The organism is Streptomyces sp. NPDC040622, assembly GCF_055593965.1.
This window is the reverse complement of sequence record NZ_JBVIXD010000001.1, coordinates 942023-987658: the sequence shown is the minus strand read 5'-3', so window position 1 is coordinate 987658 and position 45636 is coordinate 942023. Positions and strand designations below refer to the sequence as shown.

Below are 45636 nucleotides of genomic sequence, written 5' to 3'. Positions count from 1 at the left end.
GTGGTCGCGATCTTGCTTCCCCCCCCCCCCCCCCCTCCCGCCCCCCCCCCCCCCCCCCCCCCCCCCCCCCCCCCCCCCCCCCCCCCCCCCCCCCCGCCGCCCTTTACGCAGGTCTGTACACGAACCGCCGGTCACGAACCGCCGGTCATGAACTCCGCGATCAGCTCCGCCGGATTCGCGTCGGCGGTCAGCTCGAACATCGCGTCCGGTTCGAACATGTCGTAGAGGACCACCGGGACCGGCCGGCCGAGCACCGCCACGATCCGGCCGTTCTCGTGGAGATGGCGGGCCGCTCCGACGCACACCTCGTAGAACCACTCCGTCAGCGACTCGGCCCGGTCGTCCGACTCGTCGCCGCCGCCGGCCTCGTCCTCGTACCACAGCCCACGGGCCTCTGCCTCCCGCCGGTGCGCTTGCACACCGGCGGGCTCACGGCCGACGGCCCGTACCCCTTCGAGTCCCGTCTCCGGGTAGAGCGCGTAGCTCCAGCGCGCTTCCCAGGCGCTCGAGGCCTGCCCCGCCGCTCGCGCCGCGTCGGACTCGGTCGTGTAACCGATCGCCACGTACGGGAAGCGCGGATCCTGGTCGACGCTGTCGATGCGGAACGTCACGGCATAGATGCCGCTGTCCGCCGGGAACGCCCCGACGGCCTCGTAGGCGGCCCGGTTCACGTGTTCCTGGAACGCCACGCGGCTTCCTCTTCCCTCAGGCCTCGGTCAGACGCTCAGGACCCGAACGGGACGTCGTCCGCGGTGGCCATCCGGCGGGTGTCCTCGTGCGTGCGGACGAAGTCGTGGAGGTGCGCGAGGGCTTCCTTCGCGTGCGACTCGTCCGTTCCGCAGCCATGGGTGCCGGAGACGCCGTCGGGGTAGCAGGAGGCGCGGTGGCCGTAGATCAGGCCGTCCGCGTCGCCGCCCGCGGGGTCCAGCAGGCGCCGCGTCGCGTCGCCGTCGCCCGCCGCGGTCGTCCAGCCGAAGACGCGTGCCAGGTCACCGCGGTCCCGCGCCCGTGCGCCGAGGCGCACCTGCTCCTCGACCTTTCCCAGGACGGTCGGCAGGTTGAGGTTGAACAGTCCCTTGTCCATGACCCGTTGGTTGTGCGCGATGGCGCCGCCGAACTCGTCGTACTGTCGCTGGACTTCGTCGTGATCGCCGCTGATGTCCACGCCTTCGAGGTGGTTGAGGTCGCTGCCCGCGTCCTTCCACCCGGCTCCCCCCGCGGTCCCGTAGAAGCCGTAGAGGACCCGCACCCCGGCGCTCTCCAACTTGGTGCGGGCCAGGTCGCGCAGGGCGGCCACCGAGCAGTGCCGCCACTTCGTGTCGCCGCTGTCGCAGTAGTCGGGGTTCTTGATGTCCAGCCAGACGAACCCGATGTTCTTGCCCGCCCTGCGCTGCTGCGCGATCCGGTCGAACATCTCGGACATGGTGTTGCCCGCGCTCGTGGGGAGCCCGTCGTGGTCGGCCCACCAGCCCTTCTTCCAGGCGGTGGCGTCGATCTCCATCGCGTTGGCCCCGTGGTCCAGCGCCTTGTCGACACCGCCAACGGTCAGCACCCGGTGCGCGATGGCCCAGACCGGCCGCTTGGCCTGCGCTCCCGTGCCGGACTCGCCCTCCTCGCCGGTGTCGGCACCGACCGAGGGGGCGGCGAGGCCCACCACCAGGGCGCCGCAGGCGGCGGCCAGCGTCGCGGCACGAGCGGTCGAGCGGGTGCGGGCGCGATGTATCACGGTTGTCTCTCCATCCGTTCCTGAGCGCTCGATCCGCGTGCCTCACGGGGATGGCGGCACCGCAGGAGGGAGCGCGCCGGACACCTGTGTTCGTGTCCGGCCTCAGCTGCCCCACCTGCCCACCAGGCCACTCATGAAACACATGTTCCCGTGCAGCCCGCTTCCCGACGTCGAACTCGGCTGCCAGGCTGGGCACTTGCACCGTCCCGACCCGGAAGGCAGCCCGTGGACCTGCACGCCCCCCTCATACGCCTCGACGTGACCGCAGCCGACCTGCACGGCGAGATCGAACGCCTTCGCGAGCTCGGCCCCGCCGTGCGGGTCGAACTCCCGGGCCGGGTGGCCGCCTGGGTCATCACGCGCCACGGCCTCCTGCAGGACCTCCTCGCCGACCCCCGCGTCGCGAAGGACCCGGTCCACTGGCGCGCACTGCGGGACGGGCGGGTGCCCGAAGGGTGGCCGCTCATCGACTTCGTGACCAATCCCGGGATGACCACCGCGGACGGCGACGATCACCGCCGGCTGCGCGGCCTGGTCTCCCAGGCGTTCACTCCGCGCCGCGTCCAGGCGATGCGGTCCGGCATCGAGGCCGACGTTCGGCGCCTGCTGGACGCCCTCGCCGACCACGCCCCCGGGCCCGTGGACCTGCGCCGCCACTTCGCCCACCCGTTGCCGATGAACACGGTCGGCACCCTCATGGGAGTGTCCCCGGAACGGTTCCCTGACTTCCGTGACCTGTCGGCGAGCCTGGTCAGCAGCAGCACCACGCCCGAGCAGACGCTGACGACGCGGCGGCGCCTGCACGCGCTGCTCACGGAGCTCGTCGCCGCCCGGCGCGAGACGCCGATGGACGACCTCACCAGCTACCTCATCGCGGCTCGCGACGACGGGGACCGACTCTCCGAACAGGAACTCATCGGCACCCTGATCCTGGTGATCGTCGCAGGTCACGGCACCACCCAGAACCTGATCACCAATGCGAGCCGGGCACTCCTCACGCATCCCGGGCAGCGGGCGGCGCTCGCCTCCGGACACCACGACTGGAGTGCGGTGGTCGAGGAGACCCTGCGCTGGGACTCGCCCGTCGCACACTTCCCCCTGCGGTACGCCGCCGAGGACATCGCCGTCCAGGACGTACTGATCCCGGCGGGCGAGGCGATCCTGGCCTCGTACGCGGCGGCGGGCAGGGACCCGCACCAGTACGGCCCACAGGCCGCCGACTTCGACATCACCAGGCCGCCCGGCAGGCATCTCGCCTTCGGGCACGGGCCCCACTACTGCACCGGCGCGGCGCTGGCCCGGCTCGAAGCCGGGATCGCGCTGCCCGCACTCTTCGAACGCTTCCCCGACCTGCGGCTCGCCGTCGCGCCGGAGGAGTTGGAACCGCTGCCGTCGTTCATCAGCAACAGCCTCCGGACGCTTCCCGTGATGCTGCACGCGGCAGCCTGAAGGGCATCCGCGAGCCCCGAAGGGACCGCACATTGCGCTAGTGCAAAAATAAGTTGACGCTAGTTCGATCAAGTACTTAGGGTCACGGACATGAACGTCACCGTCTCCCCCGCCGAGGCCGCCGACCATCTCGTCTGGCGTCGGCTCTTCACCGGATATGCCAAGTTCTACGAGGTCGAGCTCTCCGAGGCCGAGATCGACCGGGCGTGGTCCTGGATCCACGACCCGGCGCGCACCGCCCGCTGCCTGATCGCCCGCACCCCCGACGGCACCCCGGTCGGCTTCGCGCACTACCGCGCCGAGGACTCCCCGCTCAGCGGCACCCGCGGCTTCCTCGACGATCTCTTCGTCGACCCGGCCCACCGAGGCAGCGGCGTCGTCGACACGCTCTTCGCGGAGTTGCGCCGCATCGCCGCGGACGAAGGCTGGCCGAACGTGCGCTGGCGTACCGCCGAGGACAACTACCGCGCTCGCGCCGCGTACGACCGGCACGGCGCGAAGACGGTGTTCTTGACGTACTCGATGGACGCGGACCGACACTGATCCCACGACCAGGGCAGATCTCATGGGCAGCGCGACTCCCCTGACCGGGGCCGCCCCCGTGACGAGGGCTGACCCGTGACGAGGGCGACGAGGGAACCTCTGGCGGACGGCGGACTCGCCCTGACCGTGCCCGAGCGCCGGACGGGGCGACCTCCGCTGCGCTTCGCACGGGAAACGGACCGCCGATGGGCCCTCCAGCAGGGCGAACACCCGCTGATCCACGCCCGGGTGGAGGGTGACGGCTGCTGCCGCGAGCTCCGCCTGCGCCGGCTGCCCGGCGTCCGCTCCCCGCTGCCGCCGGTCTCCGCCGCGACGGCGCGGGCCGACGCCGACTGGCCGCACCGGTACGCACGGTGGCTGGAGGAGTCGGCGCACGGCCCGCTGCACCAGGGACGCTGGCGGCTGACCCCGCGTACCGCCTTCGCCCCGGGCATCTGGGACTGCGACCTCGTCCAGGAGTGGCCCGATGCCACCCTCGACATGCTCTGCGGGGGCGGCTGGCACGGCATCCTGCCGCTGCGCCCGCTCCCGCCGTCCGACACGTCGCGCGTGAAGGCGTACCGCAAACACGTCCGCGAGGGCTCCCTCGCCCCGGTCCTGCTGTGGTGGGTGTCCTTCCTCGACGGCTGGGTGCTCCTCGACGGCCACGAACGGGCCGCGGCCGCGCTGGCGGAGGGCGGACAGCCGCCCTGCGTGGAGCTGGTGCGCCTGCCGGACGACGCCGCCTGGCGGGCCACCGCCGAGACGATCACGGAGGGGTACGAGGAACGGGCGGCGCGGCTGGCCGCGCACCCGGCGGGCCCGCACACCGCGCGCCAACGGCAGGCCCTCGACCGGGGCTACGCGGACGTGCTCTCCACCCTGCCGTACGACGCCGCCACCACGCCCGTGTTCGAGCGCTCCCACGACTGATCCCGTCGCGCGGCGGGTGCACACCCCGGCCGGGCGAGGGCGGCGCACCTCGGACTCAGATCGCCGCGTCCGCGATCAGCTTCAGGGCCAGCGCCTCCGTCCCGGCGTCGGCCTTCTCGGGGCTCCCGGTGTCGAAGGGCGGGTCCGGGTCGTACTCGACCGCCAGCTGCACCGCCTGCGCCACCCTGTCGTCGGACAGGCGGGCGGCGAGGTGGAGCCCCATGTCGATGCCCGCGGAGACCCCGGCAGCCGTGATGATCTTCCCGGCCTCGACGAAGCGTCCGGGTGTGTACGTCGCGCCGACGTCCTTCAGGTAGGGCCGGGACGCCCAGTACGTCGTCGCCGGCAGCCCGCGCAGCAGCCCGGCCGCGCCCAGGATCAGCGAGCCCGTGCACACGGACGTCGTCCAGCGCGAACGACGGTGGATGCGCCGGATCCACGCGTGGGCCGCCTCGTCCGCCATCATGGCCGTCGTCCCCCGCTCGCCGCCCCCGGGGACCACCAGGACATCGGCGCGCCGCACGTCACGAAGGGCACGCTCCGCCACCAGGCTCAGCTCGCCCGTGTCCGTGCGCACCGGCCCGGCCTCACGGGCGACCATCGTCACCCGCACCCCCGGGACCCGGCACAGCACCTCGTACGGGCCCACCGCGTCCAGGGCCGTGAAACCGTCGTACAGCAGCACCGCGACATCGAGCCGCCCGTCCCCGCCAGCCGCCCGCGCCGGGCCCGCCGTCCCGACGGCGACGGCCAGGCCCGCGCCCGCCGCTCCCGACACCGCGCCCCGCAGCACGCCACGACGGCTCGGTTCCGGTCGTGCACCATCTCTGCTCATGACTGACCACCATCATCCTTGCCCTGCACAGCAGTTGACGCTCCAGTAGTCGCGCGCCGCCGCGCCGGAGTTCCCGCGCCCGCGCGATCGCCCTCCGAGGAAGGGCGGTGACGAGACGTCAAGGGCGATTGTCAGTGCCTCCCCATAGAGTGAAGTCATCACTCGGGGAGCCTCGAAGGGGGAGCACAATCGTGTCCGCAAAGAAGATCCAGCACAAGGTGAATCACGTCGCGCTGGTAGTGGACTGTTCAGGTTCCATGCGTCCGCACCAGAGTCAACTCATTCGCGTCGTCGATGAGTTCGTGGCGGGGCTGAAGGCCGAATCGGACAGCCTCGGTCACGAGACCCGTATCAGCCTCTACTCCTTCGACCACAGGGTGGAGAACCTGGTCTGGGACATGGATGTGAAGCATCTCCCGTCCATGCGGGGCCTGTACCAGGTGAACAATGGGGCGACCGCCCTCATCGAGGCTTCTCTGAAGTCTCTGGACGACCTCGGCCACATCTGGGAGGAGTACGGGGAGCACAGCTTCCTCCAGATCGTGGTGACGGACGGCGAGGAGAACGCCTCCGGCGGCGACCGGCGGCACGACGGCGACATGACCATCCTCGGCCCCTGGCTCGACAGGATCACGGCGACGATGGGCGGGCTGCCCGGCCACTGGACCTCCGCGATCCTGGTGCCGAACTCGCTGGCCAAGCGCACAGCCCAGAACTACGGCTTCCCGGCGGGGAACATCGCCATCTGGGACGCGGACTCGCAGCAGGGGGTCGAGGAGGCGATCGGCACCGTGCGCGCCGCGGCCACCAGCTTCCTCCGGGGTCGCGAGCAGGGCGTGCGCGGCACGAAGAACCTGTTCGCCGTCGGCCAGGACATATCCGTGGACGAGGTGCGGGCCAATCTCGAACCGATTCCGGCCGACAAGTACCGGCTCCTGAAGGTGGACAAGGAGGTCGAGATTCGCCCCTTCGTCAATTCACATCCGGGGGTGGCGTACGAGCGCGGTGCCTGTTACTACCAATTGGGCGCCCGGGCCCAGGTCCAGCCGAACAAGGAAGTCATAGTCGTCGAGAAGGACACCGACCGCGCCTATACCGGCGACGCGGCGCGCAGCCTCCTTTTCGGCACGGGCATTCAGGGAACCGTCTCCGTCAAGGCGGGAAACAACCCCAAGCTGGAGGTGTATGTGCAGAGCCGCTCGGTGAACAGGAAACTCAAGCCGAAGACGCGCCTGCTCATCATGCTGTGAAATACCCGGGCACCCGCCCGGAAGGCGCCTCCGCACACCCGTGAGCCGTCTCCGGTGGCCGTCCGGAGCAGACCGCGCTAACGTACAACCAAATGGTTGTAGATGAGGTGGACGAAGAGGCCGCGGACAGCTTGTTCCACGCGCTGGCCGACTCGACGCGGCGCGACATACTGCGCCGGTGCACCCGCGGCGGAGCCTCGGTGTCCCAGCTGGCCGAGGCCTACCCGATGAGCTTCGCCGCGGTGCAGAAGCACGTGGCGGTGCTGGAGCGCGCCGGGCTCGTCAACAAGGAGCGCAGGGGCCGGGAGCAGCTCGTACGCACCGACCCCGACGGCCTGCTCCAAGCGCGGTACGTGCTCGAACAGCTCGAGTCGGCGTGGCGGGGGCGGGTGGACCGGATGGCGCGGCTGCTCGACGGGACACCCGTCCTCGAGGAACGCGAAGAACCCGAAGAACCCGAAGAACTCGAAGGACCCGGGGAACCCAACGCAGACGACCCCGCAAGGAGAGACCAGACATGAGCGTCAGCAGCATCGACAAGGATCTCGACAATCTCACTCTCAGGCTGACCGCCGACTTCACCGCCCCGGTCGAGCAGGTGTGGCAGTTGTGGGCCGACCCGCGGCTGCTGGAGCGCTGGTGGGGCCCGCCGAGCTACCCGGCGACCGTAGAGGAGCACGACCTGACGCCCGGCGGCGACGTCACGTACTACATGACGAGTCCCGAGGGCGAGAAGCACCGCGGATGGTGGCGGGTCGCCGCGGTCCAGCCGCCGACGGGTCTGGACTTCACGGACGGTTTCGCCGACCAGGACGGCGAGCCGGCCGCCAACCTGCCGGTCACGACGGTGCGGATGCGGCTGACGGAGCACGACGGCGGGACCCGGATGGACGTGCTCTCCGTCTTCGACTCGCGCGAGCAGATGGAACAGCTGCTGCACATGGGCATGGCGGACGGCCTGAACGAGGCCGTCGGACAGATGGACTCCCTCCTGTCGCCCTGACGGTGGCGCCGGCCTGCGCCACCGCCGGACCGAGAGGGGAAACCGAGAGGGAAAGCGGTGGCACGCCGTGGGGACAGTGACGCCGTGAGGGCGGCGCATGGTCCCCCGGAACACACAGGCCCCACGCAACCCGGCACCCCCGCGTCGGTCACTTAGAATCGCCCAATGGCCAAGTACTTCGACGTGCACCCCGACAACCCCCAGAAGCGCAGCATCAGCAGCGTGGTCGACGGGATCCGCTCCGGCTCGCTCGTCGCGTATCCGACGGACTCCTGCTACGCGCTGGGGTGCCAGCTCGGCAGCCGCGACGGCATGGACCGCATCCGGTCGATCCGTCAGCTCGACGACCGGCACCACTTCACCCTCATGTGCGAGAGCTTCGCGCAGATGGGGCAGTTCGTGCACCTCGACAACGACGTGTTCCGCGCCATCAAGGCGGCGACGCCGGGCAGTTACACCTTCATCCTGCCCGCCACCAAAGAGGTGCCGCGGCAGATGATGCACCCCAAGAAGCGGACTGTCGGGGTGCGGATCCCCGACCACACCGTCACCCAGGCCCTGCTCGCCGAGCTCGGCGAGCCCCTGCTCTCCAGCACGCTGCTCCTGCCCGACCAGGAGGAGCCGCTGACCCAGGGCTGGGACATCAAGGAGAACCTGGACCACCTCGTGGACGCGGTCATCGACTCGGGCGACTGCGGCACCGAGCCCACCACCGTCATCGACTTCTCCAACGGCGAGGCGGAGATCGTCCGACGCGGGGCGGGCGACACCTCGCGCTTCGAGTAGGCCGCAGAGGGGCCTCCGCGCGGCGTTCCGGGGAACGCCGCGCGGAACGTTCAGATCGCCGGTGAGCAGCACCCGTCCCTGCGCATCAGACGCCCGACCTCCAGCCAGCGCTGTTCGTCGGCGGCGGACGCGCCGGGTGACGCACCGGGGCCGGACGCGCCCGCCCCGGTGGCGGGCCGTCGCTCGAACACGGACGTCAGGTCCTTGGTCGTGTACGGGGTTCCGCCCCGCAGCACCGACACCGTCCGCACCATCGTGTCGAAGTCCGTGAACGGGTCGCCGTCCACCACCGTCACGTCGGCGACCTTTCCTGGCTCCAGGGTGCCCAGGTGCCGGTCGAGGCCGAACACCCGGGCGGGCAGCACGGTCGCGGTGCGCAGGGCCGCCGCCGGGGAGAGGCCGCCCAGGTGCAGGGCGCGCAGCCCCAGATGCAGGGCGAGCCCCACCGGGACGAGGGGCTGGTCGGTGCCGAGGGCCACCTGGCCGCCTGCCGCCAGGACGCGCCGGTAGATGTCGGTCTCCCTGCGGAGCGTGGCCAGCTGGGCCTCGCTCGGCGGGACGGCCGCCCCGGCCCTGACCGCGGCCGCGTCCCACGGCGGCATCACCGCGGTGACCCGCGGATCGTCCGCGAGCGCCGGTTCCGCCCCGATCAGGGGCGCCGAGGTGAACGGTGTGGCGATCAGGGAGAACGCCGCGCCGCGGGCACTGTAGATCTCGACGACGTCGTCCCAGGCGTGGCCCGCGGCGGTCGTCGCGTGCCCGAACTCGGCCCGCTGGGTGGCCTGCAGATGAGTCGTCAGGTCCTGGCCCAGCTGGATCCCCGGCGAGAGCAGGTGACCCCCGCTGCGCACCCCGAGCCTCTCGTGGGCGAAGCGCGCCGCCTCCTCCATCACCCAGCCAGGTGCCCGCACATAGGTCTTGACGAAGTCCCAGTCGAGTGCCGCCCCGCGTTCCAGGGAGCGCCGCAGCGCCGCCCTGCCGCGGTGGGCGCGGCCCATGCTGTACGCGACGCGCGAGCCGTCAAGCAGTTCGCCGGTCGTGAGCAGGCGGGGTCCTGCCAGTTCGCCCGCCGCCACCGCCTCGCGCAACCGGGCCTGTTCGTACGCGAAGCCGCCCAGCGACACGGCCGTGGTGATCCCGTACGTCAGCTGGCCCACCGTCTGACGGCCGCCGTACGTGGACTGCCACGGATGCGTGTGCGTGTCCCACAGTCCGGGGACCACCGTGTGCGCCGAGGCGTCGACCCGGCGGGCCGCGGGGGCGCCGGCGGCCTTGCGGTGCGGGCGCACGGACGTGATGCGGCCGCCGCGGACGACGAGGTCGACGTCGTCGCGCACCTCCTCCCCGGTGCCGTCCCACAGGCGGCCCGCGTGCACCACGACATCGGCGGGCGTGGGTCTGCGCCCGTCCACCGGTACGCGCACCGTGCGCGGACGGCCTCCGTCGGCGTCGATCAGGCGCAGCCGGCCGTTCGACAGGTAGAGGAGCGACGTCGAGTCGCCCGACCAGGAAGGGTGGTCGGCCGGTTCGGCGGAGAGCCTGCGCGGCTCGCCGTGCGGGGTGCCGTCGGGTGTGACGGGCAACAGGTGCAGCGCCGATTCGACGATCACCGCGAGCCATCGGCCGTCCGGGGACCAGACGGGCCCCGAGTCGTACCGGTCGGAGAGCGAGGCGTGGGGCGCGACCGCGTGCAGGCGGTCCGCTCCGGTGGTGGTGTCGACGATCCGGATGAGGTTGTAGCCCTCACGGAAACGGTGATTGAGGCGGTTGCGGTCGCAGAGCGCGATGAAGCGGCCGTCCGGTGACCAGCTGGGCCGGCCCGGCAGGCCTTCCCCGCCGAGCGGGGTGACCAGGGCGCGTTCGTCGCCGGAGGACAGCTCGCGCACCATGAGGCGTCCTGTCATGTCCAGGCTGGCGAGCCGTGCGCCGTCGGGCGAGAGGGCCGGGTGGACCCGGCCGCCGGCCGCCAGCGGGGTCTCGGTCCCGGTGGCGAGGTCGTGACGGTACACGCCGAGAAGTCCGTCGCGGTCGTCGGCGTACACGAGGGACTTGCCGTCCCGTGCCCAGCTCGGTCCGAGCAGATAGCCGGTGGCCGCCGCCCGGCGCAGCCGCCGGGGCGCGTGCCCGCCCGAGGTGCCCGCGAGCCAGAGGGAGTTGAGGGCGGCGAAGGCGACCTTGCGGCCGTCCGGCGAGAGCGCGGGCAGGTGGATGCCGCGCGTCGGGCGCGCGCGGCCGAGGCCCAGGTCGTACTCCTTGACCCGGTAGTGCGGGCGCTCGACCGGCAAGGTCGCCTCGAACGGAATCACTTCGGCCTCGGCCGGGCCGCCGTTGCGGCCGCTCGTGCTGTCGGCGTGGTCGCCGTCGGCGGGCCGGCCCGGCCGGTCGGGACGTACGAGCGTGAAGCGGCCGTCCACGGTGAGCAGGAGCTCCCCCTGTGCCGTCCAGCGCGGCGGCACGGGAGCCGGATCTCCGCCGAGCGCGACGGCCTCGCCGTCGACGACGAGGGTGCAGGAGGCGTGCGGGGCGGACGTGGTGCGCAGGTAGGCGAGGCGGTGGCCGTCCGGGGCCAGCGCGGGCGTCATGACCTGCGCGGCCGTCGTCTCGGTGTGGGCGACGGTGACGGGGCCCGCTCCCTTGGCCGGGACGGCCGCGACGGTCCGGGCGTCGAGCGTGGTGCCCTGGGGCGTGGTCACGGGCTTCCCCCGGACGAACAGGATCTGCTCGCCGTCCGGCGACCAGGTCGGGTCGAAGTCCTCCCACGGGCCGTCCTGCAGCGGCCCGTCCTGGCCGGGCAGGCCGGTCACGCGGGTGAGTTCACCGCTCGCGAGGTCCAGGACGTGGACGCGGTAGGAGCCGCCCCTCACCGGGTCGCCGCCGCGTTCGGAGGCGAAGGCGATGCGCGAGCCGTCGGGCGACCAGGCGGGCCCTCGGTCGTCCCAGGGGCCTTCGGTGCGCTGTCGCAGCCGCGACCCGTCGGCGCGCATCGTCCAGAGGTGGAATCCGCCGCCCTCGTAGGCGCAGAAGGCGACGGACGTGCCGTCCGGGGCGTACACGGGCCGGTTCGGTTCCAGACCGGGCGGTGTCAGGGGCACAGCGTCGCCGCCGGAGCGGGGCAGGGACCACAGCGTGGCCTGTGCCTCGACGACGAGGCGGTCCGCGGTGGGCGAGAGGGTCGCCGCGCCGTTGGTGACCCGGGTGAACGAGAGGGGGACCGTGGTGCGGGGCCGGGCCGGCGCCGGAGCGGTGCCCAGAGCGACGACCGCTCCGGACACGCCCGCGGCGACGAACAATTGACGTCGGGACAGAGGCAACACGGTGTGGTTCCGGTCACAGTCCATGACACAGAACACTCGCCCATCGCCACTGCCGTGGACAACACCTCCGGACGCCAACACGCCGGTGATCTACGTCGGGAACTCTCCGAGCCAGGCACGGCTCAGGAAGTGCTTCGGCAGGTACGGCGCCTGCTCGTCGACCGGGAACTCCGAGTCGTACGCCAGGCAGGCGACCGCCAGCGGGCCGAGGGCCACGTGGCGGTAGCGGGCCGCGTCCTCGCGGTCGGCCGGCCTGCCGGACCAGTAGGTGCCGTGGTGGGCGACGGCTTCGGCGAGCGCCTGCGTGAAGGCCGCCCGGTCGCCCGCGATCAGGCGGTGGAAGACGGCGATGGGCTGGTAGTCGACCAGATTGAGGAACTCGCCCGGGGTGCGGGTCGCGACATGGGGGTGGGAGGTCTCCATGGTGGCGATCAGGTGCTGGACGACGTCGTCCATGGGCCGCCTGAGCCAGAAGCTCCGCAGCGTCTCGATCCAGTGGAAGACGTACTCGTCGACGGTCGAGGCCCGGCGCAGGTCGTCCACGGACACGCCGCAGAGCAGTGTCAGCCGGTCCCCCTCCCGGCAGACCGCGGCGAGGTAGAAGGCGTCGAGCCAGGCGCGGGCGTCGGCGCCCGGCACGGGCCCGCCCGCGGGCAGGCGCAGCACCTGATCGGCGACGCGGCACTCGACCGTGCCGTCCTGAGACGGCGTCGCCGCGGCGAACAGCGCCGCGCCGGTCTGCATGGCCCACACCCAGGATTCCCAGGACTCCAGGGCCCCGCCGTCGGCGTCGCCGGCCAGGCGTGTGTCGCTCAGCCTCCTGGTGACCGCGAAGGCCTCGGCGAGGCCGCCCGGACGCTGGGCGAGCCGCACGACCTGCCCGGCGGCGGCCTCGTGGTCCAGTTCGGCGATGTCGGGCTCGGCGGCCGTACGGGCGGGCTGTGTGTCCGGGCGAGCCCGCGCGCTCTCGGCGTGCAGCCTCTTCATCACGTCCATCAGCTCGGGCGGCGGTACGACGGAGAAGGAGCGGGTCTCGTCGTCGATGACGGTGAGCGAGGTCAACCGCCCCTGGTGCCACCAGTACAGCCGCGGTGACAGCGCGCCGGGACCGTCGTCGTAGGCGCCGAGCGCATAGGCAGCCAGGTCGTTGACGGCGTCCACCACCGTGCCGTCCTCGATCGGGTGGAACGCGAGCAGGTTGCGGCTGGGCAGGACGACGAGCGCGCCGGCTTCCGGCAGTTCGCTGCCGCAGGTCGCGCGGGCCAGCTCGGGAAGGACGAGCGCCTTGCTCGCCACGAAGTGCGAGTCGCCGTGCACGGACCACAGGCGCGCTCCCTGCGGGCCCCTCACCTCCTCGTGCTCGACGAGTTCGCGGATCAGGTTCTCCCGGCCCGCAGCCCAGAGCCGCTCGAGGCCGGCGCGTGCCACGTCCTGGTCGGTGAGGATGCGCACGGAGGCGGGGGTGTCGAGGGCCAGGGCGAAGAGCAGGCCCTCGGCCACCGGCCGCGCGTAACGGAAGCTGTCCGCCGTCTCGCCCGGGAAGGCGTCGTCGGGCAGGAGGCGCGGAAACACCCCGGCGAGCAGTTCCTGCGCGCTCTCGCCGCCCTGCGACGCGTTCTCCAGCGTGGTGAAGTGCCGCTGGACCAGGGCCGGCCAGTGTTCCTCGGCGACGGTCCGGCACTGGTGCGCGAGATGGGCGAGCGGGCTGCGGTGGCCGTCCCCCAGGAGCACGGCGTCGCCCTCGATCCGCGGGTGTATCCCGTGGCGGCTGCGGAAGTGATCGGCTGTCAGGTCCCGCAGGTGTGCGGCCTGTGGAGAGGTCAGCATGGGCAGGTGGGGGTCGGGCGCGTGGTGTTCGTTCACCCGGTGACTCTACGAAGCGGGCGTGGACGTACGTACGAAGGGGTGGCCCGGCGGCTCGGGACGTGGGGACCAGGCGGTTCGGGGCGTCGGCGGATCAGTGTTCCCGCGGGTGTTCGTGGGCGGCCAGGCTCCGGGCGACGACGTCGGGGAGCGGGCCGAGCCCCAGCAGCCCGCCGACGGTTTCCGTGGTGAGGGAGTGCCAGGCGGCCGCCCCGCGGATCATCGCGTGACCGCTGCCGCTCATGCGCACCAGGCCCGCGGTGGCCCCCGCTGCCGCCGCCCGTGCCGCGAGGCCGGCGGACTCCGCGGGGTCGGTCGTACGGTCCTGGTCGCCGTGCAGCAGCACCACGCGCCGATCCCGCAGCTGTGCCACGGGCTCGCCCGGCGGGCACCAAGGGGCCAGCCCCACCACGGCCCGCACCGACGGATGGCCCGCCGCGCGCAGAGCGGCACGGCCCCCCATCGAATGACCGACCAGGACGACCGGGGCGTCTCCGGCCCGCGGGGCCAGTTCCTCCAGCGCGCGGCGGGCGTCCTCGGCGGCGTCCTCCCGCGCGCCGTTCCAGCCCCGGCAGCGGTAGTCGACCCGCCCCACCAGCACGCCTCGCGCCCCGAAGGCCCGCCGGACCCGACGGGCGAAGGGACGCATCCGCAGACCCGGCAGGTTCCACGAGGGAGGCTCCGACAGGCCGTGCTCCCGGCCGCCGTGCAGGAAGAGCACGACGGCCGCGGGCGCCGGGGAGCTGCGGGGCAGGACCAGCGCCGGCCGGGGGTGGCCGGGAGATTCGGGCACGGGGGCTCCTCAGGGGGCGTGACATCGGCTTCCTGCTGAACCAGACATCATGACTGGTGCGCAGCGCCACTCCCCGACGGGCCCCAGGACGTGCCCCAGGTCGTCGGCTCCGTCATGCCGAGGCCGTGCCCGTGCCGCGGCTCATTGCTCCCGGCGCTTGTCTCCTCCGTGGCCAGGGACGCGTGCCGCGCGAAGGACCAGCCGGGCCAACTCCTCGTGGCACACGTCGTCGTGCGCTCCGCTCGGCGGGCCGCCGTCGCGGACCACCTCCGAGGCGTCGACGTTCACGCACCCCGCATCGGGCAGCCCGGCTTCCAGAGCCTCCTCCAGTGTCAGGACGGTGCTCCCGTCCACTCCTTGGGCTCCGTCGTAGCCCACCGCGCCCCAGGTGCGGCCGAGTTCGAGCAGCGGCTCCGAAGCGCCGAGGGTGCGGGTGGCCAGGGGGAACATCAGGCCCAGTTCGAGATCGTGGTGCGAGTACGAGCACACCACGGGCCCGGTGACCCGCTGCTCGGTGCCCGCGAGCACGCCGCGTCCGCGCATCTGCCGGGGAAGGTGACTCGCGAACGCGAAGTGCGAGAGGGCGGCCTGGAGGAGCGTCACGGAGGCGACGCGGTCGTCGGGCCCGAGGCCGCGCAGCGCGAAGCCCATCAGCCGCGCGCCCAGGCCGTGTCCGACCAGGTGGATCCGGAGCTCCGGCAGGGACTCGGCGATGTGGTGCAGCGCCGGTGCGAGGCCGAGCTGGCCGACCAGGCCTGCGCGCCTGCGCAGGGCGTGGGCCGTGACCTGGCGCAGCAGTTCGTGCGCTCCGTCCCAGAGCCGGGGGAAGGCCTGGGGCGAGGGTGTCGCGCTGCGGAAGGAGGCGGCCGCCGACGTGCTCGTGTGCGCCGACCACGACGCCGACGCGTCGGCCGGGCGCGGTCCCGCGGTGTGGGTCTCCTTCAGGGTTCCGCTCTTGGGCACGCCCAGCGACGCGCCGTCGCCCTCGGGCCGCTCGAAGCGTTCGGGGCGGCGCGGCTCCTCCTGCTTCCGCTCCCGCTTGCGTGCCGACTCCGCGCGCGCGTCACCGAGCGCCTCCGCGAACTCGCCGCACACGTGCGTGGCACTGTCGAACAGCATCGCCGGGTCGCTCTGCGGAACGCCCTCGCCGTCGGTGTCCGGGGCGAAGGAGCTCAGCGGCGAGCCGAGCGGCACCTCCACCAGGCGGCGCAGCAGCAGTCCGACGTCGTCCAGGACGGTCTGCCGGTGCTCCCTGCCGTTGAGCAGCCCTTGCAGTTCCGCGACGAGGTCCGCGCTGCCCGGCAGCGTGTCGACCAGGTGTGCCGCGGTGGCATCGCTGATCCGGGGGTGTTCCGGCGGCTCGTCCACCGGTTCGTGGCCGTCGAGGAACTGCATGGAGGGCCAGCGCACAGCGGCGAGGCCCAGGCTGCCCTGCGGAACCAGGCTCCCGTAGGGCGCGAAGAAGTCGGTGGTGAAACCGGCACTCGCCGCCCGGTCGTTGTTCCTGCCGTGTGCCAGCAGCACGAGGTCCGGCACTCCGCTCTTCACCAGGGACTCGATGAACTCGTCGCAGGCCTGGCCGTCGAGCTCTCCGTTGGCGCCGAAGTCGAGCTCCCACTCGAACTCGCCCGTCGTCTCGCGCGGATCACGCATGGCGCCCTCCCTCGGGGTGAGACCGATGCCTCGCAGCATGTGGGAGTGGGCCGGAATCGGCCAGGGCTGGGACGGAATCAGACCGGATCGAGGGAAGTAGTCGACGGCGACGCCGTGTTTTGCCTCATCCCACGAGCTGACATCGGCGGCCCGTGTACGTCCGGAGTCTGGCCGTACGTGATACCGCAGGCCGACGTCACCTCAACACCCTCTGTTCTAGCGTCCTTTGACATGCCTGACATGACGAGACACCGCCGGACCGCCCTGCGGCGAAACGCCCTTGCCGCCTCTCTCACCCTCGCTCTCGCCCTGCCGGTCGCGGGCGGCACGACCGCCTTCGCGGCGAGTCCGGGCGGCGCCGGGGGCGCGGCCGCCGCCCGGTCGGCCGAGGCGTCGACGGCGCCGCTGCGCCTTCCGCGCCCCACCGGACCGTTCGCCGTCGGACGCGACACGCTCCACCTCGTCGACACGAGCCGCCGTGACCCCTGGGTGCCCTCTGCGGGTGCGCGGGAGCTGATGGTGAGCGTGTACTACCCGGGGCGGCACGGCAGCGGGCGCCCGACCCCGTACACCTCGGAAGAGGAAGCCCGGCTCCTCCTGGCGGCGGGCGAGCTCGACGGGCAGGTCTCCGCCGCCGCGTACAGCGCGACGCGCACCTTCGCGCGCGCCGGGGCGCGCCCCGCGCCGGGCCGGTTCCCGCTGATCGTGCTCTCCCCCGGGTTCACCGGGCCCCGGTCCACACTGACCCATCTCGCCGAGGAGCTGGCCGGCCGCGGGTTCGTCGTGGCCACCGTCGACCACGCCTACGAGTCCGTCGGCACGGCCTTCCCCGGCGGGCGCGTCCTCACCTGCCGGGCCTGCGAACCCGGCTCGAAGCCCGGCATGGGCAGGGTCATCACCGAGGGCCGGGCCAAGGACCTCTCGTACGTCATCGACCGGCTGACCGGCCGAGGTGCTTCCTGGCGGCACTCCGGCATGATCGACGCCGAGCGGATCGGGGCGGGCGGGCACTCCATCGGCGGCGCCGCCGCCCTCGCCACCATGACCACCGACCGCCGGGTGCGGGCCGGGCTGAACATGGACGGCAGTTTCCACACGCGGCCCGAGGGGATCGACGGACGCCCCTTCCTGATGCTGGGCACCGAGGTCCAGCACACGCCGGGGGTCGAGGACGGCAAGAACTGGGACGAGACCTGGCGGGGCCTGGACGGCTGGAAGCGCTGGCTCACCGTGGCGGGCTCGGGTCACTTCTCGTTCACCGACGTCCCGGTCCTCGCGGCGCAGGCCGGCGTGGTCGACCCCGAGGTGCCGCTGTCCGGCGAGCGTTCCCAGCAGATCCCCAGGGCGTACGTCGGGGCCTTCTTCCAGCGGCACCTGCGCGGCATCCCTCAGCCGCTGCTCGACGGACCGACGCCGGCGAATCCCGAAGTCACCTTCCAGCGACGCTGAAGCGCACGGCGCCGCGACCGCGAAGCGAGGAGAGCCGAGGAGGCTGCCCGGAAGGTGCCGCAGGCCGCACGCACAAGACACGCCGCTCGGGAACCGGTCCCGATACGCGGCATCGGCCGCACTGAACAATGGAGCACCACCTTCTCTTCCTCAGGAGCGACAGGCATGAGCACTACAGCCCAGATCGGTGTCACGGGCCTCGCTGTCATGGGGCGCAACCTCGCCCGCAACTTCGCCCGCAACGGATACACGGTCGCCCTCCACAACCGCACCGCGGCCCGCACGCACGAGCTGGTGAGCGAGTTCGGCGAGGAGGGCATCTTCGTCCCGACCGAGACCGCCGAGGAGTTCGTGGCGGCCCTCGAACGCCCGCGGCGACTGGTCGTCATGGTGAAGGCGGGCGAGCCGACCGACGCGGTGATCAAGGAGTTCGCGCCCCTCCTCGAGCCGGGCGACATGATCGTCGACGGCGGCAACGCGCACTTCGCGGACACCCGGCGCCGCGAGAAGGAGCTGCGCGAACGGGGCATCCACTTCGTCGGCACCGGCGTCTCCGGCGGTGAGGAGGGCGCGCTGCACGGACCGAGCATCATGCCCGGCGGCAGCGCCGAGTCCTACCAGTCGCTCGGCCCGATGCTGGAGAAGATCTCCGCGAAGGCGAAGGACGGCGCCCCCTGCGTGACCCACGTGGGCCCGGACGGCGCGGGACACTTCGTCAAGATGGTGCACAACGGCATCGAGTACGCGGACATGCAACTGATCGGCGAGGCCTACCAGTTGCTGCGGGACGTGGCCGGGTACTCCCCCGCGCGGATCGCGGACATCTTCCGTACGTGGAACACCGGCCGCCTCGACTCCTACCTGATCGAGATCACGGCGGAGGTCCTCTCGCACGTGGACGCCGCCACCGGCAAGCCCTTCGTGGACGTCGTCCAGGACCAGGCCGAGCAGAAGGGGACCGGCCGCTGGACGGTGCAGATCGCGCTCGACCTGGGCGTGCCGGTGTCCGGGATCGCCGAGGCGGTGTTCGCGCGCTCGCTGTCCGGGCACGCCGGGCTGCGCGCCGCGTCCAGGGGCCTGGCCGGCCCGACGGCGAAGGCGCTGAGCGAGTCGGAGGCCTCAGCCTTCGCCGACAAGGTCGAGCAGGCGCTGTACGCCTCGAAGATCGTCTCCTACACGCAGGGCTTCCACGAGGTCGCCGCCGGCAGCGAGACGTACGACTGGAACATCGACCTCGGCGCGGTGGCCGGCATCTGGCGGGGCGGCTGCATCATCCGGGCGGCGTTCCTCGACCGGATCACCGCCGCCTACGAAGCCGACGCCGACCTGGTCTCGCTCCTCTCCGACAAGAGCTTCGCCGACGAGATCGCGGCGGCGCAGGACGACTGGCGGGCCGTCCTGGTCGCCGCGACCACACAGGGCGTGCCCACACCGGGCTTCGCCGCCGCCCTCGCCTACTACGACGCGCTGCGCGCCGAGCGGCTGCCCGCGGCGCTCACCCAGGGCCAGCGGGACTTCTTCGGCGCGCACACCTACCGGCGGGCCGACCGCGAGGGCTCGTTCCACACGCTCTGGGGCGGTGACCGCTCCGAGGTCGACGCCTAGGGAGCACGCCTGGGAAGTACGGGGGCGAGGGCCCGGACTCCGGCCGCGTGCGGTCGGGCTCCGGGCCCTTCCTGATACCGGCGCGGCCGGGGCGGCCGTACGGCGCCGTCACGGGTGACCGGGGCCACGTCACAGGGCCGACGGCTGTGAGCCCACTCATAGGGGCCACGTCACATGCTAACGACGGTAGTAGCCGGGCCGGGGCGGTTCGGGGGCCATGGGCCCGGATGCGGCGTCGACCAGGGATCCCTCTGCGTAATGGGGTAGTACGTCACACCTTTGCGCAGCTCCGCGGGTGCCGCTAACCCTGGCTGATGTCTTCGGGACGCCGGGATCGCACCGGGCACGACAGCCCGCGCCGACCGCGCCCCACCCACCCGCCAAGGAGTGACCCCCGCATGAGCATCTTCCGTTCCTCGAACCGCCCGGCCCGACTCCGTCGCCTCTCCGTCGCGAGCCTGGCCACCACCGGTGCCGCGGCCGCCGCCCTGACCCTGGTCCCGACCGCCGCCCACGCCGCCGAGCCGGCCCAGACGGCCAAGGCCGCGCCGCAGGCCGCCAAGGCCGCCGGCGACAAGTCCTACCCCGAGAACCTCGACGGCTGGATCCGCGAGTCCCTGGACATCATGAAGTCCAAGGGCATCCCCGGTTCCTACGAGGGCCTGCACCGCAACATCATTCGTGAGTCCGCCGGCGACCCGAACGCCCAGAACGGCTGGGACGTCAACGCGCAGAACGGCACCCCCTCCAAGGGACTTCTCCAGGTCATCCAGCCGACCTTCGACGCGTACCACGTGTCCGGCACGGCCAATGAGCTGACCGACCCGGTCGCCAACATCACCGCGGCCGCCAACTACGCCGCCGACAAGTACGGCTCCATCGACAACGTCGACTCCGCCTACTGATTCACCGGTTTCACGAAAAGAGGCAGCGCATGCCGCACCAGAGCGGGAACGAGTACCCCCCGCACCCGGTCGATGGCCCCGCGGTGCCCGACTACGGGCCCGCGCGTGTACGCGGCTCCCGACGCAAGCCCCGGAGGAAGGCCCTGCGCTACACCGCCTGGGGCGCCCTGGGCGCGGTCCTGGTCGCCGGCGGGGGCGTGGCATACGCCTGGCAGCACCTCGACGGCAACATCCGGGGCACGGACGTGAACGCCGCCCTCGGGCACGACCGCCCCGCACAGCGGCAGGACGGATCGATGAACATCCTCCTGCTCGGCTCCGACTCACGGGCCGGGACCCACGGCCAGTACGGCGGTGACGTGAGCGGTGCCCGCGCCGACACGGCGATGGTCCTGCACGTCGACAAGACCCATAAGAAGGCCTCGGTCGTCAGCATTCCGCGCGACACGATGGTCGAGCGGCCCCAGTGCGCGACGTCCCACGGCGGCAGCTCGCCGGGCGCGCGGCAGGCCATGTTCAACTCGTCGTACCAGGTGGGCGGACCGGCCTGCACCGTCAAGACCGTCGAGAAGATGTCGGGCGTCCGCATGGACCACTACCTCGAAGTCGACTTCAAGGGGTTCCAGAAGCTCATCGACGAGCTCGGCGGGGTGGACATCACCACCCACAAGGCCATCAAGGACCACAACAGCGGTCTCTCGCTGACCGCCGGCAAGCACACCCTGAAGGGCAAGCAGGCGCTGGCGCTCGTCCGGACCAGGCACGGCGTCGGTGACGGCAGTGACCTCGGCCGCATCCAGCTTCAGCAGGCCTTCATCAAGGCCCTGATCCACCGCGCCAACGCCGTCGACCCGCTCAGCAGCCCCGCCAATTCCTACGACCTCGCGGACACCGCGACCAAGACGATCAGCGCCGACTCCGACCTGGCATCCGCGGACAAGCTCCTCGGTCTGGCCAAGGAGCTGAAGGGCATCAGCCCCGACCGCACCGACATGATGACGATGCCGGTCACCTACGACGCCCAGGACGCGGGCCGGGTGCTTCCGCTGGACAAGGCCTCGCACCAGGTCTGGAACGCGCTGCGCAAGGACCGGCCCATCCCGAGGTCCGCCGCCCAGCAGTCGGTGGGCGACCGGAGCGATTCGCCGGTGTCGGCGGGTTCCTGACGCCGAGAGCGACGAGGCCGCCCTTCGCGCGTGGCAGGCTACGGCGATGACGACACTGGCCCAGTTGCGCAAGGCGGCACTCGCCCTTCCCGGGACAGCGGAAGAGGCCCGCGCCGACGGGGTGGTGTTCACCGTGCGGGGCACGGTGTTCGCCGCTGTCACGGGCGACGGCCTGCTGGAGCTCGGGCTCCCGGCCGGGCCCGTCGCGAACCTGGACGCCCCGGCCCCGGACCTGCCCGGCCCGCTGTCCGCCGTCGGCGGCAAGGACCTCAACGCGCTGGTCCGTGCGGCGTGGCGGCACCGCGCCCCCGCACGGCTCGCGGCGGAGCTCGACGGGATCGACGCGGGCGCGGTCCCCGCGGGATCAGACCTGCCGGCCGCCATCGGCAGGGCCGCGACCCGCGCCCTGCTCGGCGCCGGGATCACCACACTCGACCGGGTCGCGGCCCGTACGGCGGGCGAACTCCTCGCGCTGCACGGGGTGGGCCCCAAGGCCGTGCGGATCCTCGGGGAACATGTGAGCCTGCGACAGGACGACCCGGCCTGAGGGGCCGGCCTCCACGCCGAGATCCGGACCTCACCCTCATGTCGAGGGTCAGACTTCGCTCGAAACGTCACTCGATACGGTCAGCAGAGAACAACAAATTTCTGTTATCGACGTGGGTGTGGACCGTCTCCCCTGTGTCGGAGGAGAAACCCCCCACACAGAAAGTGGACCCAGCGTGAGCAGTGAACGCCACACAGCGATGATCAGGGCAGCGCAGGACGGGAACCAGCGGGCGCAGGACGCGCTGGTGGCGGAGTACCTGCCGCTGGTCTACAACATCGTCGGGCGGGCCCTGAACGGCCACGCGGACGTCGACGACGTGGTGCAGGAGACCATGCTCCGCGTCCTCGGCGGCCTGGACGGGCTGCGCGGCCCGGAGCGGTTCCGCAGCTGGCTGGTCGCCATCACCATGAACCAGATACGCGGTCACTGGCGGGAACGCGCGTCGGGCGCGATACCCACCGGCGGCGGTCTCGGCGACGGCTACGACGTGGTGGACCCGGGCGCGGACTTCGTGGACCTGACCATCACCCGGCTCGGGCTCTCCGGGCAGCGGCGGGAGACCGCCGCTGCCACCCGCTGGCTGGACGAGGATGACCGGGCCCTGCTGTCGCTGTGGTGGCTGGAGTCCGCGGGCGAACTCACCCGGCCGGAAGTCGCGGACGCGCTGGAGCTGTCCCCGCAGCACGCGGCGGTACGGGTGCAGCGCATGAAGGCCCAGCTGGAGACGGCCCGCGTCGTCGTCCGCGCCCTGTCGGCCCACCCTCCCTGCGCGGGCCTGCGACAGCTCACCGCCGGCTGGGACGGGGTGCCGTCGGCCCTGTGGCGCAAGCGACTGGCCCGCCACGCCCGCGACTGCGCGGCGTGCGAGGGCCACTGGTCCAACCTCGTGCCCGCCGAGGGCCTGCTGGTCGGCCTCGGCCTCGTCCCGGTGGGCGCCGGGCTCGCCGGCCTGGTCGTACCGCCCGACCTCGTCGAGGTCGGCTCGGCCTCCCCTGCGGCCGCCCCGGTCTCCGCGCGTACCCGGGCCCGCCGTGACCGCGCCAGACGCCGCCACCGTGCGACCGGCGTCGCCGTCGCGGTCGTCGCCCTCGGCATCGGCGGCACCGCGGTGCACCTGCTCACCGGCCCCGACACGGACGAGAACGCACCGTCCACCGCCGCGGCCCCGGCCTCTCCCACACCTCCCTCGGCCTCCAAGAGCGCCTCCGCGACGCCCGAGCGGTCCGCGTCCCCCAGCGCCAAGCCCTCCCCCAGCAAGACGAAGAAGAAGCCCAAGCCCTCCCCTTCACGCACCACGACCAAGCCCGCCAAGCCGAAGCCGAAGCCGACCCCGAAGCCGGAGGCGCCCGACCCCGCGCCGCCGAAGCCGAGCGGCACCGCCGAGCAGGTCGTCGCGCTGGTCAACACCGAGCGCTCCAAGGCGGGCTGCGGACCGGTCCGGTCCAACGGCAAGCTCGCCACGGCGGCCGCCAAGCACTCCACGGACATGGCGGCACGCGACTACTTCGACCACACGAGCCCGGACGGCAAGGATCCCGGAGACCGCATCACCGCGGCCGGCTACCGCTGGAGCACGTACGGCGAGAACATCGCCCGCGGGCAGCAGACCCCGGCGTCGGTGATGGACTCCTGGATGAACAGCCCCGGCCACCGCGCCAACATCCTCAACTGCGACTTCAAGGAGCTGGGCGTGGGCATCCACAACGGCTCCGGCGGCCCGTGGTGGACCCAGGCTTTCGGCACCGCCCTCTGACGCGGAGCGCGGCGGTCAGCCGACCCGCTGGGTGTGGAACTGCTCCAGGCGCCGCTGCGCGAGCAGCAGCGTGCCGCGCTGGCGTCCCGGCACCTTGCGGCGCAGGGTGATCAGGGACGGCCCGAGCGCGCGGACGGCCTCGGGGTCCTTGATGCGGTCCCAGAGGTGGTGGGCGCGGTCCGCCGCGGCCTCCACCTCGGGAGAGTCGGGAGCCTGCTCGGCCATGAGCCGGGCGGAGGCCACCGCGAGCCACGTCTCGCAGCTGCGCGCCGGATCACCGGCAAAACGTGCCAGATCCGCCCGCACCTCCATCCAGTGGATGACCTCCTTGGAGCCGGGACCGTGCATGCGCAGCGCGCTCTGCTCCCACGACGCGGCCAGGGTCGCCGCCTCCCCGTGCCGGCCGGCCTCGACCGCCGCGGTGATCGCCGCGTGCGGATCCATGCCGTTGTCCTCGGCCTGCGCGCGGAGGGGTCCGGGGGCGGCGGCGGGTCCGGGCAGGGCCGTCGGCAGGGCGCCGGGGTCGTGGGCGAGCAGCAGGTCCTGGGCACCGTCGTCGAGGCACTGGGCGGCGGCGTGCTGATGGAGTTGGGGCAGCGGCGGGCGGTGGCCGCTGCGCAGGATCGTCGCGAGGGCCTTCATGTACGCGGGGGTCGCGGGCGTGCGGCGCTTGGCCGGCGGGGCGACGCGGCCGTACAGCGTGACGCCGGGGCCCGCGTCCAGGGGCTGCTCGGCGAGGGCCTGCCAGCTCTCGGGGTCGGTATGCAGGTCGACGACGACCGTGGTGCTGCCCGCCGGACGCAGCCGCAGCTCCTGTGCGATCCAGTGCCAGGGGAATCCGGTGTAGCGCACGGTGGCCGTGGTGGTCCGGGCCAGCGCGACGTGGACCTTGCGCTGACGCCGGTCGAGATGGATCTGGCCGATGAGGAAGACGGTCAGCGGTCCCGGCGCCATGGCCGCGGCCCGCAGCCGGGTGAGTACCGTCTGCGGGTCCAGGGGGTCCGCCAGTTCCACGATGCTCGCGGTCGGGGCACCGGCCAGCGTCTCCGGGGGCACCGCCGCGAGGACGGGAAGCACGGAGGCGGCGTCCACCAGACGCCCCTTGCCCACCGGGGCAGCCGCGATGAGCAGCACGGTTCCAGGCATGGGCCCCTCCCTCTCGATCATCACGTCAGCACCGTATCCGCATCTCACGCCCGGCGCGCCCACCGGGCGGGCTTCACCGCAGACCCTAAGCGCGGGGCGGCGTGCTCCGCAGGCGGGTCCGGCAGGAGGGTGGGGCGTGAGGGGCGGGGTACGGCGTGCGCGTGAGCGCGCGGAGAGCGGGAGGGGCCCGGCAGCCGAGGCGGGATCAGCGTCTCGCGACGGATGTCGGGCGGGACGGAGTCAGCGGATGTTGACGTCGATGCAGGCGTAGAAGGCGTTGGACGTATCGCCGATGTTCCACACGGCGAGGACCTTGTGCCGGCCGGTGGCACTGCCGAGGTTGACCTGGTGGGAGACGGTCTGCGGGGGCTGCTGGTTGCCGCCGTCGATGGTGGCGACCTTCGTGCCGTCCACGAAGTACTCGTAGTTCGCCGTCCTGTGCCGGGCGGTGAACGTCCAGGTGAAGGTCTGTGTCCTGCTGACGTCGCTGACCCGCCAGCCCTTGTTGTCGTTGTCGAGCTCCGCGAACCGGGAGTTGCCGCCGCTGCAGCTGCGCAGGCCCTTGGGGCCCTCCACGCTCTGCGGTTCCCACTTGATCTCGCCGCACTGCACCGTGCCGGCGGCGCACTGCGCCTGGCGGCTGGCCGGTGCGTTGACGTATCCGTGCGCGCTCGCCGAACCCGTCGGCAGCGTGAGGGCCAGTACCGGCGCCAGTCCTGCGCCGATCACGGCCGCTGTCTTGCGCTTCTTGTCCATGCTTACTCCTTCACTGCATTGCTTCATGGGGGTGTGCAGCGCGAAGTGCTCTCGTGGGGCGGGGGTGAGGGCGGAGTCGTGGGTGGGTGAGCCGAACGGTGGGGCCAGATGTTCACGACTGCCGATTAGTCCGGACCATAGACTTTGGCGCGCCGCGGTCAAGGTTGGTTTCTCGCCACGCCTCGTGCCGGGCGCGTGACGCCAGCCGGTCGGCGAACGCGCCGACGAGAACGCGCAGTTCATCGGGGCGTTCGATGACGAACGGGCGGTCGAGCGCGGCGAGCACCGGGGGCAGCCAGTCGAGGTGCTCGGCCCGCAGCTCGACGCGCAGCCAGCGTTCCGCGTCCCCGTCTCGGGCCACGTCCGGCGCCGGCTCGGGCCCATGCTCCGGCTCGCACTCCGCCAGCACCGCCACACTGGCCGGAAGTCGGGCCCGGATCCGCTCGGCCGTCGCGTGGATCCGCAGGGTCACCTCGTGCCGGTACTCGGCGGTGGCCAGGCTGGACAGCACGCGCTGTTGCGGGGTGGGGCCCTCGGGAACCTCGAACGAGCCGGGCAGGGCCCTCGCTTCGGTGATGCGATCGAGGCGGAGGGTCCGGTCCTCGTCGAGTCCGGCGTCCTTTCCCGTGACGTACCAGCGGCCCGCGTGGGAGACGATTCCGTACGCGTGCAGCCTGCGTTGGCTGCGCCGGCCTTCGCGATCGGTGTAGCGGATCGAGAGCGGCCGGTTGTGGCGCACCGCGTCGGCGACGGTGAGCAGGGTTTCGGCGTCCGGGGCGGCGAACTCGCCGGGGCGGTCGGTGAAGGAGAGCGAGGCGAGAAGGACGTCGAGCCGGTGGGCGACGTGCCGGGGCAGCACCCGCCGGATCTTGGCCGAGGCCGTCTCGCCCGCCGTGTCCGCCGACGTCGTCAGCCCTGTCCGACGGCCGGCCGCCAGGCCGAGCAACACGGCGATGGCCTCGTCCTCGCTGAGCATGAGGGGAGGCAGCCGGTAGCCGGCGCCGAGCCGGTAGCCGCCGTAACGGCCGCGCACGGATTCCACGGGCACGTCGAGGCCGGCCAGCTGCTCCACGTACCGCCGTACCGTGCGCCCGTCGACACCGAGCCGGTCGGCGAGTTCGGCGACGGTCCGCGTGCCGCCCGACTGCAGGAGTTCCAGGAGTGTCAGCACACGGCCGGTGGGTCGGGACATGCTCCCAATCTAACGCCAATACAGGGCGGATTCTGTCCACTATTTCTCCTAGCCTGCGCTGTACGGCACCTACGACAGCCAGGGAGATCTCCATGAATTTCGTATCGATCCGCATCATCACCGCCGATGTGGCACGTCTCGTCGCGTTCTACGAGCAGGCCACGGGCGTGCCGGCGGTGTGGGCCACCGAGGACTTCGCCGAGCTCGGGACGCCCACTGCCACGCTCGCGATCGCGAGCACCCGTACGGTTCCGCTGTTCGCCCCGGACTCCGCCCGCCCGGCGGAGAACCACAGCGTGATCACCGAGTTCCTGGTGGACGACGTGGACCGCGTCCACCAGAATCTGACCGGCCTCGTGAGTGACTTCGTCGCCGGGCCCACCACGATGCCGTGGGGCAACCGGTCGCTGCTGTTCCGTGATCCCGACGGCAATCTCGTCAATTTCTTCACCCCCGTCACCCCGGCGGCCAAGGAGAAGTTCGCCCGCTGACGCCGCCGCATTCACGCGCCTGCCGCCAAAAGGGCAGGAAGGGCGTTCCAGTCGCGCGTTCCAGGCGGCTTGCGTTCCCCCAGGTCAGAGGGTGTTTCTGCGTTCCAGTGTCCCTATCTGCCCGGCTTTCGTGGCGATCGGGGCAGCTCACCCCGCAAGCTCGGAACGTGGTCATCCGGGCGGTCTCCGCGGCCCACGCCAAGAGCACCGACGCGTCGCGTGCGGCAGGAGGACCCGGTCCTTGAGCACGGTTCAGCAGTAACGACTTTGGGAGTTCGTACATGCTTCACAAGCGCTCACGCCTGATCGCCGCCCCCGTCGCGGCCCTCGCCGTGTCCCTGACCGTCGCCGGGTACCAGGCCAGCGCGGCCGGGTCGCCGGCCTCGGGCGGCGCGGGACAGTCCGGCAGGGCCGCCGCGGCCCCGTGTCTGACGGGTGCCACGACGCTGGTCGGCGACCTCGACGGCGACGGCCGAGCCGACAAGATCATCAACCCCGGGCACACCGGCACCAAGATGACGATCCAGTGGGGCACCGCGAGCGGCTCGTTCGGCGACAAGCAGTCCGTCGGCAAGCTGCTCGGCGCGAAGCCCGGCGAGGTCGCGACCGCCGCGGTCGCCGACTTCCAGAAGGACGGCAAGCTGGACATCGTCGTGAACATCGTCAAGCCGTCCGGCGTCGACGACCCCGCCACCGCCCGCGTCGCCGACTTCCGCAAGGGCCCCCTCAAGCGGACGAACCTCGGCTCGGCCCAGACCCGCCACCTCGACATCGGCGACGTGCGCGAGGCGAAGGAACTGCGGGTCGCGAACTACGGCGACGACGCCTACCCGGACCTCGCCGTCCTCGCCAACGCCGGCGACGGCGTGCTGGAGCGCAGCGTGCGCCTGTCCAAGGCGAGCAGCGGCCCGGGCGACTACGACCAGGACCAGGACCAGAAGTACGGCGACACGGGTACCCCCGCCGAGCCGCCGGCCATGCCCACCGACGGCTGGAAGCACTTCTACAAGTCCTGCTCCTGACCACCACCGGTCGCCGCCGGGCCTTCGGGCACCGGCGGCGACCGGCACGGTCGGGCGAGCGGCGCCCGCGGACCGTTCCCGCGGGCCCCACACCGTCGATGACCCGTAGATGGGCCCCGGCACGGTCCCCCACCGCTGCCGCAGAAGTGAGGAAGAACCTTGTCCAGCTCGTCCCCTGCCCCCGCCGGCCCCGCGGCCCCCGCCTCGAAGACGAACCGGGTGCGGGTCGCCGTCACCGCGCCCGACCCGATAAGCCGCGAGGGCGTCATCAGCCAGTTGCGCCGCTACCCCGAGGTCGAGGTGTGCGGCGGCGCGAGCCCGGCCACGGTCGCCCTGCTCGTCGAGGACACGCTCGACGCCGCCGCGTTCACGCGGATGCGGCGCGCGGTGCGCAGCGAGGGCGCCAGAGGCGTGCTCATCGCGGGCACGGTCCGCGAGCACGAGCTCCTTGACGTCATCGAGTGCGGTGTCGGAGCCGTCGTCTGGCGCCGCGAGGCCACCGCCCCGCGCCTGGTGCAGGCGGTGCTGACCGCCGCGAAGGGCGGCGGTCAGCTGCCCGCGGACCTCCTGGGCCAGCTCATCGGCCAGGTACGACGCCTGCACCGGGGCGGTGACCAGCCGGGGTTCCTGCTGAGCTTCACCAAGCGCGAGGTGGACGTGGTGCGCCTGGTGGCGGAGGGGTTCGACACCTCCGAGATCGCCACGAAGCTGTCGTACTCCGAACGCACCGTCAAGAACGTGATGTACGGCCTCACCACCCGCCTGCACCTGCGCAACCGGGCGCACGTGGTGGCGTACGCCGTGCGTGAGGGCTACATCTGAGCGGCCCGGCCGATCGCGCACGGCGAACCCCGCCGCCCGGTGGCCGGGTGGGCGTCCACGCCCACCCGGCCGGACATCAGACGGTGAAGCGGACCGACTCCAGCGGGAGCTTCAGCTCCATCGGGCTGCCGCCGTACTTCCACTGGCCGGGATCGGTGCACGTCTCGCCCAGCCACTCCTTGTCCCGCACATAGGCGTCGGTGCACACCGAGCCGTCGAAGACCTGGATCGTGTATCCCTGCAGGGGAGCGTCCGCGGCCTCGGTGCTGCCGACGAACATGTCCTTCTCGTCCTCCCCCTTGGCCCACTTGTCGCCGTCGCGCCAGCCCACGTCCACGAAGGCACCCGCGCCGGAGAGACCGTTGGTGCCGGAGACCGCGATGTTGAGCGCCTTGATGGGCGTGCCCTCGCCGGCCGTGCCCGCCTCGGCGCCGTCGCACACGGCGTCCTGCCAGGCGTCGCCGACGTAGGCCCGGTAGCAGATGTGCCGCCCGCCGCCGTCGGCGGCGATCTCGCGCACCGCGTCGGCTGCCGTCTTCGGCTCCTCCTTGGGCTTTTCGTCCCCACCACCTCCGCCTCCCTGATCCTTCGGCGGCTCCTCCTCGGACTTGTCGGGGGACTTGTCCTTCTTGTCGTCGGACGGGGGCGGCGCGCTGCTGGCAGGCGGGGACGGACTGTCCGGCACGACGTTGCCCGCGGCCTGCGGCTTCTCCTGCGCCATGGTCTGCATCTGGGGCCGGTAGGTCAGCCAGACCGTCACGAACGCGATGGTCATCGCGAGGAGCAGACCGACGCAGGCGGCCAGCCAGCCCGGCAGGATCCCGCGCTGCACGAAGGTTCCGTCCACGGTCAGCGGCTCGCTGCCGGAGCGCCGCACGGCCAGCGCGTAGGGCACGTCCTGCTTGCCCCCGAACCAGGTGACCTGCTGCGGCCGCAGCGTGGCCCGCACGAAGGCGGCCCGGCCCGGCTCGATCTGGACGTTGCCGGGATCCAGTTCGCAGGACAGCCGGTCCCCGTTGTCATTGCCGCTGAGCGACGCGGTGACCTGGGTGTTGCCGAGGTTGTCGACCGCCAGCTGCGGCCGTCCCCGGAACCATCCCTTCACCGTCGGCGGCACCAACTCGGCGCGCAGCTCGGTGAAGGGCGTGACGGTGAGGCTGCCCTCGGGCACGGCGACGGCGCCCGGGTGCTGCGTCGGCATGACCCGCACCGCGAACGGATGCGGTCCCGCGCTCACGTCGGAGGTACGAGGCGGTGCGAAGGTCACCTCGGCCGTGCCGATCGTCCCTGGGTAGAGCCGCAGCACCGGCGGCTCCACAGTGGTCCAGGGGGCCAGGTCACCGACCGGGTCCAGGCGGTACTCGTCGACGATGTCACCGGTGTTGCGTACCCGCAGTCGCACCGTGGTGCTGTTGCCGGGGTCGACGGTCGCGGAGACGGGTTCCAGGGAGGTCCAAAGGCTCACCCCACAACGCTAGGAGAGCCCGGGGAGCCCGTCAGGAGGCCACCGGGCAGACCCGGTTGCCCCGACGGGCAGTCCCCGTGCCCTCCGGAGCGTCCGGACCACGGTCCGTGTCCGGACCACGGTCCGGTCAGCGGCTCAGAGCAGGCCGCGCCGCGGGCCCTGCGCCTTGATCATGTCCCAGCTGTCCGTGACCATGCTGACCTTGCCCCGGGCAGGGATGTACGCGTTCCCCTGGTGCAGGTAGTCCACGAGGAACATCATCTCGGGCTTCTTGCTGCCGGCGAGGAGGGCGATCTGCGGGGACGGGGTGATGCGGGCAGCCGGGTCGGTGGCGTGCATGTACTCCTGGACGTCGGCGTTGAAGAAGGTCAGGGTGCCGCCGTCCCGCGTCCGCAGCGCGTAGACCGTCCTGTGGTCCGTCTTGCCCGCCTTGAACTCCGACTTGCCGCCCGGGTTGAGCATCTTGTTCTGCTCCAGCGGGAACTCGGTCATCCACTTCGCGGTCGGGCTCGCGCCGACCTTCGCGCCCAGCTTCTCGTCACCCGAGTAGAGCGCCACCAGCGCGTCGTCCATCCGGTCCGGCGCGAGGACGCCCTTCTTCTCGGCCGTGTCGGTGACCGGGACCACGAAGCCGTCGGAGTCCTTGGCGAGTGGGGGCGTCTTGGGGTCCTTCTTGTTGGTCCAGCCGCTCCACACGGCCTTCCAGTCGCCGCCGTCCTTCTCGAAGACGACGGTGGCACGGCTGGACTTGGCCGAGGTCCCGTTGTGGTCCTTGGTGTCGGCGCGCAACGCGAACCAGGTCGCGCCGCTCTTCGCGGACGGGACGAGGTACTCGCGGTTCACGTAGTCGAAGGGCTCGCGGCCCTCGGCCCTTTCCTTGGCGGTCCGCAGCTCGTCCTGCTGGTAGGTGTTCGCGCTCCTCTGATGGAGGCCGCCGCCCTCGACGGCGGACAGGATCTGGCTGTCGCGCTGCGCGTTGGCCCGGTTGTTGACCTTCACGTAGTGGTCGACGATCTTCTTCGCCTCGTCCTGGCCGACCAGGCCCTCGGGGGCACGGTCGGCTGCCGTCCTCCCGTCCCCGGACTTCACGTCGTCCCCGGAACCGGACGAGCAGGCGGCGGCCGTCAGGGCGAGCGTGGCGGTGCCCGCGGCGATGAGGAGGGTCGTGCGGTTCCTGCGGTGCGTGAACATGTGGTTCCCCGTTGGTCGGAGCGCGAGGTGAGGGTCGTGCCGAGGCGTCACGTTAGCGTTCGCGACGGAGGTGCCTCCGCGCAGGGTTGGCCCGTTGCCCCGGGGTTTTCGTTCCGGCGCACGGACATGTCCGCGTAATCTCGTACTCACGCACGAATACGTACGACCGCACCGGCCCTAACCTGCGGAGATGATCAGGCACATGTCGACGCACCCCGCCCGCAGCCTGAGCCGGGTACTGGAGGACTTCGGCGCCACCCTCCTCGATCTGCTGCACGGTGACCCCGCCCGCGCGGGCGAGCTCGGCGGCGTCGGCATCCACGACCCGTACGACGAGCAGCACTACCCGCAGCGCGCCATCGTGCTCGGGGTCGGCGTGCACGGAGCGGACCGGATCGCGCAGTTGATGCGCGAGCTCGACGCCGCCGGAGCCGCTGCGCTGGTCGTGCGCGGGCCCCTCGACGGCGCGGAGCTCGCGGAAGTGTCCGCCCAGACCGGGATCGCGCTGCTCGCCCTGACACGGGGGGCCTCCTGGGCCCAGCTCGCGGCGATGCTGCGCACGGCACTGGCCGAGGGCGACGTGGGCGAGGTCGAGGAGCAGACCCTGGGCGGGGTGCCGTCCGGCGACCTCTTCGCGCTGGCGAACGCGATCGCGACCCTGCTGGACGCACCGGTCACCATCGAGGACCGGAGCTCGCGCATTCTGGCCTTCTCCGGGCGCCAGGACGAGGCGGACCCCGCGCGCGTGGCCAGCATCCTGGCCCGGCGGGTGCCCGAGCGCTATCTGCGCATCCACGAGGAGCACGGCGTCTTCAAGGAGCTGTACCTGAGCGAACAGCCGGTGCACATCCCGCCGCCGGCCCTCGGCGACGAGGTGGCGCTGCCGCGCGTGGCGATCGCCGTCCGGGCCGGCGACGAGATCCTCGGATCGGTCTGGGCGGCGCTGCGGGAGCCCCTCACCCCGGAGCGGGAGGCAGCGTTCAAGGAGGCGGCCAAGCTGGTGGCCCTGCACATGCTGCGCTTTCGCGCGGGCGCCGACGCCGAGAACCGGCTGCGCGCCGATCTGGTGACCACGGCCCTGGAGGGCGGCGCCGGAGCGGTCCGGGCGCTGGGCAGACTGGGGCTCGCCGACGAGCCCCTCCTCGTCCTGGCCATGGGACTCCAACCCGCCGAGGACCGGGACCACGCCCGGCTCACGGCCGAGCGCCAGCGGCTGACCGGCGCGCTGGCCGTCCACCTCACGGCGGTGCGGCCACGGGCCGCGGTGGCGCTGCTCGGCGACGTCGCCTACGCGCTGTTCCCCGTGCCGGACGACTCGGCGGCCGCGCGGGAGCGGGCCGAGCAGGTGGCGGCGAACTTCCTGCAGCGCACCGGCGACCGGCTCGGCGCGGCCGTCGGAATCGGCTCGGTGGCGACCGAACCCGCGGCTCTCGCCCGGTCACGGGTGAACGCGGACCGGGCGCTGCGCGTGCTGTTCGGCGGTCGCGGCGGGCGACGGGTCGCCGCCATCGCGGACGTGCACATCGACGCGCTGCTGATCGAGATGCGGGACCTCGCGCTCGCCAACCGGGACGAACTGTCCGGCCCCATCGCCCGGTTGGCGGCCTACGACCGTCGGCACAACGCCCACCTGGTCGAGACGCTGCGGGCCTGGCTCGACGCGTTCGGCGATGTGATCACCGCGTCGGCGAACGTGTTCGTCCACGCCAACACCTTCCGCTACCGGATCCGCCGCGTCGCCGAAGTGGGGCAGATCGACCTGCGGGACCCGTCCGCTCGGTTCGCCGCGATGCTGCAGCTGAGACTGATGGGCCTGTACGACGAGGGCGGCGAGTCCCGGCCCGGGAGGCCCCCCACGGAGTAAGGGGAGCCGCCCTCCGTCCGGCTCCGGCGAACCGCACCACCCTTGCCGCGAGGGCACGTCGACACCAGCCGCCCTCCCCGACGAAAGGTTCCGCCATGCCGTACGACCTCCACACCCGTGCCGTCGTCGCCGACGCGCACAACGACCTCCTCATGGCCGTCGCCGCCCGGCCGCCCCGGCGCTGGGCGGACTTCTTCCGCGAGCGCTGGCTGCCGCAGCTGCGCGAGGGAGGCATCGGCATCCAGGTGCTCCCCGTCTTCATCGACGAGCAGTACCGGCCCGAGGGCGCCCTCCGCCAGACCCTGCGGATGATCGAATGCGCCCACGTCCTCGCGGAGGGCAACGCCGACCACGTCGCCCTGTGCCGGTCCGGCGCCGAGATCGACGCGGCCCTGGCCCAGCACAAGATCGCCCTGGTCCTGGCCCTGGAGAGCGCCCCCGGCATCGACGCGGACGTGGAACTCTTCGCCACCCTCTTCCGGCTCGGCGTCCGCATCGCCTCGATCGCCCACTGGGGCCGCACGCCGCTCGCCGACGGCAGCTGCGAGGACGCCACCGGCAGCAGGCTGACCGCTCCCGGCATCCGGGCGCTCGGGGAGATGGAACGCCTGGGCATGCTCTTCGACGTCTCCCACCTGAGCGCGAGCGGCGTCTCTCACGTCCTGGAGATCGCCGGCCGCCCCCTGCTCGCCACCCACTCGTGCGCCCGCGCCCTGCGCGACCACCACCGCAACCTCCCCGACGAACACCTGCGGGGCGTGGCCGCGACCGGCGGGGTGATCTGCGTGAACTTCATACCGGACTTCCTCACCGACGACCGGGACAAGGTGAGCGTCGACCGCATCGCCGACCACGTCGAGCACATCGCCTCCGTCGCGGGGATCGACCATGTCGGGATCGGCGCGGACTTCATCCAGGAAGTCATGGCCGACCTCACCCCGCCGTGCTGCGAGTCCCTCGGCGACGAGGACCCGCTCCTCGACTTTCCCGGCCTCGAAGGTCCCGCGGGCATGCCGCTGGTCACCGGGGCACTGCTCGACCGGGGGCTGGCAGAGGAGGACGTGCTCAAGGTCCTCGGCGGCAACCTCCGGCGCGTGATGAGTGCGCACATGGGCTGACCCGGAGCCCGCCGCGGCGGCGTGCGCGGCGCCGCCTTCGTTCCCCGGTACGAATCCGCGGCCAAGGTTGTGTCTCTCGTACCAACTCCGTGCCCGGCGGCCTGCCTAGCGTGGTGGACATCCCACCCTCTGGAGGACTCCCCCGTGCAGGCCGACCACCCTTCCCACCCCGCGCCGCCCCTCGACGCCATGCTCGCCGACCTCGAAGAACTCGTGACCTGCGAGTCGTACTCCGCCGACCACGCGGCCGTGGCCCGCAGCGCCCGGGTCGTCGCCGAGCAGGGCAGCCGCATGCTCGGCGCCCGGCCCCGGACGCTGGTCACCGGCGGCGTCACCCACCTGCAGTGGACCTTCGGCACCCCGCGCGTCCTGCTGCTCGGCCACCACGACACGGTCTGGCCCATGGGCAGCCTGAAGACCCACCCGTTCTCGGTGGAACAGGGCATCGCCCGCGGCCCCGGCGTCTTCGACATGAAGGCCGGTCTCGTCCAGATGTTCCACGCCCTGGCCCTGCTGCCCTCCCTGGACGGTGTCAGCGTCCTGGTCACCGGGGACGAGGAGGTCGGCTCGGACACCTCGCGCGCGCTCATCGAGGACACGGCACGCGGGTGCCGGGCCGCGCTCGTCCTGGAAGCCTCGGCGAGCGGTGGCGCCCTCAAGACCAGCCGCAAGGGCGTCTCCCACTACGGCCTCACGGTCCACGGCCGCGCCGCCCACTCCGGCCTTGACCCCGAGAAGGGCGTCAACGCCGCCACCGAGCTGGCCCACCACCTGCTCGCCCTGCGGGACATCACCGACACGGTGAACAGCCGCACCGGCCCGGGGACGACCATCACCCCCACGGTGATGTCGGCCGGCACGACCACCAACACCGTCCCGGCCCGCGCCGAACTCAGCATGGACGTGCGGGTTCCCACCCCGGCGGCGCAGGACGCGGTCGACGGTCTCCTCAAGGCCCTCACGCCCCACCACCCCGAGGCCCGCCTGGACGTCTCCGGCGGCCCGAACCGCCCGCCCCTGGACGCCGAAGCCTCCCGGAGCCTGTACGCGCTGGCCTGCGACGTGGCCGCGAGGACCGGGCTCGGCCCCCTGGAGCAGGCCGCCGTCGGCGGCGCGTCCGACGGCAACTACACCGCGGGCGTCGGCTGCCCGACGCTCGACGGCCTCGGCGCCGTGGGCGACGGCGCCCACGCCGACCACGAGCACGTCGTGACCGCCGCCATGCCGCCGCGCGCCCGACTCCTCGCCCACCTCGTCGGAGCGATCCTGTGAACCACCCCGTCATCCGCGAACTCCGCACCATGGAGGAGTTCGAGACCGTCTGCCGCCTGTACGCCGACGTCTGGGGCACGGAGCCCGCCACGGCACCGATCAACGCCGAGGTCATGCGCGCGCTCTCGCACGCCGGGAACTACGTCGCCGGGGCGTACGAGGACAGCGAACTGACGGGCGCCACCGTCGCGTTCTTCGGGGTGCCCGCGGGCACCACCCTGCACTCCCACATCACGGGCACCGCGATGGGCCGCGGCATCGGCCTGGCCCTCAAACTGCACCAGCGCCAGTGGGCTCTGGACCGCGGCCTCAAGCGCATCACCTGGACCTACGACCCCCTCATCCGCCGCAACGCCCACTTCAACCTCACCAAACTCGGGGCGCGTCCCGAGGAGTACCTGCAGTCCTTCTACGGCGCCATGGACGACGCCATCAACGGCGGCGACGAGTCGGACCGGGTCCTGACCGCCTGGGACCTGTCGTCCCCGCCACCGACCTCGGGTCACACCGGCATCCCGCTGCCCGCAGGCGCCAAGCACGCCGTGCGCGAGCGCGCGGGGCGCCCCGAACCGCGCTCCACCGATGCCGAGTTCGTCCTGGTCGACCTGCCGGACGACATCGAGGCGCTGCGCCGCACCGACCCCGCGGCGGCCCGCGACTGGCGGATCGCCGTCCGCGAGGCCCTCGGCGGTCTGCTGGCCGAGGGCGCCCGCGTCCTCGGTTTCCACGACCGGCGCAGCTACGTCGTCCACCGTTTCCCCGCCACCCCCGCACACCTGCCCACCGGGAGCCACCAGTGACCAGGACGAAGATCTCCGGCGTCGAACTGCGCCGCATCGCGATGCCGCTCGTCGCGCCGTTCCGCACCTCCTTCGGCGTCGAGACCAGCCGTGACGTCCTTCTCGTCCGTGTGGTCACCGCCGACGGGGAGGGCTGGGCCGAGTGCGCCGCGATGTCCGAGCCCCGCTACTGCGCCGAGTACGTCGACGGGGCCCAGGACGTCCTGCGCAAGTTCCTCGTCCCCGCCCTGCCCAAGGACGGCGTGGACGCCGCGGGCGTGGGCCGGGCCCTCGCGCCCTTCACCGGCCACCACATGGCGAAGGCCGCTCTGGAGACCGCGGTCCTCGACGCCCGGCTCCGCAGCACCGGCGAGTCGTTCGGCTCCCACCTGGGCGCCGCGCGCGACCGTGTCCCCTGTGGTGTGTCGGTGGGCATCATGGACTCCGTCCCCCAACTCCTGGACGCCGTCGCGGGATACGTCGAGGAGGGGTACGTCCGGATCAAGCTCAAGATCGAGCCGGGCTGGGACATCGAGCCCGTGCGCGCGGTCCGTGAACGCTTCGGCGACGACCTGCTCCTCCAGGTCGACGCCAACGCCGCCTACACGCTCGTCGACGCCCAGCACCTCGCCAAGCTCGACGACTTCGGCCTGCTCCTGATCGAACAGCCCCTCGCCAACGACGACATGGTGCAGCACGCACAGCTGGCCAAGCTGCTTCGCACGCCGATCTGCCTGGACGAGTCCATCGAGTCCGCCGCCCACGCGGCGGCCGCGATCTCGCTGGGCGCCTGCTCCGTCATCAACGTCAAGCCCGCCCGGGTCGGCGGCTATCTGGAGGCCCGCCGCATCCATGACATCGCCCGCGCCCACGGCATCCCTGTGTGGTGCGGCGGCATGCTGGAGACCGGCATCGGACGCGCCGCGAACATCGCGCTCGCGGCGCTGCCCGGCTTCACACTGCCGGGCGACACCTCGGGTTCCCACCGCTACTTCGCGACGGACATCACGGAGCCGTTCGTCCTGGACGACGGCCATCTCGACGTCCCGACCGGCCCCGGCATCGGCATCGATCCCCTGCCCGACGTCCTGGACGAGGTGACCACCGCCACGGAGTGGATAGCCCTGTAGCCCCATCGGCTACGCGGGCGGCGGGCCCCAACTCTTGGGCTCCTTGCCTCCGTTGGTCGAGGAGTTCCACCCCGACTCCAGCGAGGGAGCGGGAAGGCGACGCCTTCGGGCACGGGACCGGGCGCGGGCACGAGCACGGTCGGTGGGGGGTGCGGAACTCGGACGCGATGAGCACGTTCGCATGACGCTCCAGATCCTGAGCGGGTAAGCGGGGCAGGGACAGGGCGGTGCGGCGGCCCCGGAGGGCCCGTCGGGCCAGGGGCATCTCCGGCCCGGTGGACGTGGGCCCGCGCGGGTCCGCGTCCACCGGATGGCGCAGCCGACGTGCGCTCCGCCGCCCCTGACGGTGTGCTTGCTGAGGTGGACTACGACATAGAGGGCCCGCCTCGAGCGGGCACCACACGACGTGACGCACTGGGCATGGCCGCAGTGCTGCTGGCAGGCGGCGCCTTCTCCGTGGGAGCGGCCGCCCCGAGGGCCGATCAGGAGTCGGACGACCCCTGTGCGGCCACCTACGACGCCGAGTTCGAGGCGGCGCTCGCCGACGCCGACGCGGAGTTCCCCGACGACGAGGCCCGCGGTCTCGCACCGGAAGGACCCCGCGGCCGGTTCACGCTCCCGCTGCGGCGGCGCTACCGGATCACCACCCGCTACGGCGTGCGCGGCAACTGGCTCGCGGGCCACCACACCGGCATCGACCTCGCGGTCCCCACGGGCACCCCCGTGTACGCGGTGGGCGGCGGGCTCGTGGTGCTGGCCCGCTGGTCGGGGGCGTACGGCAACGCCGTCACCGTACGCATGCCGGACGGGCACTTCGTGGTGTACGGCCACCTGTCCCGGATCCGGGTGCGCAGGGGCTCCCGGATCCGGGCAGGGACACGCATCGGGAGCAGCGGCAGCACCGGGCGGGCCACCGGACCCCACCTCCATCTGGAGGTACGGGCCCGGCGCCACTACGGCTCCGACGTCAGCCCCTTCCGCTACCTGGCCCGGCGAGGCGCTCGCCTCTGGTGAGGTCCTGGACCGCACGGGTGCCGCCAGCACGCTGCGGCGCCTCAGGAGCCCAGGGACTTGAAGGCTCTCGTCTGCTCGACGACGGCCCGTTCCGTGGGCAGCCGTTCGATCGACGAGGCGCCGAAGAAGCCGACGACGCCCTCGGTGTGCTCCAGGACGTACCGCGCGTCCTCGGGCTCGGCGATGGGCCCGCCGTGGCAGAGCACCAGGACGTCCGGGTTCACACGCTTGGCGGCGTCGTGCATCTCCTGCACGACGGTCACCGCCCGGTCGAGGGTCATCGCCGTGCCGGCGCCGATGGATCCCTTGGTGGTGAGGCCGACGTGCGGGACGAGCACGTCGGCACCCGCCCTCGTCATGTCCGCGGCCTGCTCGGGGTCGAAGACGTAGGGCGTGGTCAGCAGGTCGCGTTCGTGGGCGGCGCGGACCATGTCGACCTCCAGGCCGTACCCCATGCCGGTCTCCTCGAGGTTGACGCGGAACGTGCCGTCGTACAGGCCGACCGTGGGGAAGTTCTGCACGCCGGCGAAGCCCATGGCCTTCAGCTGGTCCAGGAACAGGTCCATGCGCCGGAACGGATCCGTGCCGCACACCCCGGCGAGGACCGGGGTGTCCCGGACGACGGGCAGCACCTCACGGGCCATGTCGACGACGATCTCGTTCGCGTCTCCGTAGGGCAGCAGCCCGGCAAGGGAACCGCGGCCCGCCATCCGGTAGCGGCCCGAGTTGTAGATGATGAGGAGGTCGACGCCGCCCTCCTCCGCGCACTTGGCGGAGAGGCCGGTGCCCGCGCCCGCGCCGATGACGGGCCGCCCCGCGGCGACCTGGGCGCGCAGCCGGGCGAGTGCTTCCTTGCGGTTCATGGGGTGCTCCGGGTGCTCCTGGAAGGGGTGAGGGGTCAGCGGGCGGCCGGTGCGGCGGCGCGTTCGCCGATCAGCTGGTGCAGGCGGTCGGCCATCGCGACGGCGAAGGACGCGTCGTTGATGTGGGCGTCGACCTCGTGCAGGCGTACGCCGCTGCCCCGCAGCGTGGTGCGCAGCGCGTCGAGGCCCGCCGTGTCGGCCGCCGGGTCGGCGAAGGGCGCGCCTTCGATGTCCACGGCCGAGAGTCCGCGCAGGGGCCAGAACAGCTCGGCGGGCCCGCGGGCCGCGGCGGTCTTGTGGCCGAGGGTGGCGCCGAGAGCGGCCATTTCCTCCGCGGTCGTGCGCATCAGCGTGACCGTGGGGTTGTGGACCAGGAACCGCCGTCCGGCGAAGCGCTCGGGGATGCTCGCCTCGGGGCCGAAGTTGACCATGTCGAGGGCGCCGGGGGCGACGACCTGCGGCACGGCGGCGGCGCCCGCGGCGGTGAGCCGGTCGGGGCCCGCGCTGAGCACTCCCCCGACGAGTTCGTCGGCGAGTTCGGTGGTGGTCAGGTCGAGCACGCCGTCCAGCAGGCCGTCCGCGGCGAGCTTCTCCACCGCGCGGCCGCCGGCGCCCGTGGCGTGGAAGACCAGCACTTCGTAGCCGAGTTCGGCGAGGCGGGCGCGGGCCGCGTCCACGGCGGGCGTGGTCACGCCGAACATGGTGGCGGCGACGACCTTGCGCCGGGGGCCCGCCAGTTCCTCGTGGTTGCGCTCCTGGCGGCGGGCCATGCCGGCCGCGGCGGCGGCCGCGTTGCCGAGGATGTGGCGCGAGACGGAGTTGATGCCGGAGATGTCGACGACGCTGTACATCATCGTGAGGTCGCTGCTGTCGACGTACGGCGCCACGTCGCCGCCCGCCATGGTGCTGACCAGCACCTTCGGCACGCCGATGGGCAGGGCCCGCATGGCCTGTGCCGCGATGGCCGAGCCACCGCTGCCGGCCGCGGCGAGCACCGCGTGCAGCTTGCCCTCGCGGTGCAGGTCGAGGACCACGCGTGTCAGCCCGTCGGCCATGGCGACGACCGCCTCGCCCCGGTCGCCCGCGGCCCGCAGTTTCGCCAGGTCGTGCCCGGCGGCGCGCGCCACCGCGTCGGCCGGCACGTCGGCCGCGGGTGCCTGGGCGGGCGGCGGCAGCACGCCGACGTCGACCAGGAGGACATCGCTGCCGTACTCGCGGAGCCGCTCGCGCAGCCACGCGTACTCCTCGCCCTTGGTGTCCAGCGTTCCGACGAGGACCACGGTCGCCATGTCCTTCACACTCCTCAATGTGCCCGGTGGTGCCGATCCTGCGGCCGGGCCGTGCCGGTGACAACGACCAGTGGGGCCCGATTGGCCTGCGCATGGGCGAAGATGAGGACATGGCGAAGATCCCGACGGCCCGTTTGTCGCGGCTGCTCACCGGCTGGTCATCGGAGGGCTCGGGTCCGCTTCCGCGGCGGCTCGCGGCCGCGCTGCGGGAGCTGGCCGAACGCGCGGACGTGGCACCCGGCACGACCCTGCCCTCCCAGCGCGAACTGGCCGGCGTCCTCGGCGTGAGCCGCTCCACGGTCACGGCCGCGTACAGCTTCCTGGAGAGCGAGGGCTGGCTGGAGAGCCGCAGGGGCAGCGGTTCGCGGCTGCGCGGGTCGGGGTCACCGGAACGGGCGGGCGGTGAGGGCCGGCTCGCGAGTTTCGACGCGCGCACGGGCCGCGCCGACCTGTCGGGCAAGGGGGAACGGCCGGGCCTGGCCGACCTGTCGAGCGGCGCGCTGGACGGACTCGGCGCGGTGGGCGACGCGGTCGGCGCGCTGTCCGGCGCGGACCTCTCTGCGCTGCTGCGGGCCGACGGCTACCTGCCGCACGGCCTGCCCGAGCTGCGCGAGGGCATCGCGGCCTACTACCGCGCGGCCGGGGTGCCCACGGAGCCGGAGCAGATCCTGGTCACCGCAGGTTCGCAGCAGGCCGTGTGGCTGGTCGCGCAGGCGCTGGTCGACCCGGGCGACACGGTCGTGGTGGAGAACCCCACTTACCGGGGCGCCCTGGAGGCGCTGCGTTCGCGCGGCGCGCGGCTCGTCCCGGTGGGCGGTGACCGTCCCGGGGCGGGCGGCGACGGCTCGGACGCGTCGGCGCTGCGGCGGCTCGGCAAGAAGGTGCGGCCCCGGCTGGTCTACCTGCAGCCCGCCGTGCACAACCCGACGGGCCGCAGTCTGGACGCTGCCGCGCTGCGGGAGTGGGCATCGGCGCTGGGTGAACGCGAGTTGGTCACCGTCGAGGACACCGCGTGCGCGGAGCTGGCCCTGGCGGGCGACGGGGCGCCGGTACCGCTGGCGGCCCGGCTCCCGATGGCGTCCACGATCACGGTGGGCACGCTGTCGAAGCTGTTCTGGGGCGGTCTGCGGGTGGGCTGGGTGCGCTCGTCGCCGCACATCGTGGCGCGCCTCGGCAAGATCAAGACGTCGGTGGACCTGTCGTGCTCGGTCGTGGACCAATTGGTGGCGGTGCGGCTCCTCGCCGGACTGCCACAGGCACGGGCCGCGCGCCGCACCGCACTCCGCGAGCAACTGGCCGGCGCGGAGGGCCTGTTGGCATCCCGCGCCCCGCACTGGGAGTGGGACCGCCCGGCGGGCGGCCCGGCCCTGTGGGTACGGGTACCGGGCACCGACACGGAGGCGCTGGCCCAGTTGGCGCGACGGCAGGGCGTCGCCGTCGTCCCGGGCTCCGCGTTCTCGGCGGTGGACGGCTTCAGGGACCGGCTGCGCCTGCCGTACGCGCACGGCGTCGACGCGCTGGAACGGGCGCTGCCGACGCTGCTGGACTGCGCGGAGCGGAGTCGGGTGCCGGCCGGGGGCTGACCTCGCTGCTCACCGGGGCCGAGGCGACGTCCGTTGTCAGACCCTGCTGCCAGCATGAAGGCATGGGATTCTTTGACGACTTGGTGCTGCCCGAAGAGCCGGCCGGGCCGCGGGACGAGGCGGTCAGACTGGGGCCGCCGGGCCAGGACGCGGGCCGCGACCGGCCGCCGGCGGACTGGTTCGTACCGGCGCTGGTGTCGCAGCTCGCGGTGGCCGGTGCCGGGCCGGCGGCCAAGGTGCTGGCCACCGGCTGGTCGGTGTGGCCGGACTCGGTCACGCTGCACCTCGTCGTGCACCGGCCGGTGCACTGGCGCGAAACACGGGAAGGCCGTCAGTCCGGGCTCCGGGTGGGGCTTTCGCTGGGCGACGGCCGCCGGGTGACGTCGCTCGACGAGCCGCGCGAGGAGGTCCCCGCCGTGGTCGGCCCCGCGGCGCTCCGTGCCGCCGTCGCGTACCCGGGGACACCGGGCGGACTGATCCCGTTGGACCGCCACTCCAGCGCGTTGCACCACTCGCTCTTCACCGCCAAAGTCGATCTGTACCTGCCGGAACTGCCCCCGCCCGGGGAGACCCGATTGGTGGTGGAGTGGCCGGACGAAGACATCCCCGAGACCAGCACACCGGTCGACACCGACGCCCTGCGCGCCGCGGCGGAGTGCGCTGTCGAAGTGTGGCCGGACCTGCCGCCGCGCCCGCCGACCGAAGAGTCGGCGTTTCTCGTGTTCCAGCGGATGGGCGGAGCGCCGGAGTTCCTCGCGCGGCCGGTGTCCAGACGCGAGCGCGCACTGCTGCGGGAGGAGGAGAGGGCGCGGCAGCGGTACGTCCCGCGGGCCGACTGGGAACACATGGGCTACGAGGGCTGGGGCGACGCGGCCCTGATCCGGGCCCGCGTCGAAGGAGGCGCACCGGTCGACGATCCCACCTGGTCGGGGGCCACTCCCCTGCACCTGGCGGCCGAGCGGGGCGGCGCGGAAGCGGTGGCCGCACTGCTCCCGCACGTCACGCGGGTCGACGCACCCGACGGCGACGGGCACACCGCACTCTGGCACGCCGTCTGCCGAGGGGACGAGGGTGCCGTCCGAGCGCTGATCGAGGCCGGCGCGGATGTCTGGACACCGCAGAGCGGGCCGTGGTCGCCGGGCCGGCTGCTGCTGACGACACCGCTCGCTCCTCTCGTCGCCGGTCTGCCGGGAGCGGTGGAGTTGGCACCCGAGGAGTCGGCCGCCTTCCGCGCCGCGGACGCCCTCGTCCGGTCCTTCGACGACGAGGCGTGGAGCGAAGGGCTCGGCATCGCCTTCGTCCGCGGCCTGGACGAAGACGAGGTCATCCGGCGTCTGGGCGGGGACCCTGAGCGCTGCCCCCACGTCCCCTCGGAGCACGCCCTGTTCGCCGAGGACTCCGAGGCCTTCGAAGACTCCGAGGACTCCGAGGACTCCGAAGACTGCGAAGACTCCGCGGGCGACGAAGACATGTACGACCACGACGCCTCCCTCCACTTCGTGGCGGTCACCGGCCAGCCCGGCAGCCCCGGCGGCACCGTCGTCACGCAGGACGGGTACATGCCGAGCGACGACGACGTGCTGCGCACGCTGTCGGTGGGCACCACCGCCTACGGGGTGTATTTCAACCCCAAGGGCGGCACCCACGGCACACTGGCCAGGGACGGCAGGATCGAGCGGCACGAAGAGATCGGCCTGACCCCGGACCCGTCGGACCCTGCCGCGTACTGGCACTTCCGGTTCTGGCAGACGGGCCCCGACGCCCCGTACACCGCGCGCGATCTCGCGTACGCCTGCGGGGCAGCCGGACTCCGCGTCACCGACGGCGGCCGGGCCACCGACGACAGCGTCCCGCGACGCCGGGTCAAGCTTCCGCCGGAGCTGCGGCGCTGAACTGCGGTACCGAATTCCGGCACCGAATTCCGGCGCGGTGATCACGGAACTCCTCGTTCGGGTGGCGTGCCTCAAAGCGGCCTTCCGGAGCGGAGCGCCGACGCCCCACCATGAGCAGCAGCGCAGGCGAACTCCCTCTCCTGCACCGGCTCGCCGGGGGCCGGGCACACGGCATCCCCCGGCCGAGAGGCGGTGCCTACATGCGCAGTCCCGGATCCGTTCCGCCCGCGCGGTGGGGCAGGGCAGTCGTCATCGGCGGCGGTCACGCCGGCCTGGTGACGGCCCGCGTCCTCGCCTCCCACTTCGACGAGGTCACCGTGCTGGAGCGGGATGCGGTGGACGCGGACACCGGGGTGCATCCGCATGCGCCGCAGGGCCACCACGCCCACGCGCTGCTCGCCAAGGGGGCGGAGGTCCTGGAGCGGCACTTTCCGGGGCTGCGCGCCGAGTTGCAGGAGCAGGGGGCTCCGGTCTTCGACTACGGCGAGAGCATCAGTTTCCTGCTGCCCACCGGTTTCGCCCCGCGACACCGTACGGGAGTGCGCATCCAGTCGTTCACCCGCGACGAACTCGAACGGTGCCTGCGCCGCAGGGTGCTGAAGCTCCCCGGCGTGACGCTGTTGCCCGGAACGCGCTGCGAGGAGCTGGTGATGGGCCGCCCCGGCACGGTGACCGGGGTCCGGTACCGCGCCGGGGCGGCCGGCGAACTCGCCTCTCTGGACGCGGATGTGGTGGTGGACGCTTCCGGACGGTCCAGCTCCCTGCCGACCTGGCTCGCCACGCTCGGGGTGCGGGTGCCCGAGCGGCGCGAGGTGAAAGCGAAAATCACGTACACGTCGATGCACTTCGACCGCCCGCCGCAGACGCCCTCGGACTTCCGGATCGCCTACCAGATGACGTTCGCTCCGACGGTCGCGCGGGGCGGCGTGCTGCTGGCCGTCGAGCGCGACCGCTGGACGTGTTCCCTCTTCGGATACGGGGATCAGGTTCCGCCCACCGACGACGACGGCTACCTGGACTTCGCGCGCTCCCTGGGCAATCCGCACCTCGCCGACCGCATCGAGCGCCGCCTCCGCCAGGAACCCGTGCACCGCTACGCCAACGTCGACAGCCGGTGGAACGCGTACCACGCCTGCACGGACTGGCCCCAACGGCTCCTCGCGGTGGGCGACTCGGTGTGCGTGTTCAACCC

39 protein-coding genes (1 of these 39 running past the window's edge) are annotated in these 45636 nt (G+C 72.5%); 25 read left to right on the top strand and 14 right to left on the bottom strand.

What is annotated here, in order from left to right; all coding sequences use genetic code 11:
- Positions 1-131: 131 nt before the first annotated feature.
- A complete protein-coding gene (locus tag ACZ592_RS04335) occupies positions 132-689 on the bottom strand; it encodes a hypothetical protein (RefSeq protein ID WP_471579975.1) in 558 nt (185 codons plus the stop codon).
- Positions 690-724: 35 nt separating this feature from the next.
- Positions 725-1726: a PI-PLC domain-containing protein gene (locus ACZ592_RS04330; RefSeq protein WP_471579974.1), complete on the bottom strand. Its 1002-nt coding sequence runs from the start codon at positions 1724-1726 to the stop codon at positions 725-727.
- A gap of 225 nt (positions 1727-1951) precedes the next feature.
- Between ACZ592_RS04330 and ACZ592_RS04325 the strand changes: the two genes are divergently transcribed.
- The 3 genes from ACZ592_RS04325 to ACZ592_RS04315 all read left to right on the top strand — a co-directional run bounded on the left by ACZ592_RS04325 (position 1952) and on the right by ACZ592_RS04315 (position 4630).
- Positions 1952-3175, top strand: a complete 1224-nt coding sequence (locus tag ACZ592_RS04325; protein ID WP_471579973.1) for a cytochrome P450 family protein — start codon at positions 1952-1954, stop codon at positions 3173-3175.
- 90 nt (positions 3176-3265) lie between these two features.
- Complete coding sequence (locus tag ACZ592_RS04320; protein ID WP_471579972.1) at positions 3266-3718, top strand: GNAT family N-acetyltransferase; 453 nt, start codon at positions 3266-3268, stop codon at positions 3716-3718.
- Between the two features lie 75 nt (positions 3719-3793).
- Complete coding sequence (locus ACZ592_RS04315; protein ID WP_471579971.1) at positions 3794-4630, top strand: hypothetical protein; 837 nt, start codon at positions 3794-3796, stop codon at positions 4628-4630.
- A 55-nt stretch (positions 4631-4685) separates the two neighbouring features.
- Here the strand turns inward: ACZ592_RS04315 and ACZ592_RS04310 are convergent, their stop codons facing one another.
- Positions 4686-5465 (bottom strand): DJ-1/PfpI family protein, encoded by a 780-nt coding sequence (locus ACZ592_RS04310; RefSeq protein WP_471579970.1) that lies wholly within the window; start codon positions 5463-5465, stop codon positions 4686-4688.
- A gap of 191 nt (positions 5466-5656) precedes the next feature.
- Between ACZ592_RS04310 and ACZ592_RS04305 the strand changes: the two genes are divergently transcribed.
- The 4 genes from ACZ592_RS04305 to ACZ592_RS04290 all read left to right on the top strand — a co-directional run bounded on the left by ACZ592_RS04305 (position 5657) and on the right by ACZ592_RS04290 (position 8504).
- A complete protein-coding gene (locus tag ACZ592_RS04305) occupies positions 5657-6715 on the top strand; it encodes a vWA domain-containing protein (protein WP_471579969.1) in 1059 nt (352 codons plus the stop codon).
- A 92-nt stretch (positions 6716-6807) separates the two neighbouring features.
- A complete protein-coding gene (locus ACZ592_RS04300; RefSeq protein ID WP_471579968.1) occupies positions 6808-7236 on the top strand; it encodes an ArsR/SmtB family transcription factor in 429 nt (142 codons plus the stop codon).
- Entirely contained in the window at positions 7233-7718 is a 486-nt protein-coding gene (locus ACZ592_RS04295; RefSeq protein WP_471579967.1) for an SRPBCC family protein, read from the top strand. Before ACZ592_RS04300 ends, ACZ592_RS04295 begins: the two co-directional genes overlap by 4 nt.
- 165 nt (positions 7719-7883) lie before the next feature.
- On the top strand, positions 7884-8504 hold the full coding sequence (locus ACZ592_RS04290; protein ID WP_471579966.1) for an L-threonylcarbamoyladenylate synthase: 621 nt from the start codon (positions 7884-7886) through the stop codon (positions 8502-8504).
- Between the two features lie 50 nt (positions 8505-8554).
- Here ACZ592_RS04290 and ACZ592_RS04285 read toward each other — a convergent pair whose 3' ends face one another.
- The 4 genes from ACZ592_RS04285 to ACZ592_RS04270 all read right to left on the bottom strand — a co-directional run bounded on the left by ACZ592_RS04285 (position 8555) and on the right by ACZ592_RS04270 (position 16127).
- Entirely contained in the window at positions 8555-11842 is a 3288-nt protein-coding gene (locus ACZ592_RS04285) for an amidohydrolase family protein (RefSeq protein ID WP_471579965.1), read from the bottom strand.
- A gap of 66 nt (positions 11843-11908) precedes the next feature.
- Positions 11909-13681: an immunity 49 family protein gene (locus ACZ592_RS04280; RefSeq protein ID WP_471579964.1), complete on the bottom strand. Its 1773-nt coding sequence runs from the start codon at positions 13679-13681 to the stop codon at positions 11909-11911.
- Between the two features lie 94 nt (positions 13682-13775).
- The gene (locus ACZ592_RS04275) at positions 13776-14474 is read right to left on the bottom strand and encodes an alpha/beta hydrolase (protein WP_471579963.1); all 699 of its coding nucleotides are present in this window, start codon (positions 14472-14474) and stop codon (positions 13776-13778) included.
- A 141-nt stretch (positions 14475-14615) separates the two neighbouring features.
- Positions 14616-16127, bottom strand: a complete 1512-nt coding sequence (locus ACZ592_RS04270) for a serine-threonine protein kinase (RefSeq protein ID WP_471579962.1) — start codon at positions 16125-16127, stop codon at positions 14616-14618.
- Positions 16128-16367: 240 nt separating this feature from the next.
- On the opposite strand from ACZ592_RS04270, the gene ACZ592_RS04265 reads away from it, so the two are divergent.
- The 6 genes from ACZ592_RS04265 (at position 16368) to ACZ592_RS04240 (ending at position 23555) form a co-directional block, all read left to right on the top strand.
- A complete protein-coding gene (locus ACZ592_RS04265; protein WP_471579961.1) occupies positions 16368-17576 on the top strand; it encodes an alpha/beta hydrolase family protein in 1209 nt (402 codons plus the stop codon).
- 165 nt (positions 17577-17741) lie between these two features.
- Positions 17742-19181: an NADP-dependent phosphogluconate dehydrogenase gene (gene gndA / locus ACZ592_RS04260; protein ID WP_471579960.1), complete on the top strand. Its 1440-nt coding sequence runs from the start codon at positions 17742-17744 to the stop codon at positions 19179-19181.
- A gap of 398 nt (positions 19182-19579) precedes the next feature.
- Positions 19580-20086, top strand: a complete 507-nt coding sequence (locus ACZ592_RS04255) for a transglycosylase SLT domain-containing protein (protein WP_471579959.1) — start codon at positions 19580-19582, stop codon at positions 20084-20086.
- Between the two features lie 29 nt (positions 20087-20115).
- Entirely contained in the window at positions 20116-21252 is a 1137-nt protein-coding gene (locus tag ACZ592_RS04250; RefSeq protein ID WP_471579958.1) for an LCP family protein, read from the top strand.
- Between the two features lie 46 nt (positions 21253-21298).
- The gene (locus ACZ592_RS04245; RefSeq protein ID WP_471579957.1) at positions 21299-21799 is read left to right on the top strand and encodes a hypothetical protein; all 501 of its coding nucleotides are present in this window, start codon (positions 21299-21301) and stop codon (positions 21797-21799) included.
- Positions 21800-21974: 175 nt separating this feature from the next.
- Positions 21975-23555 carry a sigma-70 family RNA polymerase sigma factor gene (locus ACZ592_RS04240; protein WP_471579956.1) on the top strand — a complete coding sequence of 527 codons (1581 nt, stop codon included), beginning with the start codon at positions 21975-21977 and terminating at the stop codon, positions 23553-23555.
- Between the two features lie 15 nt (positions 23556-23570).
- Here ACZ592_RS04240 and ACZ592_RS04235 read toward each other — a convergent pair whose 3' ends face one another.
- From ACZ592_RS04235 to ACZ592_RS04225, 3 genes are all read right to left on the bottom strand, one after another.
- The gene (locus ACZ592_RS04235) at positions 23571-24701 is read right to left on the bottom strand and encodes a hypothetical protein (RefSeq protein ID WP_471579955.1); all 1131 of its coding nucleotides are present in this window, start codon (positions 24699-24701) and stop codon (positions 23571-23573) included.
- Positions 24702-24941: 240 nt separating this feature from the next.
- Positions 24942-25457 carry a lytic polysaccharide monooxygenase auxiliary activity family 9 protein gene (locus ACZ592_RS04230; RefSeq protein WP_471579954.1) on the bottom strand — a complete coding sequence of 172 codons (516 nt, stop codon included), beginning with the start codon at positions 25455-25457 and terminating at the stop codon, positions 24942-24944.
- 112 nt (positions 25458-25569) lie between these two features.
- Positions 25570-26649: a helix-turn-helix transcriptional regulator gene (locus tag ACZ592_RS04225; RefSeq protein WP_471579953.1), complete on the bottom strand. Its 1080-nt coding sequence runs from the start codon at positions 26647-26649 to the stop codon at positions 25570-25572.
- A 92-nt stretch (positions 26650-26741) separates the two neighbouring features.
- Between ACZ592_RS04225 and ACZ592_RS04220 the strand changes: the two genes are divergently transcribed.
- The 3 genes from ACZ592_RS04220 (at position 26742) to ACZ592_RS04210 (ending at position 28984) form a co-directional block, all read left to right on the top strand.
- A complete protein-coding gene (locus tag ACZ592_RS04220; RefSeq protein ID WP_471579952.1) occupies positions 26742-27140 on the top strand; it encodes a VOC family protein in 399 nt (132 codons plus the stop codon).
- A 281-nt stretch (positions 27141-27421) separates the two neighbouring features.
- Positions 27422-28162, top strand: a complete 741-nt coding sequence (locus ACZ592_RS04215) for an FG-GAP repeat domain-containing protein (protein ID WP_471579951.1) — start codon at positions 27422-27424, stop codon at positions 28160-28162.
- Between the two features lie 159 nt (positions 28163-28321).
- The gene (locus ACZ592_RS04210; protein WP_471579950.1) at positions 28322-28984 is read left to right on the top strand and encodes a helix-turn-helix transcriptional regulator; all 663 of its coding nucleotides are present in this window, start codon (positions 28322-28324) and stop codon (positions 28982-28984) included.
- A gap of 76 nt (positions 28985-29060) precedes the next feature.
- Here the strand turns inward: ACZ592_RS04210 and ACZ592_RS04205 are convergent, their stop codons facing one another.
- Both ACZ592_RS04205 and ACZ592_RS04200 read right to left on the bottom strand, forming a co-directional pair.
- Complete coding sequence (locus tag ACZ592_RS04205) at positions 29061-30449, bottom strand: hydrolase (RefSeq protein WP_471579949.1); 1389 nt, start codon at positions 30447-30449, stop codon at positions 29061-29063.
- A 135-nt stretch (positions 30450-30584) separates the two neighbouring features.
- Positions 30585-31640, bottom strand: coding sequence for a DUF8094 domain-containing protein (locus ACZ592_RS04200; protein ID WP_471579948.1), 1056 nt, complete (start codon positions 31638-31640; stop codon positions 30585-30587).
- 190 nt (positions 31641-31830) lie between these two features.
- Between ACZ592_RS04200 and ACZ592_RS04195 the strand changes: the two genes are divergently transcribed.
- The 6 genes from ACZ592_RS04195 to ACZ592_RS04170 all read left to right on the top strand — a co-directional run bounded on the left by ACZ592_RS04195 (position 31831) and on the right by ACZ592_RS04170 (position 38817).
- On the top strand, positions 31831-33504 hold the full coding sequence (locus tag ACZ592_RS04195) for a PucR family transcriptional regulator (protein ID WP_471579947.1): 1674 nt from the start codon (positions 31831-31833) through the stop codon (positions 33502-33504).
- A gap of 95 nt (positions 33505-33599) precedes the next feature.
- Positions 33600-34622, top strand: a complete 1023-nt coding sequence (locus tag ACZ592_RS04190; RefSeq protein WP_471579946.1) for a dipeptidase — start codon at positions 33600-33602, stop codon at positions 34620-34622.
- A gap of 189 nt (positions 34623-34811) precedes the next feature.
- Positions 34812-35894, top strand: coding sequence for a M20 family metallopeptidase (locus tag ACZ592_RS04185; RefSeq protein WP_471580010.1), 1083 nt, complete (start codon positions 34812-34814; stop codon positions 35892-35894).
- A complete protein-coding gene (locus ACZ592_RS04180; RefSeq protein WP_471579945.1) occupies positions 35891-36694 on the top strand; it encodes a GNAT family N-acetyltransferase in 804 nt (267 codons plus the stop codon). Before ACZ592_RS04185 ends, ACZ592_RS04180 begins: the two co-directional genes overlap by 4 nt.
- Before the next feature lie 41 nt (positions 36695-36735).
- Complete coding sequence (gene menC / locus ACZ592_RS04175; protein WP_471580009.1) at positions 36736-37803, top strand: o-succinylbenzoate synthase; 1068 nt, start codon at positions 36736-36738, stop codon at positions 37801-37803.
- Between the two features lie 420 nt (positions 37804-38223).
- Positions 38224-38817 (top strand): M23 family metallopeptidase, encoded by a 594-nt coding sequence (locus ACZ592_RS04170; RefSeq protein WP_471579944.1) that lies wholly within the window; start codon positions 38224-38226, stop codon positions 38815-38817.
- Positions 38818-38858: 41 nt separating this feature from the next.
- Here the strand turns inward: ACZ592_RS04170 and ACZ592_RS04165 are convergent, their stop codons facing one another.
- Together ACZ592_RS04165 and ACZ592_RS04160 are read right to left on the bottom strand one after the other, a co-directional pair.
- Entirely contained in the window at positions 38859-39680 is an 822-nt protein-coding gene (locus ACZ592_RS04165; RefSeq protein ID WP_471579943.1) for a phosphoenolpyruvate hydrolase family protein, read from the bottom strand.
- Positions 39681-39715: 35 nt separating this feature from the next.
- Complete coding sequence (locus ACZ592_RS04160; RefSeq protein WP_471579942.1) at positions 39716-40969, bottom strand: Tm-1-like ATP-binding domain-containing protein; 1254 nt, start codon at positions 40967-40969, stop codon at positions 39716-39718.
- Positions 40970-41079: 110 nt separating this feature from the next.
- Between ACZ592_RS04160 and ACZ592_RS04155 the strand changes: the two genes are divergently transcribed.
- From ACZ592_RS04155 to ACZ592_RS04145, 3 genes are all read left to right on the top strand, one after another.
- Entirely contained in the window at positions 41080-42552 is a 1473-nt protein-coding gene (locus ACZ592_RS04155) for an aminotransferase-like domain-containing protein (RefSeq protein ID WP_471579941.1), read from the top strand.
- 62 nt (positions 42553-42614) lie between these two features.
- Positions 42615-44444, top strand: coding sequence for an ankyrin repeat domain-containing protein (locus ACZ592_RS04150; protein ID WP_471579940.1), 1830 nt, complete (start codon positions 42615-42617; stop codon positions 44442-44444).
- Between the two features lie 200 nt (positions 44445-44644).
- On the top strand, positions 44645-45636 hold the 5' portion of the coding sequence (locus ACZ592_RS04145) for an NAD(P)/FAD-dependent oxidoreductase (protein WP_471579939.1). 421 nt of this gene lie beyond the right edge of the window; 992 of the gene's 1413 nt are visible here — the first part of the coding sequence; it begins with the start codon at positions 44645-44647; its stop codon lies off the right edge, out of view.

Coding starts and splice junctions, on each gene's coding strand:
- ACZ592_RS04160 (WP_471579942.1), bottom strand. CDS start 40,969: ATGGCGACCGTGGTCCTCGTCGGAACGCTGGACACCAAGGGCGAGGAG.
- ACZ592_RS04170 (WP_471579944.1), top strand. CDS start 38,224: ATGGCCGCAGTGCTGCTGGCAGGCGGCGCCTTCTCCGTGGGAGCGGCC.
- ACZ592_RS04215 (WP_471579951.1), top strand. CDS start 27,422: ATGCTTCACAAGCGCTCACGCCTGATCGCCGCCCCCGTCGCGGCCCTC.
- ACZ592_RS04195 (WP_471579947.1), top strand. CDS start 31,831: ATGATCAGGCACATGTCGACGCACCCCGCCCGCAGCCTGAGCCGGGTA.
- ACZ592_RS04185 (WP_471580010.1), top strand. CDS start 34,812: ATGCTCGCCGACCTCGAAGAACTCGTGACCTGCGAGTCGTACTCCGCC.
- ACZ592_RS04255 (WP_471579959.1), top strand. CDS start 19,580: ATGAGCATCTTCCGTTCCTCGAACCGCCCGGCCCGACTCCGTCGCCTC.
- ACZ592_RS04165 (WP_471579943.1), bottom strand. CDS start 39,680: ATGAACCGCAAGGAAGCACTCGCCCGGCTGCGCGCCCAGGTCGCCGCG.
- ACZ592_RS04250 (WP_471579958.1), top strand. CDS start 20,116: ATGCCGCACCAGAGCGGGAACGAGTACCCCCCGCACCCGGTCGATGGC.
- ACZ592_RS04200 (WP_471579948.1), bottom strand. CDS start 31,640: ATGTTCACGCACCGCAGGAACCGCACGACCCTCCTCATCGCCGCGGGC.
- ACZ592_RS04230 (WP_471579954.1), bottom strand. CDS start 25,457: ATGGACAAGAAGCGCAAGACAGCGGCCGTGATCGGCGCAGGACTGGCG.
- ACZ592_RS04270 (WP_471579962.1), bottom strand. CDS start 16,127: ATGCGTGATCCGCGCGAGACGACGGGCGAGTTCGAGTGGGAGCTCGAC.
- ACZ592_RS04190 (WP_471579946.1), top strand. CDS start 33,600: ATGCCGTACGACCTCCACACCCGTGCCGTCGTCGCCGACGCGCACAAC.
- ACZ592_RS04320 (WP_471579972.1), top strand. CDS start 3,266: ATGAACGTCACCGTCTCCCCCGCCGAGGCCGCCGACCATCTCGTCTGG.
- ACZ592_RS04265 (WP_471579961.1), top strand. CDS start 16,368: ATGACGAGACACCGCCGGACCGCCCTGCGGCGAAACGCCCTTGCCGCC.
- ACZ592_RS04245 (WP_471579957.1), top strand. CDS start 21,299: ATGACGACACTGGCCCAGTTGCGCAAGGCGGCACTCGCCCTTCCCGGG.
- menC (WP_471580009.1), top strand. CDS start 36,736: ATGCCGCTCGTCGCGCCGTTCCGCACCTCCTTCGGCGTCGAGACCAGC.
- ACZ592_RS04235 (WP_471579955.1), bottom strand. CDS start 24,701: ATGCCTGGAACCGTGCTGCTCATCGCGGCTGCCCCGGTGGGCAAGGGG.
- ACZ592_RS04220 (WP_471579952.1), top strand. CDS start 26,742: ATGAATTTCGTATCGATCCGCATCATCACCGCCGATGTGGCACGTCTC.
- ACZ592_RS04150 (WP_471579940.1), top strand. CDS start 42,615: ATGGGATTCTTTGACGACTTGGTGCTGCCCGAAGAGCCGGCCGGGCCG.
- ACZ592_RS04290 (WP_471579966.1), top strand. CDS start 7,884: ATGGCCAAGTACTTCGACGTGCACCCCGACAACCCCCAGAAGCGCAGC.
- ACZ592_RS04225 (WP_471579953.1), bottom strand. CDS start 26,649: ATGTCCCGACCCACCGGCCGTGTGCTGACACTCCTGGAACTCCTGCAG.
- ACZ592_RS04285 (WP_471579965.1), bottom strand. CDS start 11,842: ATGGACTGTGACCGGAACCACACCGTGTTGCCTCTGTCCCGACGTCAA.
- ACZ592_RS04295 (WP_471579967.1), top strand. CDS start 7,233: ATGAGCGTCAGCAGCATCGACAAGGATCTCGACAATCTCACTCTCAGG.
- ACZ592_RS04155 (WP_471579941.1), top strand. CDS start 41,080: ATGGCGAAGATCCCGACGGCCCGTTTGTCGCGGCTGCTCACCGGCTGG.
- gndA (WP_471579960.1), top strand. CDS start 17,742: ATGAGCACTACAGCCCAGATCGGTGTCACGGGCCTCGCTGTCATGGGG.
- ACZ592_RS04310 (WP_471579970.1), bottom strand. CDS start 5,465: ATGAGCAGAGATGGTGCACGACCGGAACCGAGCCGTCGTGGCGTGCTG.
- ACZ592_RS04300 (WP_471579968.1), top strand. CDS start 6,808: ATGGTTGTAGATGAGGTGGACGAAGAGGCCGCGGACAGCTTGTTCCAC.